The sequence below is a fragment of the Bizionia sediminis genome (assembly GCF_042684585.1).
Classification (GTDB): Bacteria; Bacteroidota; Bacteroidia; order Flavobacteriales; family Flavobacteriaceae; genus Algorimicrobium; species Algorimicrobium sediminis.
In genome coordinates this window covers 1-57,671 of sequence record NZ_JBHULS010000001.1, presented here as the reverse complement: position 1 = coordinate 57,671, position 57,671 = coordinate 1, and the positions used below count along the sequence as shown (strand labels likewise).

General features: G+C 38.2%; 41 protein-coding genes and 1 tRNA gene (1 of these 42 running past the window's edge). 15 read left to right on the top strand and 27 right to left on the bottom strand.

Going from position 1 to position 57,671, the window contains the following annotated elements; translation table 11 throughout:
* Positions 1-321, top strand: partial view of a DUF192 domain-containing protein gene (locus ACFSQP_RS00210; protein WP_376890911.1) — the 3' portion only. Its footprint begins 174 nt before the window's first position; only the last 321 of its 495 coding nucleotides appear in the window; the start codon falls outside the window, past its left edge; its stop codon occupies positions 319-321.
* 328 nt (positions 322-649) lie between these two features.
* Here the strand turns inward: ACFSQP_RS00210 and secDF are convergent, their stop codons facing one another.
* From secDF to gyrB, 4 genes are all read right to left on the bottom strand, one after another.
* Positions 650-3,619: a protein translocase subunit SecDF gene (gene secDF, locus ACFSQP_RS00205; protein WP_376890910.1), complete on the bottom strand. Its 2,970-nt coding sequence runs from the start codon at positions 3,617-3,619 to the stop codon at positions 650-652.
* Between the two features lie 159 nt (positions 3,620-3,778).
* Complete coding sequence (locus ACFSQP_RS00200; RefSeq protein ID WP_376890909.1) at positions 3,779-4,441, bottom strand: DUF4412 domain-containing protein; 663 nt, start codon at positions 4,439-4,441, stop codon at positions 3,779-3,781.
* Between the two features lie 81 nt (positions 4,442-4,522).
* Complete coding sequence (gene mdh / locus ACFSQP_RS00195) at positions 4,523-5,449, bottom strand: malate dehydrogenase (RefSeq protein ID WP_376890908.1); 927 nt, start codon at positions 5,447-5,449, stop codon at positions 4,523-4,525.
* Between the two features lie 242 nt (positions 5,450-5,691).
* A complete protein-coding gene (gene gyrB, locus ACFSQP_RS00190; protein ID WP_376890906.1) occupies positions 5,692-7,641 on the bottom strand; it encodes a DNA topoisomerase (ATP-hydrolyzing) subunit B in 1,950 nt (649 codons plus the stop codon).
* A gap of 526 nt (positions 7,642-8,167) precedes the next feature.
* On the opposite strand from gyrB, the gene ACFSQP_RS00185 reads away from it, so the two are divergent.
* Complete coding sequence (locus ACFSQP_RS00185) at positions 8,168-8,707, top strand: DUF2911 domain-containing protein (protein ID WP_376890904.1); 540 nt, start codon at positions 8,168-8,170, stop codon at positions 8,705-8,707.
* Between the two features lie 61 nt (positions 8,708-8,768).
* Here ACFSQP_RS00185 and ACFSQP_RS00180 read toward each other — a convergent pair whose 3' ends face one another.
* Positions 8,769-9,401, bottom strand: a complete 633-nt coding sequence (locus ACFSQP_RS00180) for a 7-carboxy-7-deazaguanine synthase QueE (RefSeq protein WP_376890902.1) — start codon at positions 9,399-9,401, stop codon at positions 8,769-8,771.
* A gap of 203 nt (positions 9,402-9,604) precedes the next feature.
* Between ACFSQP_RS00180 and ACFSQP_RS00175 the strand changes: the two genes are divergently transcribed.
* From ACFSQP_RS00175 to ACFSQP_RS00150, 6 genes are all read left to right on the top strand, one after another.
* Positions 9,605-11,149, top strand: coding sequence for a helicase HerA-like domain-containing protein (locus ACFSQP_RS00175; protein ID WP_376890901.1), 1,545 nt, complete (start codon positions 9,605-9,607; stop codon positions 11,147-11,149).
* Between the two features lie 30 nt (positions 11,150-11,179).
* The gene (locus ACFSQP_RS00170) at positions 11,180-11,734 is read left to right on the top strand and encodes a hypothetical protein (RefSeq protein WP_376890900.1); all 555 of its coding nucleotides are present in this window, start codon (positions 11,180-11,182) and stop codon (positions 11,732-11,734) included.
* A 96-nt stretch (positions 11,735-11,830) separates the two neighbouring features.
* Positions 11,831-12,196 (top strand): cupin domain-containing protein, encoded by a 366-nt coding sequence (locus ACFSQP_RS00165; protein WP_376890898.1) that lies wholly within the window; start codon positions 11,831-11,833, stop codon positions 12,194-12,196.
* Positions 12,193-13,017, top strand: coding sequence for an alpha/beta fold hydrolase (locus ACFSQP_RS00160; RefSeq protein WP_376890897.1), 825 nt, complete (start codon positions 12,193-12,195; stop codon positions 13,015-13,017). Before ACFSQP_RS00165 ends, ACFSQP_RS00160 begins: the two co-directional genes overlap by 4 nt.
* A 17-nt stretch (positions 13,018-13,034) precedes the next feature.
* Positions 13,035-13,793 carry a 23S rRNA pseudouridine(2604) synthase RluF gene (gene rluF / locus ACFSQP_RS00155; protein ID WP_376890896.1) on the top strand — a complete coding sequence of 253 codons (759 nt, stop codon included), beginning with the start codon at positions 13,035-13,037 and terminating at the stop codon, positions 13,791-13,793.
* A 5-nt stretch (positions 13,794-13,798) separates the two neighbouring features.
* Positions 13,799-14,221 carry a VOC family protein gene (locus tag ACFSQP_RS00150; protein WP_376890894.1) on the top strand — a complete coding sequence of 141 codons (423 nt, stop codon included), beginning with the start codon at positions 13,799-13,801 and terminating at the stop codon, positions 14,219-14,221.
* Between the two features lie 13 nt (positions 14,222-14,234).
* Here the strand turns inward: ACFSQP_RS00150 and ACFSQP_RS00145 are convergent, their stop codons facing one another.
* The 3 genes from ACFSQP_RS00145 to ACFSQP_RS00135 all read right to left on the bottom strand — a co-directional run bounded on the left by ACFSQP_RS00145 (position 14,235) and on the right by ACFSQP_RS00135 (position 18,814).
* Positions 14,235-15,116 carry a bifunctional 5,10-methylenetetrahydrofolate dehydrogenase/5,10-methenyltetrahydrofolate cyclohydrolase gene (locus ACFSQP_RS00145; protein WP_376890893.1) on the bottom strand — a complete coding sequence of 294 codons (882 nt, stop codon included), beginning with the start codon at positions 15,114-15,116 and terminating at the stop codon, positions 14,235-14,237.
* A 213-nt stretch (positions 15,117-15,329) separates the two neighbouring features.
* Positions 15,330-16,658, bottom strand: a complete 1,329-nt coding sequence (gene ffh, locus ACFSQP_RS00140; RefSeq protein WP_376890892.1) for a signal recognition particle protein — start codon at positions 16,656-16,658, stop codon at positions 15,330-15,332.
* A gap of 146 nt (positions 16,659-16,804) precedes the next feature.
* The gene (locus tag ACFSQP_RS00135) at positions 16,805-18,814 is read right to left on the bottom strand and encodes a hypothetical protein (protein ID WP_376890890.1); all 2,010 of its coding nucleotides are present in this window, start codon (positions 18,812-18,814) and stop codon (positions 16,805-16,807) included.
* 107 nt (positions 18,815-18,921) lie between these two features.
* Here ACFSQP_RS00135 and ACFSQP_RS00130 point away from each other — a divergent pair, with 107 nt between their 5' ends.
* The 3 genes from ACFSQP_RS00130 (at position 18,922) to ACFSQP_RS00120 (ending at position 22,687) form a co-directional block, all read left to right on the top strand.
* Positions 18,922-19,437: an RNA polymerase sigma factor gene (locus ACFSQP_RS00130; RefSeq protein WP_376890889.1), complete on the top strand. Its 516-nt coding sequence runs from the start codon at positions 18,922-18,924 to the stop codon at positions 19,435-19,437.
* A gap of 60 nt (positions 19,438-19,497) precedes the next feature.
* A complete protein-coding gene (locus ACFSQP_RS00125; protein ID WP_376890888.1) occupies positions 19,498-20,394 on the top strand; it encodes a FecR family protein in 897 nt (298 codons plus the stop codon).
* Positions 20,395-20,515: 121 nt separating this feature from the next.
* Entirely contained in the window at positions 20,516-22,687 is a 2,172-nt protein-coding gene (locus ACFSQP_RS00120) for a TonB-dependent receptor plug domain-containing protein (RefSeq protein WP_376890887.1), read from the top strand.
* A 58-nt stretch (positions 22,688-22,745) separates the two neighbouring features.
* On the opposite strand, the gene argS is transcribed toward ACFSQP_RS00120, so the two are convergent.
* A complete protein-coding gene (gene argS, locus ACFSQP_RS00115) occupies positions 22,746-24,524 on the bottom strand; it encodes an arginine--tRNA ligase (RefSeq protein ID WP_376890886.1) in 1,779 nt (592 codons plus the stop codon).
* 449 nt (positions 24,525-24,973) lie between these two features.
* Here argS and ACFSQP_RS00110 point away from each other — a divergent pair, with 449 nt between their 5' ends.
* A complete protein-coding gene (locus ACFSQP_RS00110; protein WP_376890885.1) occupies positions 24,974-27,040 on the top strand; it encodes an ATP-binding protein in 2,067 nt (688 codons plus the stop codon).
* Positions 27,041-27,048: 8 nt separating this feature from the next.
* Here the strand turns inward: ACFSQP_RS00110 and ctlX are convergent, their stop codons facing one another.
* The 9 genes from ctlX to porU all read right to left on the bottom strand — a co-directional run bounded on the left by ctlX (position 27,049) and on the right by porU (position 42,787).
* A complete protein-coding gene (gene ctlX / locus ACFSQP_RS00105) occupies positions 27,049-27,981 on the bottom strand; it encodes a citrulline utilization hydrolase CtlX (RefSeq protein ID WP_376890883.1) in 933 nt (310 codons plus the stop codon).
* A gap of 101 nt (positions 27,982-28,082) precedes the next feature.
* The gene (locus ACFSQP_RS00100) at positions 28,083-32,153 is read right to left on the bottom strand and encodes an FG-GAP-like repeat-containing protein (RefSeq protein ID WP_376890882.1); all 4,071 of its coding nucleotides are present in this window, start codon (positions 32,151-32,153) and stop codon (positions 28,083-28,085) included.
* A 358-nt stretch (positions 32,154-32,511) separates the two neighbouring features.
* A complete protein-coding gene (locus ACFSQP_RS00095) occupies positions 32,512-33,195 on the bottom strand; it encodes an SDR family NAD(P)-dependent oxidoreductase (RefSeq protein WP_376890880.1) in 684 nt (227 codons plus the stop codon).
* Positions 33,195-34,163 (bottom strand): M20/M25/M40 family metallo-hydrolase, encoded by a 969-nt coding sequence (locus ACFSQP_RS00090; RefSeq protein ID WP_376890878.1) that lies wholly within the window; start codon positions 34,161-34,163, stop codon positions 33,195-33,197. The genes ACFSQP_RS00095 and ACFSQP_RS00090 overlap by 1 nt, the downstream gene beginning before the upstream one ends.
* A 117-nt stretch (positions 34,164-34,280) precedes the next feature.
* A complete protein-coding gene (locus ACFSQP_RS00085; protein ID WP_376890876.1) occupies positions 34,281-35,957 on the bottom strand; it encodes a pyruvate dehydrogenase complex dihydrolipoamide acetyltransferase in 1,677 nt (558 codons plus the stop codon).
* Positions 35,958-35,960: 3 nt separating this feature from the next.
* On the bottom strand, positions 35,961-36,959 hold the full coding sequence (gene pdhA, locus ACFSQP_RS00080) for a pyruvate dehydrogenase (acetyl-transferring) E1 component subunit alpha (RefSeq protein WP_376890875.1): 999 nt from the start codon (positions 36,957-36,959) through the stop codon (positions 35,961-35,963).
* A gap of 113 nt (positions 36,960-37,072) precedes the next feature.
* The gene (gene cdd / locus ACFSQP_RS00075) at positions 37,073-37,555 is read right to left on the bottom strand and encodes a cytidine deaminase (RefSeq protein WP_376890874.1); all 483 of its coding nucleotides are present in this window, start codon (positions 37,553-37,555) and stop codon (positions 37,073-37,075) included.
* An 87-nt stretch (positions 37,556-37,642) separates the two neighbouring features.
* Complete coding sequence (porV, locus tag ACFSQP_RS00070; protein WP_376890872.1) at positions 37,643-38,881, bottom strand: type IX secretion system outer membrane channel protein PorV; 1,239 nt, start codon at positions 38,879-38,881, stop codon at positions 37,643-37,645.
* A 33-nt stretch (positions 38,882-38,914) separates the two neighbouring features.
* The gene (porU, locus tag ACFSQP_RS00065) at positions 38,915-42,787 is read right to left on the bottom strand and encodes a type IX secretion system sortase PorU (protein WP_376890870.1); all 3,873 of its coding nucleotides are present in this window, start codon (positions 42,785-42,787) and stop codon (positions 38,915-38,917) included.
* 265 nt (positions 42,788-43,052) lie between these two features.
* On the opposite strand from porU, the gene gldJ reads away from it, so the two are divergent.
* Positions 43,053-44,735 (top strand): gliding motility lipoprotein GldJ, encoded by a 1,683-nt coding sequence (gene gldJ / locus ACFSQP_RS00060; protein WP_376890868.1) that lies wholly within the window; start codon positions 43,053-43,055, stop codon positions 44,733-44,735.
* A gap of 66 nt (positions 44,736-44,801) precedes the next feature.
* Complete coding sequence (locus ACFSQP_RS00055; protein WP_376890866.1) at positions 44,802-46,091, top strand: UDP-N-acetylmuramoyl-tripeptide--D-alanyl-D-alanine ligase; 1,290 nt, start codon at positions 44,802-44,804, stop codon at positions 46,089-46,091.
* A 357-nt stretch (positions 46,092-46,448) separates the two neighbouring features.
* On the opposite strand, the gene ACFSQP_RS00050 is transcribed toward ACFSQP_RS00055, so the two are convergent.
* The 8 genes from ACFSQP_RS00050 to ACFSQP_RS00015 form a co-directional block, all read right to left on the bottom strand.
* Positions 46,449-46,523, bottom strand: a tRNA-Val gene (locus ACFSQP_RS00050).
* Between the two features lie 64 nt (positions 46,524-46,587).
* On the bottom strand, positions 46,588-47,805 hold the full coding sequence (locus ACFSQP_RS00045; RefSeq protein WP_376890864.1) for a bifunctional folylpolyglutamate synthase/dihydrofolate synthase: 1,218 nt from the start codon (positions 47,803-47,805) through the stop codon (positions 46,588-46,590).
* A 140-nt stretch (positions 47,806-47,945) separates the two neighbouring features.
* On the bottom strand, positions 47,946-48,839 hold the full coding sequence (locus ACFSQP_RS00040; protein WP_376890862.1) for an energy transducer TonB: 894 nt from the start codon (positions 48,837-48,839) through the stop codon (positions 47,946-47,948).
* A gap of 19 nt (positions 48,840-48,858) precedes the next feature.
* Entirely contained in the window at positions 48,859-49,251 is a 393-nt protein-coding gene (locus ACFSQP_RS00035) for an ExbD/TolR family protein (RefSeq protein ID WP_376890860.1), read from the bottom strand.
* Between the two features lies 1 nt (position 49,252).
* A complete protein-coding gene (locus ACFSQP_RS00030; RefSeq protein WP_376890858.1) occupies positions 49,253-49,963 on the bottom strand; it encodes a MotA/TolQ/ExbB proton channel family protein in 711 nt (236 codons plus the stop codon).
* Positions 49,964-50,014: 51 nt separating this feature from the next.
* Positions 50,015-51,409, bottom strand: coding sequence for a sodium:proton antiporter NhaD (gene nhaD, locus ACFSQP_RS00025; protein ID WP_376890856.1), 1,395 nt, complete (start codon positions 51,407-51,409; stop codon positions 50,015-50,017).
* A gap of 13 nt (positions 51,410-51,422) precedes the next feature.
* Positions 51,423-52,649 carry a Glu/Leu/Phe/Val dehydrogenase dimerization domain-containing protein gene (locus ACFSQP_RS00020; RefSeq protein ID WP_376890854.1) on the bottom strand — a complete coding sequence of 409 codons (1,227 nt, stop codon included), beginning with the start codon at positions 52,647-52,649 and terminating at the stop codon, positions 51,423-51,425.
* Between the two features lie 80 nt (positions 52,650-52,729).
* Positions 52,730-53,794 carry an anhydro-N-acetylmuramic acid kinase gene (locus ACFSQP_RS00015; RefSeq protein WP_376890852.1) on the bottom strand — a complete coding sequence of 355 codons (1,065 nt, stop codon included), beginning with the start codon at positions 53,792-53,794 and terminating at the stop codon, positions 52,730-52,732.
* Between the two features lie 92 nt (positions 53,795-53,886).
* Here ACFSQP_RS00015 and ACFSQP_RS00010 point away from each other — a divergent pair, with 92 nt between their 5' ends.
* Positions 53,887-55,029, top strand: coding sequence for an acyl-CoA dehydrogenase (locus ACFSQP_RS00010; protein ID WP_376890850.1), 1,143 nt, complete (start codon positions 53,887-53,889; stop codon positions 55,027-55,029).
* A 55-nt stretch (positions 55,030-55,084) separates the two neighbouring features.
* On the opposite strand, the gene ACFSQP_RS00005 is transcribed toward ACFSQP_RS00010, so the two are convergent.
* A complete protein-coding gene (locus ACFSQP_RS00005; RefSeq protein ID WP_376890849.1) occupies positions 55,085-57,535 on the bottom strand; it encodes a helix-turn-helix domain-containing protein in 2,451 nt (816 codons plus the stop codon).
* Positions 57,536-57,671 lie beyond the last annotated feature (136 nt).

Genomic DNA, 57,671 nt, shown 5'->3' with positions numbered 1-57,671 from the left:
GAAATTGCCGACAACGAATTTGAAACCCAAACGGGGCTTATGTACCGCCCCTCTATGTTAAGCAACCGAGGTATGTTATTTATTTTCCCAGATGAACAACCCCGATCCTTTTACATGAAGAACACCCGCTTTCCCTTGGATATTATTTACCTAAATGAAGCCAAACGGGTAGTGAGTTTTCAAGAAAATGCACAACCTTTTAACGAAGGTTCTTTACCCTCTAATGCGCCAGCAAAATATGTATTAGAAGTAAATGCTGGATTAGTTGAAAAATGGCAGTTAAAAGTTGGCGATAGTATGTCGTTTTCTAAAACCAATTAATACCCAAAATTGCGACGCTAAAAGCTGCTTAATTTTTTGTCACTATTTTAATACTTATTACCAAACCTTTACAGAGTATTACATAAAAAACAGCGATACGTTTATTCAATTTTTTGCAGGTTTCTTTTTAACACCTTTAAGCAGACCTAGCAGGTTTTAAAAACCTGTTAGGTCTTTTTATAGGTAACAATTTTGGCGCATTTTTTTACTTGTTAATCTTATCTCCAATATTTGATTTTCACAAGCCAAGAGGACGAAAATATGGCCCATAAAAAAAGCCTTTTTGATGGTATTCAAAAAGGCTTTATTGTATCTGTTACTAAACTGATTAAGCTATTTCAGCTTCCTCTGGTTCAGGTTGTTTGTTCTTTAAAGCATCGGCTGCATCGCCTTTTTTAACAGCATCGTACATTAACGGTGTTGCTATAAACATGGACGAATAGGTACCTACAATAACACCTACAATTAAAGCGAACATAAAACCGCGAATAGAATCGCCACCAAAAATAAAGATGGACAATAACACAACCAATGTTGTTAACGAGGTATTTAACGTTCTACTTAAAGTGCTGCTTAAAGACACATTAATTACTTTATTAAAAGCCCAAGATGGATGCTCGTTGAAAAACTCACGAATCCTATCGAACACAACCACCGTATCGTTAAGGGAGTAACCAATTACAGTAAGAATGGCTGCAATAAAGGCCTGATCTATTTCCATACTAAATGGCATAAATCTGTAAGTTAAAGAGAATACACCCAATAATATTAACACATCATGGAATACCGCAGCAACGGCTCCCAATGAAAACTGCCATCTTTTAAATCGGATTAAGATGTATAAAAACACCACTACTAACGACCCTAAAATGGCCCATATAGACGATTTTTTAATATCGTCTGCAATAGTCGGACTCACTTTATAGTATTTCATTAAACCAGTGGTTTTCCCTTGGTCGTCCGCTATAAACTCTTCATACGTTAATCCGTTTAAATACGGTTGTAATTCTGTAAACAACGTGTTTCGTATCTCTTCATCTACCGCATTATCTGTTTCGTTAACCTTATATTTGGTTGTAATTTTTAATTGGTTTGAACTACCAAACGTTTTGGCTTCGGCACTTCCGAAGGCATCTGCTAAAGTTTCCGAAATTTCGTTGGCGCTAACAGGCTCGGCAAAACGCACTTGGTAAGTTCTACCACCCACAAAATCCACACCTTGGTCTAAACCATTTGTAAATAACGATCCTAAACTTACCACAATAGCTACACTTGAAATAATGTAAGCTGCTTTACGCTTGGTAAGAAAGTTAATATTTATGTTTCTGAATAGGTTTTTGGTAATAGCAGTAGAGAAATCTAAATTTCCTTTCTTGTTTGCATACCAGTCTACAAATAACCTAGTAATAAAAATGGCTGTAAATAATGAAGTTGCAATACCTATAATTAACGTTGTAGCAAAACCTTTAATAGGGCCCGTTCCAAATATAAATAAGATTAAAGCGGTTAAACCTGTGGTAATGTTAGCATCTAAAATAGAAGATAAGGCATTTCCAAAACCGTCATTAATGGAGGCTTTCATGTCTTTTCCTTTTGCCAGCTCTTCGCGCACACGTTCAAAAATAAGTACGTTAGCATCCACGGACATACCAATGGTTAATACAATACCTGCAATACCTGGCAAGGTTAGTACGGCACCAAGACCGGATAATACGCCAAATATTAAAACAATATTAAATATCATGGCTAAATCGGCAAACAAACCTGCTTTTCCATAGTATAAAAACATCCAAATAAGCACCACTGCAAGTGCGATTAAGAATGAATTCTGACCACTTTCAATAGCTTCTTGACCTAATGATGGCCCAACAACTTCACCCTGAATAATATCGGCCGAAGCTGGTAATTTACCAGCACGTAATACGTTTGCTAAATCCGTTGCTTCGTTTAATGTAAAATTACCAGAAATAGATGAATTACCACCAGAAATGGCCCCTGTTGTAACCCCTGGTGCAGAATACACCACATTATCTAAAACGATAGCAATATTTGACCCCTGATTAAAGGCTGTTCCAGTCATTTCTTCCCAGATTTTAGCCCCTTTAGAGTTCATTTGCATGGATACCGTTGGTTTCCCCATTGGGTCATATTCCTGGCGTGCGTCTGTAACTACCGCTCCACTTAATTGGGGTACGTTATCTCTGTTCCCTTTTAAAGCATATAAATCTACTACTTCGCTATCTTTTGCTGGTTTGCCAAAAGCGAATTTTGTAAAACGTTGCTCACCAGGTAATAAGGAGCGTACCTGTGGCATGTTTAAATAATTAAGTACAGTTTCTCTGTCCTTTAAATTAACCATAGCAATGGCTGCAGGATTTTGAGATTGGAATAATAAATCGCGTAACGGATTTATTTCTGTAGCTGTGGAGTCTGGATCGGCACCTAATAAATCTTCAATGGCAGCATCTTCAGAATCTTGCGGTTCTGTATCTTCCGCTACCGTTTCGGTTTTAGGTGTTTCTAATTCTTTTAACACATTGTTTGCTTCAAACAAAAATTGTCCGAACAAGTCGCGCTTGTAAACATCCCAAAATTCTAATTGCGCGGTACTTTGCAATAAACGAATGGCACGTTCTTTATCCTTAACACCTGGTAGTTCTACTAAAATACGTCCGGAGCTTCCTAAACGCTGAATACTTGGCGAGGTTACACCAAACTCATCAATACGCTTACGTAATACTTCAAAGGCAGAAACAATAGACTCGTCAATTTTACGCTCTATAATTGGTTTTACCTCCTCATCTGTCATGCTCCCTTCAATTTCACCATCCAATGCACGGGTGTAAAAAATTTCTGGTGAAGCTAATTTGGTATCGCCTTTTATTTTATCGAATGCAATAAAGAAGTCCGTAACATAGTCGTTTTGACTGTTTTTTTGAATTTCTGATGCATCATCCAACGCTTGGTTGAAAACTGGGTTTTTGCTATAATTAGCCAACCCTTTTAAAATGTCCTTTACAGACACTTGAAGAATAACACTAACGCCTCCCTTTAAATCCAAACCGAGGTTCATGGAGTTTTCTTTTACCTCATTGTAGGTATACTTGGCTACGCCCAAATTGTACACCACCTCGTTTTCTAGGGAATCAAGATATTTTCGCTCTTTTACCTCATCGCCATTTGCATACAATACAGCATCTTCATCGATACTGTTTGCCTTAAAAGTGAAAGATAGTTGGTAAATACTTACCAGTCCAAACAAAATTGCAAACAGTTTTACTAATCCTTTATTTTGCATTATGTGTTAAATTATAATTTATTGTTGATATTTTTAAAAACGAGCAAATATATGTTTTCTATAATGATTTAACAAAAGGTTTGATTAGTTTCTAATAGCTAGAAAACAAAAAAAAACAGCTTAAAAAGCTGTTTTTTAGATTTTACCCGATCAAGAAACTTACATGCCGCCTAAATTATCGGTTTTTGTGTAACCCTCTGGAGCCTTCATAATAAATTTATCATCGGCCACTTCGGCTTTTTTAACTTCGGTTACCTCGTTTGTTATGGTTAAAGCCATACCTGCTTGTGCCACATCCATTTTCATGTATAACGGGAAGCCTTCAATTTGTTGCCCTAATTGCGCCACCTGCGAATTCATAGCTTCAATTTTATCTGTAACATACACAGACATGTTAACTTTAGCGCCATTTTTATCCATGGTAACGTTGTACTCTTGGCAGGTATATCCTAATATTGTTTTCGTACCCGTACCCTTGGTTACCTGAACGCCTTCCAGGTCTTTTTCGGTTGGTGTAATATTTTCGGTAGCATACACCTTACCTGTCATTTGGTTATCCATGTACATTAACATATCTTTTGTATCGCCATCTATAATCGTAGTGGTACTGCCAGACATTAGGTTGAATGTTTCCGAACGGGTTTTATTACCCTTAAAATAAGTAGTGGTTAAGACATCGCCTACCATTGCAAGCTGGGCTTGCATTTGCTCGTTATCGCTAGTCATGGTTTGTTTGGATTTTACAATACCTTCTACAATTACGTCTTGTGCAAATCCGGTAAAGCTTACTGCTAATACTAGAGCAAAAATTAGTTTTTTCATTTAACTTGTTTTTTTTATTGGGTTATTACTTTTACTATTTGTTGCTCTAGCATGCCAAAACAACGGTTTAACATGGGGCAATTATAGTGCCAAAAGGCCATTTGTTTTTCTGACACCTTCTGCGCTTTCTTGCATGTGGGCTTTTTCGGCATCGGACAAGGCAATTTCAACAATTTCTTCAATACCATTACGACCTAAAATTACAGGTGCGCCAATACAAATATCATTTAAACCATACTCACCTTCTAATAATACTGAACATGGGAACATTTTTTTCTGATTGCAAGCAATAGCTTGAACCAAACCACTTACGGCTGCGCCCGGCGCATACCACGCAGAGGTTCCTAATAGTTTTGTTAAGGTTGCACCACCTACTTTGGTATCTTCTTTTACTTGGTTAAGACGCTCTTCCGATAAAAATTCAGAAACTAACACACTATTACGTGTTGCTAAACGCGTTAAAGGTACCATTCCTGTATCGCTATGGCCACCTATTACCATACCATCCACATCACTTATAGGCGCACCTAAAGCTTCCGCTAAACGGTATTTAAAACGTGCCGAATCTAGCGCACCACCCATTCCTATTATGCGATGTTTTGGTAAACCTGTTGTTTTGTGAACTAAATAGGTCATTGTATCCATAGGGTTACTAACCACAATAATAATGGTGTTTGGAGAATGCTCTATTAAACTTGAAGAAACGGTTTTTACAATACCTGCGTTAATACCTATTAATTCTTCGCGGGTCATACCTGGTTTTCTAGGAATACCAGACGTAATTACACAAATATCACTATTGGCCGTTGCCGAATAATCATTGGTAATACCAGTTATTTTTGTATCGAATCCATTTAATGAGGCTGTTTGCATTAAATCCATAGCTTTACCTTCTGCAAAGCCTTCCTTAATATCTAATAAAACAACTTCCGACGCAAAATTTTTAATGGCTATGTATTCTGCACAACTGGCTCCTACTGCTCCAGCACCTACTACTGTTACTTTCATGTATGTATTTTTTTTATTTGTGAAACATTAATGGTCACAAATTTAACATTTTTATGTTACAAACGTTTATAGTTTTTACGAAATATCTGTGGCATTTCCAACATGTTACCCTATCTATTTCAATCCTAATAAAAATAAACGAAAAGCACCCAATAAACGGACTGCAATGCGCCATGTTTGGAACTAAAAAAAGCGCTGGCCAACTAAATGAACAAGCGCTTTTTTATAATGAGACCTATGTTTTAAGCATCAATATTTGCATAAATAGCATTTTTTTCAATAAAATCTCTTCTAGGTGGCACCTCGTCGCCCATTAGCATAGAAAAAATACGATCGGCTTCTGCTCCATTATCGATATTTACTTGTCTTAAGGTTCTGTTTTCTGGATTCATGGTCGTGTCCCAAAGTTGTTCGGCATTCATTTCACCTAAACCTTTATAACGCTGAATTTTAGCGTTTTCGCCAAAGTCTTTTAAAATAGCTGCGCGCTCCTCGTCATTCCAAGCATATTGCTTTTTAGCGCCTTTTCTTATTAAGTAAAGTGGCGGTGTGGCAATGAAGATATGACCGTTTTCAATTAACTCCCGCATATAACGGAAAAAGAAGGTTAGTATTAAGGTTTCAATATGACTACCATCAATATCGGCATCACACATAATAACTACCTTATGGTAGCGCAATTTAGACAAATTAAGCGCTTTACTATCTTCATCGGTTCCTATAGTTACCCCTAAAGCGGTAAAAATATTTTTTATTTCCTCGTTTTCAAAAACCTTATGCGTCATGGCTTTTTCTACATTCAAAATTTTACCTCTAAGAGGCAAAATTGCTTGAAACGCCCTGTCGCGACCTTGTTTGGCCGTTCCACCAGCCGAATCACCCTCAACTAAATACACCTCGCATTTAGAAGGATCTTGCTCCGAGCAATCGGAAAGCTTACCAGGCAAGCCTCCAATACTCATAACCGTTTTGCGCTGTACCAATTCGCGTGCCTTTTGAGCGGCATGGCGCGCTTGTGCGGCTAAAATAACTTTTTGCACAATGGTCTTGGCGTCCTCTGGGTGCTCTTCCAAATAATCGGTTAACATTTCGGAAACCGCTTGGCTTACCGATGCAGACACTTCTCGGTTTCCTAATTTTGTTTTGGTCTGTCCTTCAAATTGTGGCTCCTGCACTTTTACCGAAATAATAGCGGTAAGGCCTTCTCGGAAATCATCTCCAGCAATTTCGAATTTTAAATTTTTAAGCAACCCAGACTCATCCGCATATTTTTTAAGTGTATGTGTTAATCCTCTTCGGAAGCCCGACAAATGTGTACCACCTTCATGCGTGTTAATATTGTTTACATAGGAGTGTAAATTTTCGGCGTAGGAGGTGTTATAAATCATGGCAACCTCTACAGGCACGCCATTTTTTTCACCTTCAAATGCGATTACTTCGCGTGTAAGTGGCTCTCTATTGCCATCTAAAAACTTTATAAATTCTTTTAAGCCTTCTTCGGAATGAAATGTTTCACCTACAAATTCGCCCTCATCGGTTTTATGGCGCTTATCTACCAAATGAATGGTAATGCCTTTGTTAAGAAAAGCTAATTCGCGCAAACGGCTTGCTAGGGTGTCGTAGCTATACTCCAGTGTTTGTGTAAAAATAGTAGCATCTGGCTTAAAGGTAACTATGGTACCACGCTTATCTGTTTCGCCCACGCGCTTTACAGGGTACATAGGCTTGCCTCGCTCGTACTCTTGCTCCCAAATTTCACCTTTTCGGTAAACGGTTGCTTTTAAGTTGTCGGATAAGGCATTTACACAACTTACTCCCACCCCGTGTAACCCTCCAGAGACCTTGTAAGAATCCTTGTCGAATTTACCACCGGCACCAATTTTAGTCATAACCACTTCCAGAGCAGATACGCCTTCTTTTTTATGCATATCTACAGGAATACCACGGCCGTCGTCCTCGGTAGTAATGGAGTTATCTGCGTTTATGGTAACCGTAATATTGTTACAATGCCCGGCTAAAGCTTCGTCTATAGAGTTATCGACCACCTCGTAAACCAAATGGTGTAAACCACGAACACCGGTGTCGCCAATATACATGGACGGACGCATGCGCACATGCTCCATGCCTTCTAATGCCTGAATACTATCTGCTGAATAGTTATCCTTGTTAAACGCTTCTCTTTCTTCGCTCATAAATTGAAATTTTAAAGTTGCACCTGCCTTTTCCATTGCGTAAACGCAAAAAGTGCGATGGTACAAACAAATTTGCTGTTGAATATTCGTATTTTATAAAAAGTTTTTTCTACACAAAAAAGGACGCTTTACCAGCATCCTTTATGAATACTTACAAATATACACTTTTTTAATGCTATTTGAAAGCTTTTTAAGCGTTGTAGTGCAAAATTATTAACAATTGTTAATTCCTACAAAACATCTTTAAATCGTTTAAAAAGGGGCTTAAATTTGATTTCGGCAAAAAATAACCAAATTAAAAAGCTTCAAAAATACAAAAACGCGTTATAAGGGCTTATTTGTTTCGTAACCCTGAACGCATACCGTTTTAAAACGACCAAAAACTAATTAATCTAGCTACCTAAAAAGGCCAAATTTAAAATTAATACCACTTATGATTAGAGTACATTCTTATTATTGTTATTTTTACAAAAACCGGCTGTTCTTTATAATTTCCGAACAGCATAACCTTAAAATTTAAAATAACATGAAAAAATTAACAGGTATTGTCGCTTTTGTTTGCATAGTAGCTTTATTTTTTAGCAACAATTTACAGGCGCAAACGTTTCCTAAATTAGACAAAAGTCCCATGGATGCGGCAACTTTTCCTTCGGATTACAAAAACGCTAATAAGTTTATAAAGGTAATTTACAGCAGGCCACAACTTAAAAACCGTACAATAGAGCAATTAGCACCTGCTGGTAAAGTTTGGCGTACTGGTGCTAACGAAGCACCAGAAATTACTTTTTATAAAGACACAAATTTTGGCGACAAGCTAATTAAAGCGGGCACCTATTCCTTGTTTACCATTCCAGGAGAAGAGGCTTGGACCGTTATTATAAACAAAGACCTTAACACTTGGGGCGCTTATTATTACAACGAGGCCAATGACGTGGCTCGGGTTAAAGCACCTGTAAAAATGGCTGACGAATCTGTTGAGGCCTTTTCTATAAGTTTTGACGAGAAAGGAACCATGCATATGGGCTGGGGTAACTTACGGTTAGCAGTACCAACTGCTACCAAGTAATACCCGAGCAAAATAAAAAGTAAACGCCTAGTTTGTTGTAATTCAAACTAGGCGTTTCTTTTTAAGGGATATTTAAATATTTATGGGTTTGTAGCGACACCTTCCATTTGGGATTCGCCATAACATAATCTACAATATCTGGCACCACCTTGTCGCGCTTACTCCATTCGGGCTGTAAATACAGCTTACAATTGGTATTAACCTTGGCCGCTTGCTCCTCCGCAAACCGAAAATCGTCTTTATTAAAAATAATACATTTCAATTCATGTGCTTTGGCGTACACCTCATGGGTGGGTAACTTACGTTTTTTAGGCGACAAGCAAATCCAATCCCATTGGCCTGTAAGCGGGTAGGCACCAGATGTTTCAATATGTGTTTGTAAACCTTCTGCCCTTAATTTTGAAGTTAAAGGATCCATATTCCACATTAGGGGTTCGCCTCCTGTAACCACAATGGTTTTACTGTATTTGGTAGCGTGAGCCACAATACTTTCAATAGCCGTTGGCGGATGCAGTTCTGCTACCCAGCTTTCCTTTACATCGCACCAATGGCAACCTACATCGCAACCGCCCACACGAATAAAGTAGGCAGCCGTTCCTTTATGAAACCCTTCACCTTGTATGGTGTAAAACTCCTCCATTAACGGCAATAAAAGCCCTTTATTTAACAATGCTTGTCTTTCACTTTTTGTCATAGCGTGCAAAGATATAAAACAAGACGCAGTCTGCTCTATATTGGTCCTTATTTTTAGCTAACGCATTTATAAACCACCAGTTAGTAAGTACAAACCATGCTCATTACATAGTATTCTTTTCTGCAATGACAAAACCCGCATATTATTCAGAAAAATTTCTGCTGATTAACAAGAGAATTGTACTTTTATACAAATTTTAGACCATGGAAAAAACCGAAACATTCCGGAAACACATAACCGAAGGAAACAGCTTTAAAGGCGAATTTATTACTTTAGGCTCGGCCATGTTAAATGGCAAAACCATAACCAATGCCTTTGTAAACATTCCGCTAAAACCCATGAACAGACACGGTTTAATTGCAGGTGCTACGGGAACCGGTAAAACAAAAACCCTTCAAGTGCTTGCCGAAAATTTAAGCGATAAAGGCATTCCTGTTTTGTTAATGGACTTAAAGGGCGATTTAAGTGGTTTAGCCAAAGCTAGTCCGGGTCATACCAAAATTAACGAGCGCCATGCTCAAATTGGTTTGCCCTTTAATCCGCAGGCCTTCCCCATTGAAATTTTATCGCTTTCAGAGCAAGATGGTGTGCGTTTACGTGCCACAGTAAGCGAATTTGGCCCAGTACTAATTTCCAGAATTTTAGACGTAACCGAAACACAAGCTGGTATTATTTCTGTTATTTTTAAGTATTGCGACGATCATAATCTACCCTTACTGGACTTAAAGGACTTTAAAAAAATACTGCAATATGCCACACAGGAGGGTCGCGAAGAATTTCAAGAACATTATGGTCGCATTTCAGCAGCATCTACAGGCGCCATTTTACGAAAAATAGTTGCTATAGAGCAACAAGGTGGTGACATCTTTTTTGGTGAAAAATCGTTTGAAGTGAACGACCTATTGCGGGTGGATGACAATGGCAGGGGCTTTATAAACATTGTGCGCCTAACGGACATACAGGATAAACCCCAGTTATTTTCAACCTTTATGTTAAGCTTACTTGCTGAAATTTACCAAACTTTCCCAGAACAAGGAGACACCGATAGGCCAGAACTTGTTTTGTTTATAGACGAGGCACACGTAATATTTAAAGAAGCCTCTAAAGCTTTATTAAGCCAAATAGAAAGTATTGTTAAGCTTATACGTAGTAAGGGTGTTGGCCTCTACTTTGTTACCCAAAACCCTACAGATGTGCCCGAAGCCGTATTGAGCCAATTAGGTTTAAAAATACAACACGCCCTCCGTGCCTTTACGGCCAAAGACCGAAAAGCCATTAAATTAGCAGCACAAAATTATCCAGACACTGCCTATTACGACACTGCCAGCATTTTAACAGCCTTAGGTACTGGCGAGGCTTTAGTTTCTGCTTTAAACGAAAAAGGACGACCAACACCTTTAGCCGCCACCATGATGCGTGCTCCTATGAGTAGAATGGACATTTTAACTCCTGCGGAAATTAAAGAAGTCCTTGGCCAATCTGCTTTAACTAAAAAGTATAACGAAGCCATAGATCGGGAAAGTGCTTACGAACTGCTTTCGGAAAAAATTACGCATGCCCAAGCACAAGAGCTCCAAGAAAAAGCAAAACAGGAACGGGAACTTTTAGAGAAAAAAACAGCTAGAAAACAAACTACAGGACGCAGCTCTAGCATGAGTCCGCTGGTTAAAGTATTAACCAGTGCCACGTTTATACGAAGTGTTTTTGGTATTTTAAGTAAAGCCATGAACAGCTCCAAACGAAATTAATTTTTAAACCACTAAATATATTTAAACCGAATGAGAAAAATAATTTTAAGTATTATTACCATTGCCGCTATCGCATCTAGCTGCTCAAACCAACCGGATCCTTTTCAAATAAGTAAAAACCGTGTTGGCCTGTTAACAGACACCACACAAGTAGCTAATTTAGCTATGGCATTTCCCAACGACACTATTGTAAAATTAGCCACCACCGAGGCTTATATGAGAGCCTACTCCGATATTGAAATTAGAGACAAAACAGGTAATACTTTATTGGTGTTAAGTCCGAAACAAATAACAGACTCCACCGCCGTAATAAGCACCGTAAAGGTTATGGATAGCCGCTATAAAACACCGGAAGGTATTTCAGTAGCTAGTACATTTGGCGAAATTCAAAAAAAATATACCATTTCAAGCATACAAAATACTATTAAAAATGTGGTAATTTTTGTGGATGACATCCAAGCCTTTTTTACCATCGACAAAAAGGAGCTACCGGCAAGCTTGCAATTTGATTCCAATACCCAAATTGAAGCAATACAGATACCAGAAACAGCAAAAATAAAATACTTTATGCTGGGATGGCACTAATTCATCGCAGTTGAATTTAAAACATGTAACACAAAAGCAGTACGCGTTGCTGTTTTTGTGTTACTTCAAGCGTTACACATTCTAAACCAAATTGACATGAAACCATACAACATCCAAAAAGCGCCTTTTGTGGTACCCACCACCGACGGTAAAATAATTAAAGAGCATGTAGGTTTAGCCACAGATGGCAACCAAAACTTAAGCATTGCACATATGGTAGCGCCGCCAGGCTGGCAAGAACCGTTTCAAACACCAGAATTTGATGAATATACCTTTATTATTAACGGAAAAAAACAATTTATAATTAATGGCGAAAAAATTATTTTAGAGGCTGGCCAATCCATAAAAATAAACAAAAATACGCGTGTGCAGTATTCCAATCCTTTTGCCGAGCCATGTACCTATTTAGCTATTTGTACACCCGCCTTTTCAATGGATTTGGTTAACAGAGAAGCACCATGATTACTATACCAAAGAGCCTGGGTTTTTTAATTAATAGTGTTGGTATTGTCTCTAAAAAAACAGCAGCACGTGTGGCCTTATACCTTTTTACAACACCCCGAAACGGCCAGATTACACCAAAACAAAGCAAGTTTCTTAAATCGGCTGTTTCCAAAACCTTATTTTTTGAAGACTACCAAATTAACACGTACACTTGGAAAGGTAGCGGACCAACTATTTTGTTAGCCCATGGTTGGGAGAGCAATTCGGGCCGGTGGCATTTTCTTATTAAAGACATGCAGGATTTAAACTATAACATCGTTGCCTTGGATGCGCCAGCACATGGCAATTCGGGTAGTAAGCGTTTTAACGCTATTCTGTATGCCAATTTTATGCAAGTAGTTTCTAATCATTACCATCCTGATATTGTAATTGGACATTCTGTTGGCGGCATGGCAGCTGTTTACGCCCAGACAAAACTTAAATCAGCTAACGTAAAAAAGATGGTCCTACTGGGAACTCCCACTAAATTTGAAGGTGTTATAAACAGGTATTACCACATGATGGGATTTTCGGAACGTACCAAACAAGCTACTAATAAACACATAGAAACCGTATTTAATGTGGCTCCTAAAAACTTTTCAACAGCGCAATTTAGCAAACAGTTAGCCATAAAAAGCCTGATAATTCACGACAATAAAGACCGTGTCATCCCCTACGCAGACGCTATAGAATTGCATGCTAACTTAACAAATAGCACGCTCATTACAACGTCGGGGTTTGGCCACTCGCTGAAGGATCGTAGCATATCTGACCACATCCTTACGTTTTTAAAAGGGTAAATTAATACCTTTGCAACATGGAAGAAAAATTAACACGACTCAATAAGTTTTTAAGCGAGGCTGGCTTTTGCTCAAGAAGAGCAGCCGACAAACTTATTGATGACAAACGCGTAACCATTAACGGCGTAGTACCAGAAATGGGCACAAAAGTACGCAGCACAGATGTGGTTGCCGTAGACGGTACCGTAATAAAAGCAAAAGAAAACGATTTTGTTTATTTGGCTTTTAACAAACCAGTTGGTATTGTTTGCACCACCGATACGCGCATTGAGAAAGACAATATCATCGATTTTATAAATTATCCAAAACGCATTTTTCCTATTGGTAGATTAGATAAACCTTCCGAAGGTTTAATTTTCCTTACCAATGATGGCGACATTGTAAATAAAATATTACGCGGTAGCAACAACCACGATAAAGAATATATTGTTACCGTAGATAAACCTATTTCGCAAACTTTTATAGAACGTATGGCCAATGGTGTTCCTATTTTAGATACGGTAACTAAAAAATGTGTTGTTGAAAAATTAAGCACCTATACCTTCAAAATTATTTTAACACAAGGCCTAAACAGGCAGATACGCCGCATGTGCGAATATTTAACTTACGAAGTAACTGCTCTTAAACGTGTGCGTATTATGAATATAAATCTGGATATTCCGGTAGGCAAATATCGCGAATTTACACCGCAGGAATTAGCAGAACTAAACAGGCTGCTGGAAGATTCGGATAAAACCTATACGACCCAACCTAGAACTAAAAAGCATAAAAAATAAACTATATGACTGTCCTTTGTCCCTTCCATATTGCCATACCGGTTCATAATTTAGAAACTTGTAGGGCATTTTATCGCGATGTTATAAACTGTGAAGAAGGCAGAAGTAGTGACACATGGGTGGATTTCAACTTTTTCGGGCACCAATTAGTTATTCACTACCAAGCTAAATCCAACCAGCAGTTACCAACTAGTGCTGTAGACGGCAAATCTGTTCCCGTACCACATTACGGCGTGGTATTACCCTGGGATAACTTTCATACAGTTGCCGAAAGTTTACAACAAAAAGGTGTGTCGTTTATTATAAAACCCTACATCCGATTTAAAGGTGCTACAGGCGAGCAGGCCACCATGTTTTTTTATGATCCCGCTGGAAATGCGTTAGAATTTAAAGCCTTCAAAGATGCCTCGCAGCTATTTGCCAAGTAACTATTAATAATTATTATTTACTACGGTGAAGTTCTCTTGCTAACAAGGTGTTTTTAAGAAGCATAGCAATAGTCATTGGCCCAACGCCACCCGGTACAGGTGTTATATAACTAGCTTTTTTGCTCACGTTTTCGAAATCTACATCGCCGGTAATAACATAACCTTTAGGCGCTGTATCGTCCGTTACCCGTGTTATACCAACATCAATAATAACAGCATCGTCTTTTACCATTTCAGCTTTAAGGAAGTTAGGAACCCCCAATGCAGAAATTATAATGTCTGCCTGACTGGTAATTTGGGTTATGTTTTTAGTATGACTGTGTGTTATGGTAACCGTAGAATTTCCTGGAAACCCCTTACGACCCATTAAAATACTCATAGGTCTGCCCACAATATGACTTCTGCCAATAACAACCGTGTGCTTACCTTTAGTTTCTACATTATAGCGGTCCAGTAATTCTAGAATACCAAAAGGGGTAGCCGGGATAAAAGTAGACATATCCAGGGCCATTTTCCCGAAGTTCATAGGGTGAAAACCATCTACATCCTTATCCGGATCTACCGTCATTAAAACTTTTTGAGTATTAATTTGAGGCGGTAGCGGCAACTGCACTATAAAACCATCAATATCTGGATTGTTGTTTAATTCCTGGATTTTATCTAACAATTCTATCTCGCTGGTGGTATTAGACATTCGTACCATAGTGGATTCAAAACCAACACGTTCGCAGGCCTTAACTTTACTTCCTACATAGGTTAAACTAGCACCGTCGTTTCCAACAATAACAGCCGCTAAATGAGGTACCTTTTCGCCTTTGGCTTTCATTTTTTTTACCTCTTCTGCAATTTCATCTTTAATGTCGTTGCTTACCTTTTTTCCGTCTAGTATAACCATAAATATTATTTGAATTACCGCCTTTTATTTTACTGTGCTTTTGAAGCTGCTGTTTTATTAATTTAAAAATTTACGGCCTGTTGTTTTACCACTTACGTTTTACCAACAAACACTAATTTCCAATTGTATTTAGTTTCCTTTCGGTTGTTCGGTTTTTTAGGCAGGCGCACTAGTTTAGGGTTAGCTGTTTTCAAAACCTCCAATTTACGCCGTTTAGCGCATTCCTTTCATGGCTTGCATCATGGCTTTTCCTTTTCCACCTTGCATCATTTTCATCATTTTACTCATTTGGTTGAATTGCTTCAGCAACTGATTTACCTCCTGAACAGATGTTCCAGAACCTTTTCCTATTCGTTTTTTTCTACTAGCATTAATGAGCGACGGATTGCTGCGCTCGGCAGGAGTCATGGAATAGATTATGGCTTCAATACCTTTAAAAGCATCGTCATCTATATCTACATCTTTCATCATTTTACCAGCGCCAGGTATCATACCAATAAGGTCTTTCATGTTACCCATTTTCTTGATTTGCTGAATTTGCTTTAAAAAGTCGTCAAATCCGAATTGGTTTTTGGCTATTTTCTTCTGAAGCTTTCGAGCCTCTACCTCATCATATTGTTCTTGGGCGCGCTCCACAAGCGATACCACGTCACCCATTCCCAAAATTCTATCGGCCATACGCGATGGGTAAAACACATCGATAGCTTCCATTTTTTCGCCAGTACCTATAAATTTAATAGGCTTATTTACCACCGATTTAATGGTTATGGCTGCTCCACCACGCGTGTCACCGTCTAATTTTGTAAGAATAACCCCATCAAAATTTAAAACATCGTTAAAAGCTTTTGCCGTATTTACCGCATCCTGCCCTGTCATAGAATCTACAACAAACAAAGTTTCCTGTGGTTGTATGGCTTTATGGATGTTAGATATTTCGGTCATCATTACCTCATCTACCGCCAAACGGCCAGCCGTATCTATAATAACCACATTGAAACCATTTGCTTTAGCGTGCGCAATACCTGCTTGAGCAATAGCAACTGGATCTGTATTGCCTTTATCGCTGTAAACCTCAACACCAATTTGCTCACCTACAACATGCAATTGGTCCACGGCTGCTGGACGGTACACATCGCACGCCACTAAAAGTGGTTTCTTGGTTTTTTTAGTTTTTAAATAATTAGCCAGTTTACCGGAAAACGTTGTTTTACCAGAACCTTGTAAACCAGACATTAAAATAACGCTAGGATTTCCAGATAAATTTAATCCTTCGGCATCACCTCCCATTAATTCGGTTAACTCGTCCTTAACAATTTTAACCATTAATTGGCCTGGCTGGAGTGTAGTAAGTACGTTTTGTCCTAATGCTTTTTCTTTTACGCGAACCGTAAAATCTTTAGCTATTTTAAAGTTAACATCGGCATCTAAAAGCGCTCGGCGTACTTCTTTTAAAGTTTCGGCTACGTTTACTTCTGTAATACTGCCGTGGCCTTTTAATACGTGTAACGCTTTATCTAACTTTTCACTTAAATTATTAAACATAGTTTCTTTAAATTTTAGGAGGCACAAAAATAGCAATTTCGTATTAAATTATAAACTTTAGTTGGCACTTAATTATATAAAAAAGGCTGCATAACTATGCAGCCTTTTTAGGGTATTGAACTATAAACTAATTAAACACTAAAAATTTAATCGCAATCTTTATCTAAAACTAATTCGTTGTTACTATTGGTTACATCGTGCAATACTATTTGATTATCCGTACACTCCACTACTACATAGGTTCCTTCCATGATTACAACATTTCCTCCAGAAATATTTGAAAGTGTTACCTCGACACCAGTACTACCTTGATTAACAGACCAATTTGCGGTGTAGGTTTCATTGCCATTTGGTATAAAAATAGTGGCTTCATTATTGGCCATAAAATTGAAATTAAACATACTAAAATCGCTGCCGGCATAGCTTGTTGCCGTCCACTCGCAATTTAATAACATACCCACCACATCTTCAGGTGTACACATACCAGCATTATTGCAGTCCTGTTCCATAATCATGACTGTATTGTTGGTGTTTTCCATTTGCAGGAAACCACTTTGGCAGCCTGTAATAATCCAATCGCCATTAACCGCTTGAATATTTGGTCCGTTAACGTTGGAAAAGGCCAACTGTACAGTATTACCTGTTTGTGTAACAGCCCAATTAGCATTAATGGTTAAACCATCGCCTGTTATAACAACTTGTGAGGCTGACACGAAATTGAAATCGAACAGGGCTAAATGATCGTCGCCATTGTAACTAATTACTTCCCAAGTACAGGTTTGCAGCCATGCTGCCACATCCGATTCGTTGCAATAGGGTGCACAATTTTCTAGAGTAAAGTCTATTTCATATATTTCAAAAACACCGTTAAGCGCTGCCACACGTAAGTAAATGGTTTGATTTGGCATGGAAAGCGCATAATTACTTGGTTGTGCTATTGGATTTGTATTGTTTTGCGCATCTGCCTCTGTTTCAAAGAAGGTTGCCGTGTAGTTTTGATTGCACGATAGCGGTTCTAAAACCAATATTTCTAAATCTTTTAGTTCTATGCCGTCATTATTTTCATCACAAACAGTAAAGGCAAGGTCGCTGAAACAATCGAAAGGTGTTTCTTCACAATCCTGATTTAAAATCATGACAATCTCATCGGTTGTATTTGGAATGGTTTGTACCAACTCCAATTGATCGGCGTCGCAGTCATCTAAAATCCAAGTGCCATTGGTATCTGTAATAAAATTAGAAATGGTAATTTCCGAAGCGCCTTCACCATTAGCGGTTAGTTGCCAATTTGCCTCTATTACTTCAAAATTAGGTGTGGTAACCTGCAAGGAATCGCCTCCTTTAAAATTTAAGGTGTAAAATTCTAAATGGTTGTCTCCGTTATAACTAGAAATATTCCAATAGCAGTTTTTCAAATTATTCATAACCACATCTATGTCGCAGTCGGCGTCGTAGTCGGTTTCTTCACAGTTTTGGGCAGCAGCATTAATAGCCGCTTCCAGTTCTTGGTTATTAGCAACTTCTAGTGTAGTACCATTTGTATAGGCAATGCTTACCGGAAAGTTTAAACTAGCTAAAAGTACGCCGCTTTCATTGTCTTCTAATTCGTCTAGAAAAACATATAACTCATAATCGTTGTTAACTACAACTGTTTCAATAACCTGAAAACTGGTGTTGTAAATAGAAAATGAAATAGGATACACAAAATTTGCACATTCAATAATGTCATCGTCAGCTATACATCCTTCCACAAAGGATTCTAGTTCTTCCTCTGTTTCAATATTAATTTCAGTAAAATCGTTTAAAATAATGGTTATGGGGAACAGAAACTCTAAATCGTCTAAATCGTTTGAATTTTCATTAAATATAGCTTCTATCAAACTCAAATCGGACAGGGTTTCAATGGTAAGTGTAATACCGTTGGCAACAATGGTAACGGGTAGGTCTACGGTAAAACAATCGCTGTTGTCCATTATATTGTCCACCCTACCGTTATTGCTTGACGTATTTCGTAGCAAACTAGCCAAGTTAGAATCCGATTGAATAATTTCCTGGTTATTTGGCGGTGTTACTTCCACAGCCTCGTCTTGACAAGCGGTTAGTGTAAAAAACAAAATTCCAAGTAGTAGGAATAAAAGTTGATTTGGTTTTTTCATAATTTATGTGTTTATGGTTAGACTTGTTTCTTATAGAACAGTTTAATTTCGAAAACTCCTACCCTGCCATGAGATTTTTTTTACATTTACAGGATTAAATACCCAAAATGTCAGAAGAACTACACAAAGATATTTGCAATGAACAGTTGTTTTCCAAGCTGTTTAAAACACATGCCAAAAATTTACATAATTTTCTGTACTATAAATTTGGGGCACATTTAAATCCGCAAGACCAGGTGCAAGAGGCCTTTGTTACCCTGTGGAAAAACTGCAAAAACGTAAAACCTTCAAAAGCGAGATCCTACCTATTTACAGTGGCAAACAACCTAATGCTAAACGCGGTTGCACACCAGAAAGTAGTTTTAAAGTTTCAGGAAACCAAACCCAAGTCTACTACAAATGAAACACCTGAATTTCTTTTAGAAGAGCGCGAATATTTAAGTAAACTTGAAAAAGCACTTTCTAATTTAAGCGAGGCGCAGCGCGTTGCTTTTTTATTAAACCGCATAGAAGGTAAAAAACACAAAGAAATTGCAGCCCTTTTAGGTATTTCAACAAAAGCTGTAGAAAAACGCATTTATAGCGCCTTAAAACAATTGCGACAAGACATTGAAGGCCTTTAAATTACAATGTGAGGTAGGAAAAATAGCGGTTAGCTTGTTATATATTTGAACAGAAAGGTTATGAACAAAGACGCATTAATACAAAAATGGTTGCAAGGCAGCCTAAATTCGGAGGAAGAAGCTGCCTTTAAAGCTTTAGAGGACTACGAAGCCCTTATGAAATTAACGGCAGGTTTACAGCATTTTAAAGCACCCCATTTTAACGAATCTGCCGTTTACGAGGCCATTTCAACTGAAATTTCAAAAGCCTCTAAAAAGCAATCTCGGGGATGGAAATTTATAGCAAAAATTGCAGCGCTTCTGGCCGTATCTGTAAGCGTGTATTATTATTCCACTACCTTAAACACACAAATAGCCACCGCAACGGCAGAAAAAACACAAGTGGTATTGCCCGATGCGTCTGAAGTGACTCTAAATGCACTTACCACCCTTAGTTACAACAAAAAAAATTGGAAAAACAAGCGCTCATTAACCTTACATGGCGAGGCCTATTTTAAGGTTGCTAAAGGTTCAGCATTTACCGTAGAAACCAGTTCGGGCCAAGTTACCGTTTTAGGAACTGAATTTTCTGTAGAAAATAGAGCCGATTATTTTGAGGTTATTTGTTTCGAAGGTGCCGTAGAAGTTGTTACCAACACATCGCGCAAGGTATTACACCCTTCTAATCAGTTTGTAATTATTAATGACCAAGTTGTTCCAAAAAAACAAATAGCAACTACTGCCCCAGCATGGATTAACAATGAAAGTGCTTTTACCAGCACGCCTTTAACTTTTGTTTTAAAGGAATTAGAACGGCAATACGCCATAAACATAAAAACTGAAAACCTAGATACAAACATTCTGTTTACAGGTGTGTTTACACATACCAATTTGGAGTTAGCCCTAAAAGCCATAACGGTACCATTAAACATAACCTACACCAAAACAACCGATTTTATTATTTTGCATGGTAAGTAAGCGTCTTATTTTAGTATTTGCGTGTTGTTTGGTATTATTTTGTCCCGCCAAGGCCCAAAACATAACCAACCAAAAAAGCAGTCTGGTAAACGTTTTAAAAGACTTGGAGCGCACCCATAACATGTCTTTTTCCTATGCCGATACAAACATTCAGGGCATATACCTAAATGTACCAGAGCAAAACTTAAACCCAACTGAACTAATAAGCTATTTAGAAACAGAAACACAGTTGGTTTTTGAAAACATTTCGGCTTTGGCTTTTGCTATACGACCACGACTATTTTCAGATATTACTAAAACACAATATTTAGACGAGGTTATTCTTACCAACTACCTAACGCCCGGTATTTCATTACAAGCCGATGGCACGGCGCATGTTAATTTAAACACTTTTGGTATTTTACCCGGCCTAATTGAACCAGACGTTTTACAAGCCATACAAGCATTACCAGGCATAACTAGTGCTGAAGAGCGTATTTCCAATGTAACCATACGCGGCGGCACACACGACCAGAATTTAATTTTATGGGATGGTGTTAAAATGTATCAATCGGGGCATTTTTTCGGACTTATCTCTGCTTTTAACCCAGCGTTAATATCAGAGGTTGTTGTTTCTAAAAATGGGTCTAGCGCGCAGTTTGGCGATGGCGTTTCGGGTATAATTAACATGAAAAGCGCCAAAAACATAAGCAACAAGCCCGAAGCAGGGTTTGGCGTAAATATGTTGGCTGCCAATGCCTATGCGCTTATTCCGGTTTCTAAAAAAATAGGCCTTCAAGTATCCGGAAGACGCTCCTTAACCGATGCTTTTGAAACACCAACCTACAAGCAATATTTTCAGCGCATTTTTCAGGATTCCGATTTAACAAATCCAACCGAGACAGTTATTACCAACAAGGAACGGTTTCATTTTTACGACCTTTCCGGTAAACTGCAATATGCTATTTCTGGCAACGATAAATTAGAATTAGGCTTTGTAACTATTGTAAACTTTTTAGATTATGAAGAACTAGCCTCGGTAAACCAGCAACAAACAGCATCCAATAGCAAACTAAACCAAAATAGCTTTGCGTTGCAGGGTAGCTATACCAAAAATTGGCACGATAAACTAAAAACACATATCCAGGCTTCCTTTTCGCAGTATAATTTGTATGCTAAACAGTTGGAACTAACCAATAGTCAATCACTTATTCAAGAAAACACGGTAGCAGACGGCAGCTTTAAAGCGCATTTAATTTACAATGTAGCGCCACAGCTAAATTACGAAGGTGGCTATCAGTATTCCGAAATTGGCATTAGCAATCTGGAGGACGTTTCTACTCCAATTTTTAGACGGTATATAAAAGAAGTCCTCCGCACACATGGTTTTTACAACGAATTTAGTTACAAATCGCTTACAGGCAATACACGAGCTCGGTTTGGTTTCCGGGTAAATTATATTGAAAAGTTTTCGGGGTTTTATTTTGAACCTCGTATAAGTTTTAACCAAATTATTGCAACAGATTTTCGATTGGAACTTTTGGGTGAACTAAAAAGCCAAACCACGTCTCAAATAATTGATTTACAAAATGATTTTTTAGGCATTGAAAAAAAACGCTGGATTTTGGCCAACAATAAAGACATTCCGGTAATAACTAGTGGGCAACTATCTGCAGGGTTACACTTTAATAAACACAAATGGCTTATTAGTTTAGAAGGCTATATAAAACATGTGGATGGCATAACTACACGCAGCCAAGGGTTTCAAAATCAGTTTCAATACACCAACGCGATAGGTCGTTATTTTATTTCTGGATTGGATGTTTTGGTTAGTAAAACGCATCAAAATTTACACACCTGGCTAGGCTATTCTTACAGTAAAAACGATTATACGTTTCCACAGTTAAATAATGGCGAACCTTTTCCTAATAATTTGGACATTCGCCACCAACTAAACCTATCTGGCACCTATTCACTAAATAATTTCCAACTTGCACTAGGGGTAAATTGGCACACCGGCAAACCCGCAGTTGCCATAAACACGGTAGCAACACAAAGTACCAATATTTTAACCTACACCGCCCCCAATACCTACCGCCTACCAGACTATTGGCGAACCGATTTTTCCGTAACTTACGATTTTGATTTGTTTAAAACCTCTAAAGCCCATGTTGGCGCCTCGGTTTGGAATATTTTCAATACCAGCAATACCATTAACGCCTATTATATTCAAGACAACAACGGGCAAGTAATACAAGTAAAAAACAACGCTTTAAACATAACGCCTAACGTTACGTTTGGTGTTCGCTTTTAGTATTTCCACACTTTAGCAGTTCTCATGGCTTGTAAAGATAGGCTGCTGTTTCCTTAATTTACATGCGGTTTGGAACCTGAATTCCTAATAACCCAAAAGCATTTTTTATAATCTGACCTACGGCTTGCGATAGTTGAACGCGAAACAGTCTTTCGGTGTCTGTATCGGCTCCTAATATGGACACATTTTGATAAAATGAATTAAAACTTTTTACCAAATCGTATGTATAATTAGCTATTAAGGCCGGGCTGTGGTTGCTTGCTGCATTTTGAATAACGTCTGGAAAAGCAGTCATTTGCTTAATAAGCTCGCGTTCCTTTTCATGCAGATTGGCGGGTGTTACCGGTTGTGAAAAATCGAAATCTGCTTTTCTTAAGATGGCCTGAATACGGGCATAGGTGTACTGAATAAAAGGCCCTGTATTCCCTTGAAAATCTACCGATTCTTTCGGGTCGAATAAAATACGTTTTTTAGGGTCTACTTTTAAAATATAGTACTTTAAAGCTCCCATACCAATGGTTTGGTAGAGCGCTTGTTTATCTGCATCCGAGTAGCCGTCTAACTTGCCTAATTCGCTTGAAATTTCTTCAGCTGTTGCGCTCATATCCTGCATTAAGTCATCGGCATCTACAACGGTTCCTTCCCGACTTTTCATTTTACCGCTTGGCAAATCTACCATTCCGTAACTTAAATGGAATAAGCTTTTGGCCCAATCGAATCCTAATTTTTTCAAAATTAAAAATAGAACCTGAAAGTGATAATCCTGCTCGTTACCAACTGTGTATACCATGCCGCCAACATCTGGATAATCTTTAACTCGTTGGATAGCGGTGCCAATATCTTGTGTCATGTAAACGGCTGTACCATCGGCGCGTAACACAATTTTTTCGTCCAGTCCGTCTGCGGTTAAGTCGCACCATACAGAACCGTCTGGTTTTTTAAAAAACACACCTATTTTTAGGCCTTCGGCAACAAACTCTTTACCCAATAGGTAAGTCTGACTTTCGTAATACAAACAGTCAAAATCCACACCTAGGTTTTTATAAGTAGTATCAAAACCAGCATAAACCCAGTTATTCATAGTTTTCCAAAGTGCTACAACATCCGTATCTCCAGCCTCCCATTTACGCAGCATATTTTGGGCTTCTAATAAAATAGGTGCTTGCTGTTTCGCTTCAGCTTCCGTTTTACCTTCGCTTATAAGTTGTGCAATTTCTTCTTTATAAACTTTATCAAATTTAACGTAATAATTACCAACTAGTTTATCGCCTTTAAGCCCTGTGGACGCTGGTGTCTCGCCATCTCCGAAACGCTGCCAAGCCACCATACTTTTACAAATATGAATACCTCTGTCGTTAATAATTTGGGTCTTGTACACCTTTTTTCCTGAAGCTTTTATTATTTCGGCTACACTGTATCCTAATAAATTGTTTCGGATATGTCCTAAATGCAACGGTTTGTTCGTGTTAGGCGAAGAATACTCCACCATTACTGCCTTTTCCGAGGGCTTTGGCTTTACAAACCCATAGGTAGAATTTTGCAAAATAGCTTGCAATGATTGGATGTAAAAAGTGTTCTCAATTTCTATATTCAAAAAACCTTTTACCACATTAAACCCTTTTACCTCGCTCACGTTTTCCTGTAAAAACTGGCCTATTTCTGTACCAATTTGAACAGGATTCCCTTTTACGTGGCGCAACATGGAAAACACAACTACCGTAATATCGCCCGGAAACTCCTTGCGTGTTGCTTGGAACTCAACCGAAGGAATGGCCACATTATAAACAGATTTAACAGCTTGTTTTACAGATTCAGAAAGCGTTTGTTGCAGATTCATGTTTGTGTTTTTTAGGTTGGCAAAGATATTATTTTAATACCATTTTTTAACAAATTTACCGTTTAGAGTTTCCAGAAAGTTAGTATCTGGAAATACCAGTATCGAAAAAGACATATTTGCAATCCCAATATCAAGGCTTCAAAAAAAAATAGGTTTATCAATTAAAACCCATAAAACGCAGGCATAAAAAACACCTAATAATTTGATAATGAAGTAAGCATTGCCCGCAGAGACATCCGTAAAAAATAATTGCTCCGTTCATCTAATAATTTGGTATTAAATCTTAAAAATTAGTATTTTCACAGCCATTTAGTAATTTTTGTTGTGTAAAAGCTATTAATCTCCCAAAATATTGGGTTTATAAAAACCAAAACAGTATCCCCTTATATCCGTAAAACTAGGCTATTTGCTCGGTAAACGGCTTTTTAGGCAGCTACTGTACCCTAAATATGAAGCAACTAATTACGTTGTTTGCTGTTTTTGCTGTTTCTTTCAGTTTTTCACAAACGAAGGAGCAAGACAGCTTGACCTTACTTTTAGCGTTTCAAAAATCCGATTCTATTAAAATTGACACTTCTGTAAACCTTATAAAATTACTTTATAAGAATGCAGATTACCAAAAAGTACTAGACTACATTTCGGCAACCGAAGCCTTGTCACATCAATTAAATTACAAAAAAGCAACTGCAGAAATTGCCTATTATAAAGGACTTGTTTTTGAGAAACAAAACAAACCCCAACAAGCTATGGCTGCTTTTAGGAAATCGAAGTTATTATTCTTAAACCTAAACGACGTCCTAAACTCCGCTCGTGTTTCCAATGCCATTGGCCTTTTAGAGCTGGCTAACAACAATATTAACAACGCCCTACCCTTAATTTTAGAAGCCATACCAGAGTTGGAAAAAGTCAATGCATACGACCCCTTACGCGTTAGCTATAAAAATTTGGCCAACTATTACACACGAGTTAACGACCGCGAAAATGCTATTAAATTTAATTTAAAACGTTTGGAAATTGAACGGTTTTTAAACGATAAAATGGGTGTTTTTGAAAGCCAAAAGCAATTAGCTAAACTTTACTCCGAAGAAAAGGAAACAAGAAAGGCCATAGATTATTACGAACGTATTTTAGAAGCATTACCAAGCGCCAACGATTCGCTACGTGGCGATATTTTGCCACTATTAAGTAGCGAATACCTGCAATTTAAAGATTATACCAAGGCAACTAACTACCTCTTGGAAGCTTTAAAATTAAACCGAAACAATAACAACCAAGAAGGTTTACTACATACATTAACTAATTTAGGCTGGCTCAATTTAGATCAAAACAGAACCGTTCGTGCCAAAGCGCAATTAATAGAAGCTAACCGGATTGCTACATTTACAGAAAACCAACAAGCACTGTTAAAAAACTACAAACTTTTAATACGTTTAGATTCACTCACTGAAAATTTTGAAGCAGCTTTTGGTTGGCAAAAAGCCTATTATGAACTGCAGCATAAAATAGAGGCAAACCAAAAACAAGCGCCCGTACAGTCCAAACCATCTACCACCATAACGCCCGCTTTGGTGGAAACCGTTACACCAGTTGTAGAAACCGAAATAATGGCGCACCAAGCTTTCGAATTTTCTGAAAACGAACGTAAATTAAACAACTTAAAACTGGTGTTTTATGCCCTTTTGGCAGTTTTTGCCGTAGTATTGGTTTTTTTCATATTAATTTATTTACAACGTAATAGTCGCATAAAGTATACACGCGAATTAGAAAACAAAAATTTAAAAATAGAACTTCAAAACGCGGCTATTCTGGAGCAAACCAAACATTTAGAAGCTGTAAATAAAATTAAAGATCGGTTGTTTTCTATTGTATCGCACGATTTAAAGGACTCCTTAACTTCTATTAAAGGTTTTATAGATTTACTTAACGATGGTTCTTTAACGGAGTCTGAATTTAAGTCCTTATTACCCGAATTAAGCGAGAATGCAGACAATGCCACCCTATTATTGTTTAACCTTTTAAATTGGTCTAAATCGCAGATGCAATCCTTGGAGGCTAAACCAAGCTTGTTTGACATACAGTTGGTAATTGATGAAAAACTGCAGCTTCTAGAACATAAATTTAAAAAGAAAGAATTAACGGTACGAAATCAATCTAGTAGAGACTTTGTGTATGCAGACAGAAGTATGGTTGAAATTGTTATTCAGAATATTCTTACAAACGCTATAAAATTTAGCAAGCCAGGCGATACGATTACCATTGCTAACCACGCTAACAATGCACGCAGCACCATTAGTATTTCGGATACGGGTATTGGTATTTCGCCAGAAAATTTAGACGAACTATTTAAAAATAGTCATTATACAACTATTGGTACGCATAACGAGAAAGGCACCGGCTTGGGTTTAAATATTTGCAAGGAATTAGTGGATTTAAACAAAGGCAAAATTTGGGTAGAAAGCACCCTACACAAAGGCTCCACATTTTTTGTAGAACTACCCAAAAATAAACCAGAATAACAGCCTTTTTAAGCGCGCGGCAAAAATACTTCTGCCATCATACATCTAGCACTACCACCACCACAGGTTTCAATGGTTTCCAAAGAACTTGATAGTATTGGGCAAAAGGATTCTATTTGCGCTATTTGCGCTGCCGTTAAGCTATCATAAGCAGCCTGACTCATCACTAAATAGCGTTGATTGTTTTGACCTTGTACTTGCAGCATATTACCCGCAAACTGATGCATTTGGGCCTCTGTAATGGCTATAATTGTTTTACCATCTGCTTTTAAACTTGCCATTACTTGTTTTCGCTCACTTTTGTTATCAATGCTATCCAAACAAATTACCGCAAACTTTTCTGCAAGGCACATCATAACGTTGGTATGATAAATAGGCAGCCTTTTATCGCCTACCGTTTGGTAAGCAGTAAACACTATAGGAGCGTAATCAAAATCTTCGCAAAACTCAATAAAAAGTTCCTCATCGGCACGAGCAGATAGCGCACAATAGGCTTTTTTATTTATTCGGTCCAACAGCAAACTACCCGTTCCTTCTAAAAATACACCCTCATTTTCAGCCGAGGTATAATCTATTATGTTATCAATTCTGAAACCAGCCTCTTCCAGCCTATTTAAAACATCCTCGCGGCGCTCGGCACGTCTGTTTTCGGCAAACATTGGATACAAAGCCACATCGCCATTTTCATGGAAACTCACCCAGTTGTTTGGAAAAATAGAATCTGGTGTATCCAATTCTTTTTTATCATTTTCCACAATAACCGTTACACCCACAGCACGCAATTTATCCACAAAGGCATCAAACTCCTGCTGTGCTTTTAGGTTGATTTCGGCATTTTTTATATCTAAATCTTCCTGGAAGTAATTATTAACGGCAGTTTGTTCGTTCATTCTAAAATGAACAGGACGAATCATTAAGATGGTATTTGTTGTTTGCGGCATAATATGAGTTTTTAAAAACGCAAAATTATGTTTTTTTAAAGACTTAATACACCCGTATTTTAAAATAATTATGAACTTGTGCTTGTTAAAAAAAATAGGGATTAATAACCTGTTACCATAATCCTTTTAGACACATTAGGCCCGGTTAAAATATACATTCCACTAGCAACAGCTGTAGGAATTTGAATACGTGTAGTTTGTGTATTACCATCAAAACCCAATTTATTTATGTTAATAATTCTGCCACTTATATCGTATAAGTTAAAGTGGTTATTTGCCTTTGTATTGGTAATATGTATACTGCCTCCTGCTTTAACTGGGTTTGGAAAAATAGCAGACACGTTCGTTTTAAAAGTATTGGTATGCAAGGTGGCGCCATTAAAATAAGGTAGGGCAAAATTATACGCATCAACACCAATTATTTGGCCAATTTTTCGACCAGGAATATCGTCTGCGGGTGGGTGAATACCGCCCCAAATACGTGATAAACTACATTGGTCTGACGCATCGCGATAGGTTGCCCATTGCAACGTAACGTCTACAGAAGGTCCTTCTTCAAATACTAAAAATTCATTTTGTCTGGCTACAAATTCGCCCATACCACCAGGAAAATAAGCATCGCCTGTAATAAGGGTTAATACTTCTGCTGCTGCTCTAGAATATGTAGAATGGCCAGAAACAAAGCCTGCAAATGGCGGTGTCACAAAAGAAGGTCGTTGATATGGCCACCAGTTTTCCGATAAAATCCAACCTACTCCTGCCATATCCGTTTCGGTGTTATTAACAAAATCATGACCACGCCAGGTATAGAGTTTAATTTTCCCAACATGCTGATTAAAAGCTCCTTCTAGCGGATCGCCTGGCATTACCAGTTCCACGTAGCCAGGTTCTAGTTTTATACCTTGCGGATGATAACTAGCCAGCTCACTATTGGAACTTTGTCCTAAATTGGCCATATAACGAATAGCCGAAATGGGTCTGATATAATCGTAATACCCTTTAATACTCCACGCTGAAATAGCGGCATCGTGCATGGCTCCACCTAAAACAAAATAAGCTTTTACATCCCATTCTATTGGATTAAGAACGGGCCCCACTCCATTAAATTTCCGTTGAAACATAGGGTGATCTGAAACACCATTAAGCAATGTAAACCAGTGTCCAGGTGGGGTTTCAGAATCTGGGCCGTCTGCCCAAAACTCCGCTAGTACCCGCGTATAGTCGCCACGCGGCACAATTTGCGACTGATACGGTTGGTTTGTTATAGGGTTTATTTGATGTCCGGTGCCAGGGTCGCCACCGTCCAGATAATTATAGAACTCTGGATAGGTGCTGTAATTTTCTGGAAATAAAGCACTGTCAATATTTCCCATTGCAGCAGGCGATATGTCCCATAAAACACCATCGGTTGGATCTAAATGTGCCCCCCAAACAGACACCATTGAAAAATTCCATTTATAAGCCTCGCTACTAGGGCTTGTATTGGAATTATCTAAATAAGGAGGCGCTTGTGGATTGTGGTATACCTGATAACTAAAACCGTCTCTCTCAAAAGTGTTTTTATGAGCTTCTGAAAGGGCAAAAGGTGCCACATTACCCCATTCGGGACTTAAAAAATCGAGTACATCGGCATCTATTAAATTGCCACTTTGGTCTATAAATGTGTCTAAACTTAAAGATTGCCAACGGTTTGGATCTGTTAACGACACTGCTTGATATGCTGGGGCTAATGGCGGATTTACAGGCTGGTAGTATGCATTGTCGTAATCGGAGCTTTCTCTGGAACCATCGGTATTTCCAAAATTTATAATGGTTTGAGCCACATAATTTCCTAATTCAGCGGCATTACCTGTGGTGTAGTTAGTGCTAGAAATTCCAGTTGGATAATTTAACTGGGCCATCAAGAAATTTACTTGCTCTTGAATGTCGTTAAAACCTGGTGCATTTTGAAATCTGTGTAATAGGATACGATACATGGCATAACTAATAGCTTTATTAGCTGAAAGCTCTGGCGATTCCAAAGGCTGAAAGGTTTCTAGCGAACTGCTAAAGCTATGAACTGTGTTCCCCATTAAATAAGGTACCGCATGCTGGCCATTCTCTGGATTCATTATCCGATTGTAAATAGCCCAAATATCGTACATGGCAACACTGCTGTGAAATAAATTGCGCGCATGTACGGTTGGTCTGGCAAAATCGTTCCGTATGGCATCCAATAAAACTTCATTCCATAATCTAGCAATACTGACACTAGTTGGTGTGCTGCTATAAGCAAGTGATACAGGTAAACTAACTAATGGGCTGGAACAGCTAGCGTTGGTTTCTTTCACCCTTACTTCTCCGGAATTATTAATTCCCCATTTTACCACAATACTATTTGAGCCTTGACCGCTTACCAATTGCCCACCTGAAACAGACCACGTAAATGTAGTATTTGTATTTGTAGTGGAATAGGTGTAGATTTCTTCACTCAAAAACCCCGCATTTGTTGTGCCGTTAATATTGCTTGTAGGCAAGTAGGTACACGAACCATCATCTATTGTAGCTTGCGCATTATAAGAACAGGAAGAAGGATCTGTGCAACCACTTATTTTTTGACTAGGCACTATATTTAAATCTACCAAACCAGCACCCTCGGTAGCCTTGTAATGCCTATCGGCCTGAAGGTTGTTATAGGATTCTTCCAATCCAGACGGCCATTTTATGGTTACACTATTTATAGTCATTTCAGCATGTAAACCAAAATGCACTGGCTTTAAGCTTTGCCCTAAAAAACCAACACCTGTAAAGTAGCGTGTAAACACCCCTAAACTAGTTGCAATACTAACTTGAGTACCTACGGCACTTTTATTGGATGTGGTGCCTTCTAGAGATAATTTAAAAAAATGAACAGGGTTTGTTACTCCGGCGCTTAAAGTGGTGTTTTCGTAAAGGTAAGAAGTGGTGTTACTATTGGTAAGATACACATCTAAATCGCCATCGTTATCGTAATCAAAATCCACTACTTCTGTACTAATAGTGCTATCGTATAAATTGGCAGCTGCTGTGGCGTTTTCAAATGAAGCTTCGCCTTCCATATAGTTGTTTTTGTAATACACATTGTACTCGTCCAACCTATTTTCGAAGGTGTAGCCATTAGCAATAATTAAATCCTCATCGCCGTCCAAATCGAAGTCTGCAAATTTAGCACCCCAAGCCCAACCAGTTTCCGTAATATTATTGCTGTTGCTCTGCTCTGTAAATCCATTTGCGCCCGTATTGGTAAATAAGGCCGTTTCATCTATACCCGTAACAAAAATATCTAGTAAAGCATCGTTATTAAAATCGGAAATGGCAATGGCTTTATCTTCAAACTGATTGGCCAATCCGTACATAGCCGCTTGTTCTGTAAAACTTGTTCCGCCATTATTTATGTATAAATAGTTAGGCATGTTAAAATCGTTTGTAACGTATAAATCCATGTAACCATCTGCGTTAAAATCGAATGGCATTGCTGTAAAGCTTTGTCTTGGTTCGGTTTCGGCTATACCAGTCGTGGCTGTTACGTTTGTAAAGGTTCCGTCCGCATTATTTCTGTAGAGTAAATTAGAGGCACAACCACCCCAATCGGTAATATAAATATCTAAAAACCCGTCGTTATTGTAATCGAACCAAGTAGCTCCCATATACTGGCAATTAGTAGCTAAATTAAAACCAGCAAAATCGGTAATATTTGTAAACGTACCATTTCCGTTATTTTGATAGAATAGCACATTAAAAGTGTTTGTTATAAATAAATCTGGATAGCCATCGTTGTTATAATCGCCCCAAGACGCGCCTTGTTTAAAGCCATCGAAATTATAAAAAATCTCATCCTGACTATAATCTGCTGTTAACATATTGTTTAAACCAGCAGCTTCCGTTACATCGGTAAATGTGCCATTATTATTATTTCTGTACAACTTACTATGTGTACGCTCCACGCCTGCGCGATCTACAGCTTCGGCAACAACAAAAATGTCTAGCACATTGTCGCCATCAAAATCGGCTACCGCTACACCACTATTTTGCTCCAAAACACCTAGGCCGGAAACAGTCTCAATTCGTTGAAAATTTTGCGCAGACATTTGCAACGCCCACAGAAGAAAACACACACAAACGATACGTGTAGTTAAAAGGCTTGTTTTAATCATAACAGAAACATTTACTTTAAATTACGCAATATTTTTAGTGAAATAAAAATTTTATTTACCAAATAGTACTTTTTCACGTTTTTGTGTATGCATAAAAGAAGTAAATTTACAGGAACAACAAAAAGACACGTAATTAAACACCCACATACTGTCTTTAAAATTACCAACATGTGGGCATTATAAGTAGCAAACACTGTTGGCTATGTTTGTTTACAGACCTCTATAAGTTGCATTTATACGGTGAAAAAAGAAAACAAAGGAAGTTTGCTATAAAAGTTATTCGGGTTGTGTTTTACAACCCGAATATAGGTAAGGAATCTATTTATTAACGCCCATAAAAAATATAGACCAACGTTTATTACGGCGTAGAATTGGACACTTGCAATAATTTTCCGTTATAAAACTTATTGGCTGTTGTGGCAAATTCTGCAATGTACTGCGCCATTTCTTGAGGCGACGTTGGAGCAATAAAACCAGGGAAAGCCTCTTCTAGCATTTCCGTTTGTACGGCACCTAATGCCAATACATTAAAACTAATTCCAGTTTCTTTATACTCTTCCGCCCATAATTCGGTTAAGGTTATTACCGCCGCTTTACTAGAACTGTAAGCTGCTAAACCAGCAAATTTCATGCTACCTTGCACACCGCCCATGGAACTTATAGTTACCACATGGCTGTTTGCCTTCATAAAAGGCAACATTACCCGGGTTAACTCGGCCACACCGTATACATTGGTTCTATAAACCATTTCGAAATTAGCAATGCTTGTTTCTGCAAATGGTTTATTTAAAATAGCGCCAGCATTGTTAATAAGAACATCTACATGACCCCATTCGGTTTTTACAAAGCTTTGTACTTTTAGGAAATCGGCATTATTGACTAAATCGAAAGAAAAAGCTGTGACTTGGTCTAAATTTAGGTCATTTACGGGTTTTTCATTTCTAGAAAGCGCCAGTACACGATGCCCTTTTTCTGCAAAAAGCTTGACTAACTCGAAGCCAATTCCTCTACTTGTGCCCGTTATAATTATATTCTTTTTCATTATTTCAATTGAATTTCTTGCGTTGCGGTATTGGTAATTTTCTCAATACCTGGAATAAGTGTATTAATTAAACTAGCCATATGATTGTAGTCTAACTTGTCTGTTTCATCGTCCACATGGTGGTAATAATCATAGTTGGATAAATCGCAAGATGAAATAGTATGAGAGGGAATATTAAATACTTCATAAAAAGGATAATTATCTGAAGCTTTAAATAAATTATATTGCTTTGAAACCTCGGATTCACCTAAAAAATTAGAACCAATATAACTGTTAATTTTTTCGCCCATATTAGATTTGCTATAACCCGTTACAAAAGCCACATATTCGCGGTCTGTAAAAGGTACACCAATCATTTCCATATTGACTACCGTATATAAGTTGGCGTTTTCAGTTTTGAGTCGGTTGGCCAAATGCTTGGAACCTAAAAGCCCCATTTCTTCCGCCGAAAATAAAACAAACATCAAGCTACGTTTATTCCCCTTTTTAGCACCAAAATAGCGTGCCATAGCTAATACAGCAGCGGTTCCTGCCGCGTTATCGTTAGCACCGTTTGCAATAGAGTCTGAAGCCACAATTTTTGCTCTTGTACCTATATGGTCGTAATGCGCTCCAATAACTACAATTTCATTTTTTAATGTGGCATCATTTCCTTCCAAAAACCCAATAACATTGTAGGCATCCATGTCCTGAACTTTAAAATAGTCCCGGTAGGTGTCGTAATACGGTTTAATTCCGTAAGCGGCAAACTGTTTTTCAATATAGGTAGCCGACGCTTCAATGCCATCTGTACCTGTATCTCTACCTTTTTTGTCCTCGGATGCTAAAACGCCAACTATGGTGTTCAGCTCTGATGCTGAAATAGTTACATTATCTAATAAGTTCGTTTGTTGGGAATCCTGTTTTTCGTGTTTTGCTTTGCAGCCCAATAAACCAATAGCTAGAAAAAAAATAAAAATATGTTTCATAAAAATATGTTTTAAAATTGCTAGCGCGCTAGCAACCTATTTTAAAGTTTAAATATAAAAAATCCTGCATGGTTTTGCAGGATTTCTTTGGTATAATAAACGTTAAATAACGTGCGGTTATACAAACATGGATACCGGATTTTCTATATAGCCTTTAAGGGTTACTAAAAATTCGGCTCCTGTGGCGCCATCAACCGTTCTGTGGTCGCAGGCCATTGTTAATTTCATAGTATGTCCTGGTACTACTTGACCGTCTTTAACGACTGGTTTTTCTACGATAGCTCCTACCGACAAAATAGCCGAGTTAGGTTGATTAATAATACTAGTAAAGCTTTCAATACCGTACATGCCTAAATTGGAAATTGTAAAGGTACTACCTTCCATTTCTTGAGGTGTTAATTTTTTAGCACGAGCTTTACTTGCATACTCTTTTACAGCGACACCTATTTCAGATAAAGACTTTTGGTTGGCAAAACGTACTACAGGCACTACCAATCCATCTGGAACAGCAACCGCTACACCAATATGGACATGGTTGTTTAGTACCATTTTATCGTCGAACCATTGTGAATTTACTTGAGGGTGTTTTTTAAGAGCCAATGCACATGCTTTAACAATCATATCGTTGTATGATATTTTAGTATCTGGCAAGGCGTTAACCTGTTTTCTGAACGCTATGGCGTGTTCCATATTAAACTCCACATTTAAGTAATAATGTGGCGCCGTAAATTTAGACTCTGCTAAACGCTTGGCAATAACCTTGCGCATTTGTGAGTGCTTAATTTCATTTACACTTTCTTCTGAAGCACCTACTATTGGTGCACTTACTGGAGCGGAAGCCGCTGCTTCTGTAGGTGCTTTGTAATTTTCTATGTCGCGTTTTACAATTCGGCCGTTTTCAGCAGAACCTGTAACTTTGGTTATATCAATACCACGCTCGCGAGCCATTTTTTTAGCTAATGGTGAAATAAACACACGACCACCAGCATGAGAAGCTGTAGAAGTTTCTGGAGCAGATTTTAGTTTCGTTTCCTCACTTGGTTTAGCTTCTTTGGTAGGCTCTGGTGCCGACGTGGATTCTGTAGCTGTCGCTTTTGAAGTATCGCTGGAAGCACCGGTGGCACCTTCTGGTTTGTAATTTTTAGCCACATCAGACACGTCTGTCCCTTCTGGCCCTATTATTGCCAAAAGAGCATCTACTTTTGCCGATTCTCCTTCTTCTAAACCAATGTAAAGCAAGGTTCCAGACTGGAATGATTCAAACTCCATGGTAGCCTTATCGGTTTCAATTTCAGCTAATATATCGCCTTCTTCAACTGTATCACCAACTTTTTTCAACCAAGTGGCAACCGTTCCCTCTTCCATGGTATCGCTTAAACGCGGCATGGACACAACTGTTACGCCTTCTGGAAGCGGTGTATTACCTTTGGTAGCTTCAGAATCTGGTTTATTATTAGCTTCGTTATTATTGGCTTCCGCTTTGGAATCTTCGGTATTTTCGGATTGCTTATTGCTTGACGCTGCTTGGCCTGCAATTAAATCGGAAATATCTTCGCCCGGTTCTCCAATAATGGCTAACAGCGCGTCTACTTTTGTGGTTTCACCTTCTTGAACGCCAATATGTAAAAGCGTTCCTTCGTGAAACGATTCAAATTCCATTGTGGCCTTATCGGTTTCAATTTCGGCAAGAATATCGCCTTCATTAATTGTATCGCCAACTTTTTTTAGCCATGTAGCCACGGTACCTTCTTCCATGGTATCGCTTAAACGGGGCATATTTATAATTTCAGCCATTACTTATAGTTTATGTTGAATAAATGGATAATCTTCTTGCTCGTAAACAGCATCGTACATAACAGATTTTTCTGGGTATGGCGATTCTTCGGCAAATTTTTCACAAGCTTCCACTAAATCTTTAACACGCTTATTGATAACCTTTATATCCGCTTCGGTAGCATATTCTTTTTCAAGAATAATTTCTTTTACTTGCGTAATAGGGTCTATTTTTTTGTATTCAGCAACCTCATCTTTGGTACGGTAGTGCTGCGCATCACTCATTGAGTGGCCGCGGTAACGGTATGTTTTAAGCTCTAGAAAGGTAGGGCCATCGCCACGACGGGCGCGTTGAATAGCCTCATCAAAAGCTTCAGCTACTTTTACAGGGTTCATGCCATCTACTGGACCACATGGCATTTCATATCCTAAACCTAATTTCCAGATGTCGGTATGATTTGCCGTACGCTCTACCGAAGTTCCCATGGCGTAGCCATTATTTTCGCATACAAAAACCACTGGCAGCTTCCAAAGCATAGCCATATTAAACGTTTCATGGAGCGACCCTTGTCTGGCTGCCCCATCGCCAAAACAGCACAAGGTAACCGCATCGCTTCCGTGGTATTTATCGCCAAATGCAATACCAGCCCCTAAAGGAATTTGGCCACCAACAATGCCATGACCACCATAAAACCGATGTTCTTTTGAAAATATATGCATAGAACCTCCTAAACCTTGCGAGGTTCCGGTAGCTTTCCCGTACAACTCCGCCATAACGCGTTTCGGATCTACACCCATACCTATGGGTTGCACGTGATTCCGGTAAGCGGTAATCATTTTATCTTTGGATAAATCCATAGCATGCAAAGCGCCTGCTAAAACGGCTTCTTGGCCGTTGTATAGGTGAAGAAATCCTCGTACTTTTTGTTGAATATACACGGCAGCAAGTTTGTCTTCAAACTTTCTCCAGAACAACATATCCTCATACCATTTAAGGTACACTTCTTTAGTTATCTTTTGCATTGGTAACGTTAATTTGTAAAACGAATAGACAAAAGTAACACTTTACTTATTAACGAAAAAACTGAAAAACGTAAAAATTACAAGAAAGCAGTTTTTAAGAGAATTAAGGCTATTTATAGGTAACTTTTATCGAAGAGTAATGGCAATAAATTAGCTAACGATTGCGACCTAACAACCTTTCCAGTTTCGCCCATAAAATAAATTTCAATGGGCTGGTCTTGTTTAATTTCGTATTCTGCTATGGCTTGCCTACAAGCACCACAAGGCGGTATAGGTTCTGTTGTTGGTTTTGAATTAGACCCCGCTATAATAGCCATAGTTAGCATTTTAGCCTTTGGATATTTAGCGCCAGCGTAATAAATAGCGGTGCGCTCTGCACAGAGTCCAGATGGGTAAGATGCATTTTCCTGATTACTTCCTGTTACCACCTTATTATTGTCTAGTAATATGGCAGCGCCCACCGAAAAATTTGAATAGGGCGCATAAGCCTGGGCTCGGGCTTCCTGTGCCTGATTCATAAGTGTTGCTATAGATTCTGGAAGCTCCTTAAAACTATCGTAAACCTGTAAAACAGATTCTATTTTAACTTCTTTCATAGGGTTTAAATCATTGTAATAAGATACGGTTTTAGACAAAAAAACTATTGCGGTAGGCAATAGTTTTTTGATGTTCTTATGAGGTAATTAATATTCTCGGTAGGTTCCTGGCCCTAAATTAAAGGTTAATGAAAAACGCAAGGTATTTTCTAGCGGACTTTTTACTTGGGAGGCTGAAAACAAGTACGATAAATCGATACCAATAACATTGTATTTAAATCCGGCCCCTAAAGCAAAAAATTGCCGAGCACCTTTTTGGTTACTTTCGTGAAAATATCCGGCTCGTAAACCAAACGAATCTTGGTACATGTACTCCGCGCCTAACGCCCAAGTTACTTCCTGTAACTCTTCGCTAAAACCCCCTGGGGCATCGCCAAAGGATTGAAACATTCCTTTAAAAAAGCCTACGTTTGGATCCTTTCCTTCCATTATTACATTGGATGTTACAACCGCACCAAGCTCATCCGTTTCTGGATTGTAAACACCGCTACCATCGTTATCCGTAAACTCGTACTCTGTTCCATAAATTGGAGGCGTTGGCACTAACAACTTGGTTAGCTCTCCTGTTATCGAAACCTTATTAAAATCGTCTAGAATAAAATCGAAACCACCTCCTAAACGCAAGGTTGTTGGCTGAAAGTTTTCCTGTCCACCTTCATCGTATTTAAATTTAGGTCCAATATTTTGAATTGCAAAACCCAAACGTGTACGCCCATTAAAACTGGCATAGGCCTGTTCTTCACTTTGGTAGTAACCCGAAATATCCACACCAAAGGTACTGGCCGGTATGGCTTCTGCATCTATAGCGCCAATTTTTAAATCCGATCGGAGATAACGCATGGCTACAGACATGGCAAATTGCTCACTTAATTTCAAGGAGTAAGACGCATCGATAGTCAGTTCGTTTGGTTTTTCAATAAGTGCCTGCGAAAACTCATCTTGAACCAATTCAATTTCACCTAGCGAAAAATATCTAAAACTACCGGCAAAAGCGCTTCGCTCGTTAATTCTATTGAAATACGTAACATTTCCTAAAAAAATATCTTTTACTAAACTGCTTAAATAAGGTGTATAACTTACACCAAAACCTTGTTTGGTTTCCGAAAAAGCATACTTAGATGGGTTCCATTGTTGTGAAAACACATCCACACCCGTAGCGACGCCCATATCGCCCATTGAAGCTGCGCGTGCATCGGCAGCTATTAAAACAAATGGTAAACCAGTGGTAATAACACGTGAATCATTATTGTTGGGTAAAACAACGGTTTGCGCATAAATTTGATGCCCAAAAACTAATGTTAGTAGTAATAAAATGTAATTTTTCATGAATTGAATTTATTTAGCAAATATAACGTATTATTAGAGTATTACAAGTTTCTCAATTTTTTCAACCGATTTATTTAGTAGGGGCGATCGTACCGTTAACTTATAGATATATACACCTTTCCCTATCTTATCGCCAAAATCGTCCCGACCATCCCAAACAATATCTCGAGACAAAGCAGAGGTGCCATTTCCACAACATCCAGTAGCGTTAGTTTGGCCATTTAGTGTACGCACTAACTTACCTGAAACCGTAAATATTTGTACCGAAACATCCAGCGGATCGGAACTGTTGTGATTAAACCAAAACTCGGTGTAATTAACAAAGGGATTTGGGTAATTTAAAACATTATCTATTACCAAACTCTGATTTTCGTTGTGTACCACAAACTGAATTTCGGCCGTTGACGAATTGTTATAAACATCCCATGCTTTTAAAGTAAGGGTATGCAATCCGGGTTCAATATTACGGAGCGGAAAAGTAGCCGTACCCCGTTTATAATTGTCTATTTCCGTTTGGTAGTAATCATTTAAAATATAAGGATTGGTTTCGTCGCCATCTAAAATAGCCACAATATCATGGCCTATGCCGCTAGCGGTATTAATACCATTTTCGTCTTCTAGTTTAACCAACAGGCTTGGAGATTCGTTTGTAATTCCACCCGACACAAAATTTTCATCGTTCATATACATTTGTATTACGGGACCAATATTGTCCTCTGGCGCTTCTTCATTAAGCCCCCCAATAACTATCGATTCTGTATTGGCGCCTGCTTGGTCCTCCAGAGCGTTTGTTTTTTTGGCATAAAAACTAATCCGGCCGTTTCCTTCTGGAATTCCTACATCGCGTGGCACAACAAACTCAAATTCGAAGGCACCATTGGTTATGGAGGCTTGCCCTCTAAAAATAGTAGCTCCTAATGTTTCAAAATCCATTTTTATAACTTGACCACCCTCGGTAACACCATTATTTCCCAAAGTAGTGCGCGCTACTTTTTTATCGTAAATATTAACAGATAACACACCGGAATAATCGGTTAAAACAGTCCCAGACGGATTGGTTACCTGTCCGGTTATTTTGGCGCGACTTAAGGCTTTTAAAGCAGGAGCCCCTTGCGAAACAGGCACGTCATTAACTTTAGTTAAGCGCACATTTGGTTTCGGAAAGGCTAATTTCATGGCTGGATCGCCTATAAAAAACACCACCCGGCGCTGGCCAATTCCTGAAATTTCAGGATTTGTTTTAGTTAAACGAAGTGCCTCGGCCATACTAGGGTATTCGTCGTCGGCATACGCATCGTCTGGATTAAAGGAGAACAAGTATTCCTCTAAAATCAGATTGAAAGTAATACCAACACTTACAAAAATTTGGCGCGTGGTAGTTATTAACCCAATGGCTCCAGCGTCTTTATTCCAATAAGTAAACTCCCCTGCCGTAGGACGCAATGGATTGTCGAAACGGGTATATTCGCAGGTAACGGTAACAAAACAGTTAAGCTTACAGACATTATTTAAATTTTGCGCATCTGTTTTCTGGAAAATACGCTCTTTAGCCAACCCATCTTCGCCACCATGCCCAAAATAATTAACCACTAATACACCACTTTCAATGGCATTGGTAATGGCCGTTGTTACAGCTGGAAAGCGGTCGCCGCCAGCCGAGGACTCTTGGATATAGGCATCGGTATGAATTTTAATAACATTAATAAATTCTTTCGAAGCCGCAATATTATCGCCAATTGTATTGGTAGTTAATTGAATGTCCTTTTCCCAGGCCTCATCCACATCGTCCGAGATAACCACAACATTGTTTCGCCAATTTCCAAAAGACGCCTCGCTGTAATAGGTTTCAATTTTATCAACCATCTCCTTAGCCTGTTGCGGCGAACTTGCTAAAATACGCCCTACGGCAATATCTAACATATCCGAAGTTCTTAAGAGTCCTTCATTAGGGTCCATCATTCCGAAAAAATCGTCCGACACATAGGAACTTGTTAACGTAAAACTATTGTAAGCGTGCCAAGAGGGCACCAAATTGGTGTTATTAGGCAGGCGGTCTTTGTAATCGAATGAGCCATCGCCAAAAAGACATAAATACTTAACCCGTTTATCTGGTTCGCTGGCATTTTGATATACGTACTTAACAAAATTCCGAATGGCTCCAATATCTTGAACACCCGGACCAAATTCACGGTAAATATCCTGTAAGCGTACCACTTTTACGTTGTAACCATATTGATTCCTGTTTATTTGGGCTAAACGTTCTGCTTGGCTGTAAAAAGAAGTTGGGGTTACTATCAAGTAATCTATATCTTGAAACACCCCTTGCTGGTTATTAAAAATAGTCCCTTTTAAATTTTGATTACCCACATATGAATTGGCAATTCTAATCGGTTCTAAAAAACCATTAGGCCCTAAAACTGTGTAGGTTTTTTTGGTTCCTAATACCGCTTTAAACGATAGGATTTCGCTATTGGCCGAATTTCTAACCCGTTTAATATTGTAAATATCACTAACATCCCAAACTTCGCTTACTTGGCTAGCATTGGATAATTGATAAGCTCCTATACCAGACATACCTATAACACGCGCGTTTGAAAATGTAAAAGGCGCTCCAGCGTATTTCAATTCGCGTGTTGCCTGTAAGGCAATATAATCTATATAACCAAGCGCCGAAGGGTTGCCACCATTATCATAACGTAAGGTTACGGAGATATTGGGTGTTGTAACAGGAATGGTATCATTAAAAAATGCTTGATTTGCTAAAGTAGCCTCGTTTACGGCGCTAATGTTTAAAATAGCTACCTCCGTATTGTTAACCGATAACTCCATACGCGTGGGCGTTTCGGCTGTAGAGGCCACATATGTTTTTAAAATAACTGGCGACTCTGGCACTAAATTAGGAAAAACAAAATCGAATGTTTTCGTGGTTTCCACATCAAACCTATCGCCAAACCAACGTCTACCAACACTCCCTAAATTGTAGTCATCTACCTCATGAAATTTATAATCTTGAAAGGTGTTTATGGTAACGTCTGGAGTTCCGTTAGGCTGAATTAAATTCTGAATACGTTTGCCGTTTCCCGGGCTTACTTGAATAAAGTACGAAGTAGCATCGTTGTAAATATTTAAATTGGTATTACTTTCCTCGTTGTATTGATGCGGCCCCTGGGCATAAAATAAAATATAATCACCTTCATCAAAATAACCATCTCCTTCACCAACCACAACAATCGCGTTTTCTTGAACATCCATAGGATAAGGCTCACTGTTAGCATAAGGAATCATGCGGCCACCATTACCAAAAAGCTTTAGGGTTCTGGGGTCTATAGTTTCCAGATTAAGGCCCAATTGTTCTAAAAAACGTCTTGAAATTTTATAAACCCCCGTTTGCGCAACCTGAAATTCAAACCAGCTACCCGCGCTTAAAACAGAGTTTGTAATAGCCAACCTATTGCCCGATCTGAAATTTGAACCACCAAAACTGTAGTTTACGGTAAAGCCTGTAATTTTTTTATAAACACCATTTTCCCTGATAATAGGTGACACCTCTAGGAAGGCATTTATTTTATCTCTGTTAATACTGTTGTGAAGCGATACCTTTGGCTTTGAAGGAATGTTAACTCTATCTAAATCCATTAATTCGGTTTCGGGAATAATGGCATAACTAACATTGGATAATGTTGCGGAATTTTCATTTACCATTTGTGCCAATGGCCACTGCGCCACAAAGGCAATACCAGAGCCCACCGTATACCTAAAATGATTTGTATTAAAGCTAGGTACTTTTATTGAAAAACTTTCGGTTTCTAGTGTTTTAGTTCCATTCCAAGAAATATTGAAGCGTTTTTCTTGCGAAAAAACCATGCTTGAAACCAATAAAGTAATAAGTATTAATTTCTTTTTCATCACACAAATAACGGAATTTAGCCGCGCTTATTATTATAAAACCAACAATTTTAAAAAAACCTAGCCAAAATACAATAATAAAAACTAAAAACACACGTTATAAGAACATAAAACATCGGTTAAAAGGCGCTAAAAGCATCGTTAAAATGTTACATAAATAGGTTAAAATGCGTAAATTAAAACGTAAAATTTAAATATTTTCTTGTAGTATTACACATAATTCTTATATTGCGTCACCGAAATTATAATTAGCTTACTTAAACGTATGAATATGAAAAATGTATTAACAATAAAATTATTGTTAGTTTTGGCAGTAGCCATTACAGCTGTTGGTTGTAAACGATCATCAAGTTCCAATAGCTCTCGCGCCACAGGTTGGGACATTAACTCCAGAGATGGTGGTTTTCAAGCCAACACAAGCTTTAAAGGACAAGAGGCTGGTCCAGGATTAGTGTTTGTAGAAGGTGGCACGTTTACAATGGGTAAAGTGCAAGATGATGTTATGCACGATTGGAACAATACGCCAAACCAACAGCACGTCCAATCGTTTTATATGGACGAAACGGAGGTAACCAATTTAATGTATTTAGAATACCTAGATTGGATTAAGCGTATTTACCCACCTTCCGAGGAAAATTTTAAAGCTATTTATGATGGTGTACTTCCAGATACGTTAGTTTGGAGAAACCGTTTAGGATACAATGAGGTATTAACCGAAAACTATCTGCGCCACCCAGGTTACAGAGAATATCCAGTAGTTGGGGTTAGTTGGATTCAAGCAGTAGAATTTGCTAACTGGCGTTCGGATCGTGTTAATGAAGCTAATTTAGAAGAAGCTGGTTACATCCAAAGAGATGCCAAATTAACTGAAGTTTCGGCCGATGCCACTTTTAATACAGACACATACATCAACGCTCCTTCGCAAGTTTATGGTGGTAATACGGCATTAACAGATCCAGAAAACACGCGTAGACGTGTGCAAACAAATGCAGCTGGCGATCCAATTAATGTGAATGCCACACGCGAAACAGGAATTATTTCTCCAAAATACAGACTTCCAACTGAAGCCGAGTGGGAATATGCCGCTTTAGGTTTAACATCTGTAAGAAGTTACAATGTTTATAGAGGTAGAAAAAAATACCCTTGGGATGGCCAATACACACGTTCAGGAAAGCGTAAAGTTCGTGGCGATCAATTAGCTAACTTCAAGCAAGGAAAAGGTGATTACGGTGGTATTGCAGGATGGTCCGACGATGGTGCCGATATTACAAATGAAGTAAAATCATACGAGCCAAACGATTTTGGATTATATGACATGGCAGGAAACGTAGCCGAATGGGTTGCCGATGTTTACAGACCAATTGTTGATGATGAATTTAACGATTTTAACTACTACCGTGGTAATGTATACACTAAAAACGAATTAAACGAAGATGGCACGGTACGTATTGTTACTAGCGATGAAATTAAGTTCGACACCTTACCAAACGGAAAAGTAATTGCGCGTAACCTTCCAGGTGAAATTCACCAAGTACCAGTGGATGAAAACGAAACCTATTTAAGAACAAACTTTGATACCAGCGACAACAGAAACTTTAGAGATGGTGATAGACGTTCTTCTCGCGATTACCGCGACGGTTTTAATGAAACAGAAGCATCTGGCGAATCTCATACTAGAAACATGTACAATTCACCAAAACACAATGTGGAACGAGATTCGTTAGGTAATTTAATTCGCGAATACGACCGTTCAGACAAACGAACATCTTTAATAAACGACGAGGTACGTGTTTACAAAGGCGGTTCATGGAAAGACAGAGAATATTGGTTGGATCCAGCGCAGCGTCGTTATTTCCCACAAAATATGGCTACAGATTATATTGGCTTCAGATGCGCCATGTCTCGTGTTGGCTCGAAATCTGAAAACAAAAACAAACGTAAAAACTAATTAGTTTCGTAAATAATAATTTAAAAGTCCTGACCACCGTCAGGACTTTTTTTATACTTTTATTTTATGGAAATACACACACTACACAAATACTTTTTAAACTGCTCCGCTGCCTGTACCGATACGCGGAACATTTCAAAAAACAGCATGTTTTTTGCTTTAAAAGGCACCCATTTCGACGGAAATAGTTTCGCTGCTGAAGCTTTAAAATTAGGCGCAAAATACGTTGTAATAGACAATCCGCAATACGCCGTAAACGAACAAACCATCGTGGTAAATTCTGTTTTAGAAACACTTCAAAATCTTGCAACATATCACCGACATTATCTTGGAATACCCATATTAGCACTAACTGGAAGTAATGGAAAAACCACTACCAAAGAACTTATAAACGGTGTTTTGTCGCAACAGTTTAAAACCAGTGCCACTAAAGGGAACCTTAATAACCACATAGGAGTTCCTTTAACACTACTAGCTATGACCACAGATACCGAAATAGGTATTGTAGAAATGGGCGCCAACCACCAGAAAGAAATTGCTTTTTTATGTAACATTGCACAACCGGATTACGGATACATAACTAATTTTGGCAAAGCACATTTAGAAGGCTTTGGCGGTGTGGACGGCGTTATAAAAGGTAAAAGCGAAATGTACGACTACCTAATAACCCATAATAAATACATATTTATTAATGCAGACGACCCCATTCAGGTTTCAAAAACCAAAACCGCACGTATTATTCCTTTCGGAACGAAAAAAAACCAGAAGTACACACTCATAACCTTATTAGAAGCCAATCCGTTTGTGTGTGTTAAATTTAAAGATCAGGTAATTAATAGCCACTTAATTGGTGCTTATAATTTCAACAATATCGCTGCAGCTATTAGCATAGGTCTTTATTTTAAGGTTCCGTTTAAAAGCATTAAAAAGGCAATAGAATTGTATGTGCCAACTAACAACCGCTCGCAAATTATATCGCGTGAAAAAACAACATTAATTTTAGACGCCTACAACGCCAATCCTTCCAGTATGGCAGCAGCATTGCATCATTTTGCACTACAAAAAGAAACGCCTAAAACAGCTATTTTGGGCGATATGTTTGAACTTGGCTCCGCATCTGAAGAAGAACATGACGCTATTAGTAGCCTGGCTGTATCGTTGCCCATAGACCAAATTATTTTAATTGGTAGTCATTTCTTTCAAACCAAAACTACCCATGCGAAAATAGAGCGCTATAAAACGTTTAACGACTTTAAAACTAATTTTAAACCACAAGCCTTAATGGGTGGTTTAACCTTAATAAAAGGATCGAGAGGAATGGCTTTAGAGCGTGTATTGGATTTAATAGCACAGTAAAATAATCTTTACTAGAAATGCACAAAATGCGACTGCTAGTTGTTGCTCCAAAAAGATACCGGTAATTTAAAACTTCGCCGTGTAAATTTAAAAGTTTAAAGTGGATACCTAATACTTTAAAACGATTATAGTGTGGCTAAATTAGCTGAAGCAGGGTGACACTCCCTTGCACAATACTTTGAAGCAAAAAACAGCTTTTAAATTATCCTGTTTTCCTAGGGAACATATTTACCCTAATTCCTTAATGAAACTTCCCTCCTGTTTGCCTAAATTACTAATTTAGAAACGGCATTTTTCAAATATAAAAACCAGGCATTAATACAAATAAAAAAGGCCCGTTAAAAACGGACCTTTTTGTGGGCGATGAGGGATTCGAACCCCCGACCCCCTCGGTGTAAACGAGGTGCTCTGAACCAACTGAGCTAATCGCCCTTCGTAATTCGATTGCAAAGATAGTCGACTTTTTGAAATTCCAAAGCTTTTTTTAAAAAAAAAATTAAATTATTTCTGCCACAACAAAAGTACTGCCGCCAATAAAAATAATGTCGGTTTCCATGGCTTCTTTTTTAGCTGCCATAAAGGCTTCATTTACACTTTTATACCTCGTTCCTTGAAAACCATTTTGAATAAAACTTGCTTGTAAGCGTTCGGCATCCAACCCACGAGGCACATCTGGTTTACAAAAATAATACTGTGCTTTTTTAGGTAATAGTGGGAAAATAGTTTCTAAATCTTTGTCATTAACCACACCAAATACCATATGAATTGCCGTGTGTGGTAAATTAAGTAATTGATTCATGGTTAATGCTAAACCTTCTTTATTATGCCCGGTGTCGCAAATAATTAAAGGATTTTGCTTTAAAACCTGCCATCTACCCTGAAATCCGGTATTTTTTGAGACGTTATTCAAACCGTTTCTAATTGCTTTGTTTGAAAGTTTCCAATTTTTTGTTTTTAAAACTTGAATTGCACACAAGGCTGTTTGTATATTCTCTTGTTGATACGCGCCTTTTAAATCCGATTGGAAGTCTCCTTGCGTTTCTTGGTCAGCAAAATAAATTGGTGCTTGCAGTGTGGCCGCCACCTCTTTAAAAACATCTTTAGTTTCCTGCTGTGTTTTGCCAATTACAACAGGCACTTGCGCTTTTATGATACCCGCTTTCTCCACTGCAATTTTTCCTAAAGTATTTCCCAAGAATTGGGTATGATCCAAACCAATATTTGTAATAACCGATAACTCGGGTGTTATAATATTTGTAGAATCGAGTCTGCCTCCTAAACCCACCTCGATAATGGCAATATCTACTTTACTTTCTGCAAAATAGGCAAACGCCATAGCGGAAGTCATTTCAAAAAAAGATAAACCACTGGCATTTAAATAAGCTTTATTTTGAGCTATAAACGACATAACATATGCCTTGCTTACCATTATGCCATTAATACGAATGCGTTCCCTAAAGTCTTTTAAATGTGGCGAAGTAAATAACCCTACTCGGTATCCAGCCTCCTGTAGTACGGAAGCTAACATATTGCTGGTAGACCCTTTTCCGTTAGTACCACCAACATGGATGGTATTAATAAAGTGCTGCGGATTATTTAAATGTTGGGCAAAATTGATAGAATTAGTTAAATCTGCTTTAAAAGCAGATTTTCCTTGCCGCTGGTACATAGGCAATTTGGAAAACATCCAGTTTAAAGTTTCTTGATATGTCATGCAAAACACGTATTTTAGTTAGCTACTTGATGCCTGTATTATATTTGAACGGATATAAAATGGCTATAAACTTTTGAAGAAATTTATTTGCGTGCAGCGGTACAAAAACTAATTGACGGCACCCATTTAAATAATAAATTTTATTGGCCTAGGGTAAAGTTTACTTTAACAAAACCAACCTGCCTTACTGGTGCATTGCTATCGGGGCGCCATTTGTGCGATAACGCAATTTTTTTCGCTGGTTCCAGTAAGCATGGCGCGGTATTAGTGGTGCCTTTAACGCCAGGTATAGCTACTACTACATTTCCAGAACGGTCTACTTCAATCCTAACAATTACCAACCCAGATTCGTTACATGTTTGCTTTTGTTTTTGAAAAGTAGCCTCACCGCGTCCATTTAGCCCATATCCAACGCCACCACTTCCCGATCCTGGCTCGCCAAAATAGCTTGGAGCATACGGATCGCCATCTAGCTGACCTTTGTCTCCTGCCTGTGTATCGTTGCCTTCACCGCCGGTTGTTTTTCCATCAGATTTGCTTACACCTCCAATTAAAGCATCTAACTTCTTCTTTTTGGCCTCTTTTTCTGCTTGCTCTTTTGCTTTTTGCTCAGCTTCGGCTTTAGCTTTTGCTTCGGCCTCTGCTTGCGCTTTTGCTTTTGCTTCAGCCAATACCTTTTGTTTAATTGCAGCTTCCTCTTTCTTTTTTATGGCAAGCGCCTCCTCTGTATTTTGTGTAACAACCGCTTCTGCTTTACTAGATTCCTCTGGTGCTGCCGCTTGCGCTACAGGTGTTTGCTGTGTTGGTGGGTCTAATGGCTGGTCATTATTTTTAGGCTCGGATTTAACTGGTTCTTTAGGCTGAATATTGCCACTACCTACATCCGAATTCCCAAAATTAACAGCAACACCATATTCCACAGGCGGATCCATGTAAGGTGGTCCAACCACAAACATTAATAACAACAAAATAAGCACAATAAGCGCCGTTATTTTTGCTGAATTTCGTTCGTGTTTGGTTTCTAAATATTTCATGTAAATCCGGATTGCAATTTTATTTTGGTTTTACAGCAAGAATAACCTTAATACGGTTTCTATTTGCAATATCCATAACCTTTACAACGTAATCCACAGGTACCGACTTTTCGGCACGTAATACAACTGTAGGTTTGTCCTGCGCCGTAAGCGCGTTTAAAAGTTCGCCTTCTAACATGCTTTCTGCCACCAAAGCATCGTCTATATAGTATCTTAAATCTTTGGTAATACTTACCGCAACCGATTTTTTATTTTCGGTCTTTCCGTCGGCATTTGGAAGTAGTATATCTATAGCGTTTGTGGTTACCAAGGTAGAGGCTATCATAAAGAATATGAGTAGCAAGAAAACAATATCTGTCATGGACGACATATTGAACTCTGGTGTTACCTTATTTCTGCCTCGAATATTCATATTAAATAGGCTCGTTTAAATGATCTAAAAATTCTAATGAATTGGCTTCCATTTGGTAAACTACTTTGTTGGTTTTAACTACTAAATGGTTGTAGGTAATATAAGCTACAATACCTACAATAAGGCCTGCCACAGTGGTTGTCATGGCGGTATACAAACCGCTGGCTAGAACATCCATTTGAATCGTGCCTCCGGCATTGGCTAACTCAAAAATGGCTAATATCATACCTACAACAGTTCCTAAAAAACCTATCATGGGTGCAGCTCCAGAGATGGTAGCCAGAATACTCACATTTTTTTCTAATCCGTATATTTCTAGTCTTCCCGCATTTTCGATGGCCGTATTTATATCTTCCAACGGCTTGCCTATTCTAGAGATTCCTTTATTAATAAGGCGCGATACTGGTGAATTTACTTGGGCACACAGTAACTGTGCGGCTTCTATTCTGCCGTTACTAACATGATCTTTAATTTGATTCATAAAATTAGCATCTATTTGAGAGGCGGCTTTTATGGCGAACAAGCGTTCAAAATAGATATAGCAGGCAAAAATTAACAGTAAGAAAAGTATGGCAATAATTAACTGACCCGCAAGCCCACCACTACTTATAAGTTCTATAATAGAGAGAGTTTTCTCTACCGACTCTGTATCCGATAGTATTTCGGCACCCTCTTGAACATCCTGTATATTTTGTAATTCTGTATATTTCATGTGTTTTGAAAACTTTTTATTATGTAACGTTAAATTGGGAACAAAATTATATTAAAAAATTGTGCGCGTAAACATAAAGGCCACGGCACCTACCAGAAAGCCAATTAATGCCAGCCAACCCATATTTTTTAAATACCAGAAGAAACTAATTTTTTCCATTCCCATGGCTACTACACCAGCAGCCGACCCTATTATTAACATACTGCCACCAGTTCCTGCTGCATAGGCGATAAAGTGCCATAATTCATTATCCATAGGCTCTGAAAACATGCCCAAACTAGCAGCAACCAACGGTACGTTATCTATAACAGCAGAACCCACACCCATTAATAACACCACCAAATCCGATACACCCGTATGGTTTAACTCGGTGCCTAACATAGGCATACTATTTTGTAGTGTCGATGCAAAACCAAACAGAATACCAAGCGATTCCAATGCCGCAACAGCCATTAAAATACCTAGAAAAAATAGAATACTCGGTAACTCTATTCTGGAAAGCGCTTGATGAACGGGACTCTGATAACTTTCTCGACTAATAGGCGTTGCACCGTTGAAAGAAAGAACAAACTTCCTGTTGCTATAAAATTCTGCAAAAATGGCTACCGTGGCTAATGCCAACATCATACCCACATAAGGGGGCAAATGTGTAACCGTTTTAAACACCGGCACTGAAACAATACCTGCCAAACCTAAATAAAGCATTTTGGCGCTATCGCTATTTTGTTCTTTTTCTTTTCTAACCGATGTATTCGAAATTTCACCTTTGAAAGCAGGTAAAAAAGAAGCAATAAAAACAGGTAATAGCATACACAGTAGCGATGGTATAAAAAGATACACAAACAAATGGCCTGAAGTAACCTTTTTACCTATCCACAACATGGTGGTAGTCACATCGCCTATTGGCGACCAAGCACCACCTGCATTTGCAGCAATAATAATAAGCCCGGCATACCATATGCGCACATTCCTGTCACTTATTAATTTTTGAAGGATTGAAATAAGGACAATTGTTGCTGTAAGATTATCGATAATAGCCGACAAGAAAAAAGCTAAAAACGCAAAAATCCATAAAATACGTTTTTTACTTTTTGTTTTAATAAAGCTTTTTATAGTTGCAAAACCATCAAAATGATCTATTATTTCTACAATAGTCATGGCTCCCAACAAAAACACCAAAATTTCGGCAGTCTTCCCTAAATGGTGCAGAAGTGTTTCCTCCACTAAATGCAATCGGTCCTCATGATTTAGCGGATCTAAATTACTAATAAGCGTATGCTTGGCAGAATCGAACCATTGCGAAAAATCGTTTACACCTAACGCAATAACGGCCCAACAAAGGGCCATCATAGCTAAAGCTGGTATGAGTTTATCTATTTTTAAATTATGTTCTAATGTTATGGCCAAATAGCCAATAACAAAAACACTAATAATGATAGCTTCCATTATGTACTTGGTATTATACTAGTTGTTTTAAGGCTATTTCAAAAGCTGTTTTACTTATATTTGTTTTAGACGTATTGTGACTGTAAACATTTTCTAAAGCTTTTTTAATAGTGCGGGAAGTGTCTTCAAATATAGCCTCGTCGGTCATATCTGCTTGGCTTTCCATAAGGTAAGCGAATACCCGCGCCATGCCACAATTAGAAATAAAATCGGGTATTAGGCTAATACGTTCGTCCGTGGCTTCCATAATGGGACCAAAGAAAATTTCTTTATCGGCGAAAGGTACATTAGCGCCACAGGACACAACTTCCAGACCATTTGCTATCATGGTATCTACCTGGTTTTTTGTAATTAAACGTGACGCAGCACAAGGCAAGAAAATTTCAGCTTTTAAATCCCAAATTTTAGCGTTCATTTCTTCAAAAGGAATTAATTCTGTTCCGCCCAAAGTGTTACCCTCTTTATTTAGATATAATTCGGTTATTTCTTGAAACGAAAAACCGTCTTCTTTAATAACACCACCAACGATGTCTATAATACCAACTACTTTAGCACCCATTTTAGAAATATAAAAAGCAGCTGCTGCTCCTACATTCCCAAAACCTTGTACAATAACACGCTTGTCTTTTAGGTTGCCACCAAAAATATTGTAATAATGCAACACCGCTTCGGCAACACCAAAACCGGTAATCATGTCGGCAACCGAATATTTTCTGGCTACACTAGGCGAATAGGTAGCGCTTTCAATAACCTTAATAACGCCATGGCGCAATTGGCCAATTCTGTTTATTTTATCGCCAGGACTTGGTTTAAAATGCCCTTCAAAAACACCTTCTTGCGGGTGCCATAATCCTGTTTGCTCCGTCATGGGAATTACTTCATGACTCTCATCCACATTTAAATCGCCACCGGTGCCATAGTAACTTTTTAACAAAGGCGACACTGCCTTAAACCAACGCTCCAAAACCCCTTTTTTACGGGGATCTTTAGGGTCAAAATTAATACCAGATTTAGCACCACCAATGGCAGGTCCGGAAACGGTAAATTTTACTTCCATAGTTTTAGCCAAAGATAGCACTTCATTAACATCTAAACCTTTACGCATTCTGGTACCACCACCAGCAGCGCCGCCGCGTAGCGAGCTAATTACAGTCCAGCCTTCGGCTTCAGTTTCTGAATCCTTCCAATGGAATATTATCTCTGGTTGTTTGTTTTCATACTTTTGGAGTAGTTGTTTCATTCTATAAAAATTAATATTGTGGAATCAAATTCTTAAATTACGGCAAATATATAAACTAAAACTTGGTAACAATTAGTTTTTCAGTAATTTTCATGGCTATAAATTATTCCTGAAGAATGGTCGTGTTTTGCACCAGTTACACTAGCCAAACAATTTACTTCATTCCGCACGCGTAACACGCCTAAAAAGGCAAAAATTAGTGCTTCTTTGTATTCTATAACATCGGTATTGGGCACAACAATTTTGGCAGCTGTTTGTTTTTTTAAACACGCCGTTAAAAAAGAGTTATACGCACCACCGCCTGTTACCAGTACGCTACCTGTTTTAATAACTTGTGCTATTTGTGCTGCCACATGTGCTACAAAAGTCCTTAAAACATCTGGTGTGCTTAACTGAAAACTATCTATGAGCGGCAGCACCACCTGTTGTACCCATTCCAGTCCTAAAGACTTTGGATGTGCATGTTTGTAGTATGCTAAATTGTTTAATTCTTCAAGCAAGGTTTCACAAACCACTCCCGATGCGGCCACTTGCCCATCCGTATCAAAATCGAAACCCAAACGCCCCACATAATGGTTTAAAACAATGTTTACGGGGCAAACATCGAAAGCAATTCGAGACCCCTTGTAGTTGGTAGATAAATTTGCAAAACCACCCAAGTTTAAGCAGTAATCGAAATCTGGAAAAAGCAGTAAATCGCCAATAGGAACTAAAGGTGCTCCCTGACCGCCTAAAGCAACATCTTGTACTCTAAAATCACAAACAACAACATGCCCAGTAATACGTGCCAAATCTGGTTTGTTGCCAATTTGTAAGGTAACACCGCTATCTGGTTGGTGCCAAGCCGTGTGTCCATGAGAACTAATAAAATCTATATTGGTAATTCTATTTTTGTTAATAAAGGTATTTATGAGTTCGGCTAAATACAAAGTGTAGGCACTATTTAAAGCATCCATAGCGGCCTTATTGGTATGAATTAAAGTCTTTAATTCAGCCTTCCAAAAAACATTATAGGGTATGGTTTGGCATTGCAAAAACTGGTACTCCCAACCTGCATGGTGGGTGAATTTAATATAGGCTAAATCCACACCATCCAGAGATGTACCAGACATGACACCTAATACGTAATAAGTCGTTTTATTCATAGTAGGTAAAAATAGCAATCATAATTGAAAAAATGACGCTAAAACATTATCTTTGCAAGATAATTAAAGCAATACGATAACTTTATACTATTATGGATTTCAATCTTTCAGAAGAGCATATGATGATTCGCGACGCAGCACGCGATTTTGCACAAACAGAATTATTACCAGGCGTTATAGAACGTGACAACAAACAAGAATTTCCACAGGAACTTGTAAGGAAAATGGGTGAGCTTGGTTTTATGGGTATTATGGTAGACCCAAAATATGGTGGCAGTGGCATGGACACGATATCTTATGTGCTTATAATGGAGGAATTATCGAAAATTGATGCTTCGGCTTCCGTTATTGTTTCTGTTAACAACTCCTTGGTATGCTATGGATTGGAAGCGTATGGTACAGAGGCTCAAAAAGAAAAATATTTAACCAAACTAGCTACTGGTGAGTTTGTTGGTGCCTTTTGTTTAAGCGAACCTGAAGCAGGTAGCGACGCTACATCGCAGAAAACTACTGCTATAGACATGGGCGACCATTACGTCTTGAACGGCACGAAAAACTGGATTACCAGTGGCGGCAGATCGGATGTGTATTTAGTAATTGCACAAACAGATAAAGACAAAGGACATCGTGGTATTAATGCGTTTATTGTTGAAAAAGGCATGGAAGGGTTCCACATTGGTCCTAAAGAAGATAAGTTAGGAATACGCGGAAGCGATACCCACACCTTGCAGTTTAACGATGTGAAGGTGCCAAAAGAAAATAGAATTGGTGAAGATGGTTTTGGTTTTAAATTTGCCATGAAAACCCTATCCGGCGGTAGAATTGGAATAGCGGCTCAAGCGCTAGGAATAGCATCCGGCGCCTACGAATTATCTAAAAAATACTCCAAAGAACGCAAGGCTTTTGGTACAGAAATTTGCAACCACCAAGCCATTGCTTTCAAAATTGCCGATATGGCTACCGAAATTGAAGCGGCACGCATGCTTGTAATGAAAGCGGCCTGGGATAAAGACAATGGAAATAATTACGACATGTCCAGTGCAATGGCCAAGTTATACGCCAGTAAAGTGGCCATGGATACCACAGTTGAGGCTGTGCAAGTACACGGCGGTAACGGCTTTGTAAAAGAATATCATGTAGAGCGCCTAATGCGCGATGCAAAAATTACACAAATTTATGAAGGTACTTCTGAAATACAGAAAATAGTAATATCTAGAAGTGTTTTAAAAGAATAATGTGAATAATCTATCTAAATAACGAAATCCCAATACGTTTCTGTATTGGGATTTTTTATTGAAGCAATTCTAAAACGAGTCTAATTTCGCCATAAGAAAACTTATCATCCAATTGATGTTTTAAATCCGATAAATTTTCAAATGGATGCTTTGGAATAAGTTCTTGTAATTCCTTTAAGTGTGTTTCAGATATTAAATCGGTTGGCTTCACCAATCCAGCTGAAATAAAAGAGGCCAAATGCCCAAAAATAGTGTTCTCGTTTAACGCTCTAATAGCGGCAATTTCTGCAATGGTTTTACCAGATTTATATAAATTTAATGATTGTGTTTTCGTGTCTATTTTTTCCTTTTTTAAAGTAGCAGAATGCTCTAAATCATCAGTTGTTTGCTTGTCAGAAAAGCTTATATCGTTTTCTCGACAAAATTCTCTTACTACCTCTAAAATTGCTGCACCATATTTTTCTACACGTACTTTACCCATTCCAGGAATAGCCAATAACGCTTGTTTTGATGTGGGTAAAGTTTCGCAAATAGCATACAAGGCTTTTTGTGTGAATATTTGATAATGCACAAGATCGTTATCTTGCGCTATGTCATTCCTTAAAACTCGGAGTAATTCAAACAATTCAACGTTAATGGTGCCATCAACAACCATGGCCTTTAACTTTTTAGGCTTTTCTGCCTTCATAAAAACAGCTTTGGCACGCAAGTCCAAATATGTTTTTGTTTTAAAACCATTGGAAAGCCCACCAAAATAAATATATTTAATTTCCAACAACAGCTCCAGACTGTGCAAATGTTTTAGTAATTCCGTTTCTATAGTTTTATTATCTGTAGTAAAATTAAACGCTGTTACTGCTGGTTTAATAAATGAATCTAACTCCGTTTTGTAATACGCTATTCCTTTAACAAAGCGTTCTTGTAATTTACTATTTACTTCTGGTAATGTGGCAGCATCAAAATCCTGCCGTAATTGTAGCGAAAACCGATTACTTACCTTTAGTAAATTAGTAACACGCTCTTTAATTTCGCCCATGGGTGCTTCTAGGTTTCCAGCTATACTAGCTTTATGTTTGTAATAAGCATCTAAAATCCGATTTACTGGGTATAGAAAATGATAAAAATTAAATATCTCTGAAATTAAATCAAGTTGAAACTCGCGCTGTGCAGCCATTAATGTATCGGCATCCGGTTGATTCTTATAAGCAGATTCATTGAAATCTACCACCTGACTATCATTTATAATTTGGTTAGGCGTTATTTTACTTTTCAAAACTAAACCAGCCAAGGACTTACAACGACTTAATGCTACATAGGTTTGCCCATGCGCAAAGGCGCCTTCTACATCTATAATAGCCTTTTCAAAGGTTAAACCCTGACTCTTATGAATGGTGATAGCCCAGGCCAAGCGCAAGGGTATTTGTGTAAAAGAACCCAATTTTGTTTCTTCAATAGCTTTGGTTTCCTTGTTAACAGAATAGGTTATATTATCCCATGTTTCGGCTTTGGTAATAATATTAAAATCGTCGTCTGGACAACGCACTACTACCTCCGATTCGTCCAATGCCATAACTTTTCCAATTTTACCATTAAAAAAGCGTTTGTCTGTAGCACTATCATTTTTAATAAACATAACCTGTGCTCCAACCTTTAAACGTAAGGCCAAGGCATTAGGATAAGCATGTTCCGGAAATTTTCCCGTTATTTCAGCATTATAAATGTGCTCCTCACCATTCAAACTATCCAATTCTTTACTATTAGTAAGTTTGGCTAGTTTATTATGCGTGGCTAATTGAATAAAACCATCGTTTGTAGCAGGTACAAAATCGGGCTTGTAGCGCTTATTTAAGATTGAAGCGCTTTCTTCAGACAATGTATTGGTTCTAATTTCGTTTAATACCTTGATAAAATTTGGGTCCTTTTGCCTGTATATATGCTTCAGTTCTATAACCACAGGATTGGCCTCTTGATACGCCCGACTGCTAAAAAAATAGCCATTACGATAGTACGTTTTTAGTACCTCCCACTCCTGCTCCTTCATCACTGGTGCAAGTTGCTGCAAGTCGCCAATCATAACCACCTGTACGCCACCAAATATTTTTTGTTTATTTCGAAATCTTCTTAACGTGGCATCTATACCATCTAATAAATCGGCCCGTACCATACTTATTTCATCAATAATTAATAAATCCATGGATTTAATAATATTGATTTTAGTTTTACCAAATTTTCTATTGAAACTATGAGAAGACTGATTATGGTTGTTTGGAACAATTGGTCCAAAAGGCAATTGAAAAAATGAATGGATAGTAACACCTTTCGCATTAATAGCAGCCACGCCGGTTGGCGCTACAACCACCGTTCTTTTTAGGGTGTTGTTTTTTAGCTTATGAAGGAACGTTGTTTTTCCCGTACCCGCTTTTCCAGTAACAAAAACCAATTTATTTGTTTCAGTTACATACTGCCATGCTAAATCAAGTTCTACATTGTCCACTACGTCTGCCAATTAAACCCACAATATACAACCAAAGAATTATAAACAAAAAAAAATCCCGATTCGTAATTTGAATCGGGATTTTAAAAAAGGCGGCGACCTACTCTCCCACGAGATGCAGTACCATCGGCGCAAACGGGCTTAACTA

Excerpts from the sequence above, each read along its gene's own strand:
- secDF (WP_376890910.1), bottom strand. The coding sequence starts at position 3,619 with ATGCAAAATAAAGGATTAGTAAAACTGTTTGCAATTTTGTTTGGACTG.
- ACFSQP_RS00200 (WP_376890909.1), bottom strand. The coding sequence starts at position 4,441 with ATGAAAAAACTAATTTTTGCTCTAGTATTAGCAGTAAGCTTTACCGGA.
- mdh (WP_376890908.1), bottom strand. The coding sequence starts at position 5,449 with ATGAAAGTAACAGTAGTAGGTGCTGGAGCAGTAGGAGCCAGTTGTGCA.
- gyrB (WP_376890906.1), bottom strand. The coding sequence starts at position 7,641 with ATGAGCGAAGAAAGAGAAGCGTTTAACAAGGATAACTATTCAGCAGAT.
- ACFSQP_RS00185 (WP_376890904.1), top strand. The coding sequence starts at position 8,168 with ATGAAAAAATTAACAGGTATTGTCGCTTTTGTTTGCATAGTAGCTTTA.
- ACFSQP_RS00180 (WP_376890902.1), bottom strand. The coding sequence starts at position 9,401 with ATGACAAAAAGTGAAAGACAAGCATTGTTAAATAAAGGGCTTTTATTG.
- ACFSQP_RS00175 (WP_376890901.1), top strand. The coding sequence starts at position 9,605 with ATGGAAAAAACCGAAACATTCCGGAAACACATAACCGAAGGAAACAGC.
- ACFSQP_RS00170 (WP_376890900.1), top strand. The coding sequence starts at position 11,180 with ATGAGAAAAATAATTTTAAGTATTATTACCATTGCCGCTATCGCATCT.
- ACFSQP_RS00165 (WP_376890898.1), top strand. The coding sequence starts at position 11,831 with ATGAAACCATACAACATCCAAAAAGCGCCTTTTGTGGTACCCACCACC.
- ACFSQP_RS00160 (WP_376890897.1), top strand. The coding sequence starts at position 12,193 with ATGATTACTATACCAAAGAGCCTGGGTTTTTTAATTAATAGTGTTGGT.
- rluF (WP_376890896.1), top strand. The coding sequence starts at position 13,035 with ATGGAAGAAAAATTAACACGACTCAATAAGTTTTTAAGCGAGGCTGGC.
- ACFSQP_RS00150 (WP_376890894.1), top strand. The coding sequence starts at position 13,799 with ATGACTGTCCTTTGTCCCTTCCATATTGCCATACCGGTTCATAATTTA.
- ACFSQP_RS00145 (WP_376890893.1), bottom strand. The coding sequence starts at position 15,116 with ATGGTTATACTAGACGGAAAAAAGGTAAGCAACGACATTAAAGATGAA.
- ffh (WP_376890892.1), bottom strand. The coding sequence starts at position 16,658 with ATGTTTAATAATTTAAGTGAAAAGTTAGATAAAGCGTTACACGTATTA.
- ACFSQP_RS00135 (WP_376890890.1), bottom strand. The coding sequence starts at position 18,814 with ATGAAAAAACCAAATCAACTTTTATTCCTACTACTTGGAATTTTGTTT.
- ACFSQP_RS00130 (WP_376890889.1), top strand. The coding sequence starts at position 18,922 with ATGTCAGAAGAACTACACAAAGATATTTGCAATGAACAGTTGTTTTCC.
- ACFSQP_RS00125 (WP_376890888.1), top strand. The coding sequence starts at position 19,498 with ATGAACAAAGACGCATTAATACAAAAATGGTTGCAAGGCAGCCTAAAT.
- ACFSQP_RS00120 (WP_376890887.1), top strand. The coding sequence starts at position 20,516 with ATGTCTTTTTCCTATGCCGATACAAACATTCAGGGCATATACCTAAAT.
- argS (WP_376890886.1), bottom strand. The coding sequence starts at position 24,524 with ATGAATCTGCAACAAACGCTTTCTGAATCTGTAAAACAAGCTGTTAAA.
- ACFSQP_RS00110 (WP_376890885.1), top strand. The coding sequence starts at position 24,974 with ATGAAGCAACTAATTACGTTGTTTGCTGTTTTTGCTGTTTCTTTCAGT.
- ctlX (WP_376890883.1), bottom strand. The coding sequence starts at position 27,981 with ATGCCGCAAACAACAAATACCATCTTAATGATTCGTCCTGTTCATTTT.
- ACFSQP_RS00100 (WP_376890882.1), bottom strand. The coding sequence starts at position 32,153 with ATGATTAAAACAAGCCTTTTAACTACACGTATCGTTTGTGTGTGTTTT.
- ACFSQP_RS00095 (WP_376890880.1), bottom strand. The coding sequence starts at position 33,195 with ATGAAAAAGAATATAATTATAACGGGCACAAGTAGAGGAATTGGCTTC.
- ACFSQP_RS00090 (WP_376890878.1), bottom strand. The coding sequence starts at position 34,163 with ATGAAACATATTTTTATTTTTTTTCTAGCTATTGGTTTATTGGGCTGC.
- ACFSQP_RS00085 (WP_376890876.1), bottom strand. The coding sequence starts at position 35,957 with ATGGCTGAAATTATAAATATGCCCCGTTTAAGCGATACCATGGAAGAA.
- pdhA (WP_376890875.1), bottom strand. The coding sequence starts at position 36,959 with ATGCAAAAGATAACTAAAGAAGTGTACCTTAAATGGTATGAGGATATG.
- cdd (WP_376890874.1), bottom strand. The coding sequence starts at position 37,555 with ATGAAAGAAGTTAAAATAGAATCTGTTTTACAGGTTTACGATAGTTTT.
- porV (WP_376890872.1), bottom strand. The coding sequence starts at position 38,881 with ATGAAAAATTACATTTTATTACTACTAACATTAGTTTTTGGGCATCAA.
- porU (WP_376890870.1), bottom strand. The coding sequence starts at position 42,787 with ATGAAAAAGAAATTAATACTTATTACTTTATTGGTTTCAAGCATGGTT.
- gldJ (WP_376890868.1), top strand. The coding sequence starts at position 43,053 with ATGAATATGAAAAATGTATTAACAATAAAATTATTGTTAGTTTTGGCA.
- ACFSQP_RS00055 (WP_376890866.1), top strand. The coding sequence starts at position 44,802 with ATGGAAATACACACACTACACAAATACTTTTTAAACTGCTCCGCTGCC.
- ACFSQP_RS00045 (WP_376890864.1), bottom strand. The coding sequence starts at position 47,805 with ATGACATATCAAGAAACTTTAAACTGGATGTTTTCCAAATTGCCTATG.
- ACFSQP_RS00040 (WP_376890862.1), bottom strand. The coding sequence starts at position 48,839 with ATGAAATATTTAGAAACCAAACACGAACGAAATTCAGCAAAAATAACG.
- ACFSQP_RS00035 (WP_376890860.1), bottom strand. The coding sequence starts at position 49,251 with ATGAATATTCGAGGCAGAAATAAGGTAACACCAGAGTTCAATATGTCG.
- ACFSQP_RS00030 (WP_376890858.1), bottom strand. The coding sequence starts at position 49,963 with ATGAAATATACAGAATTACAAAATATACAGGATGTTCAAGAGGGTGCC.
- nhaD (WP_376890856.1), bottom strand. The coding sequence starts at position 51,409 with ATGGAAGCTATCATTATTAGTGTTTTTGTTATTGGCTATTTGGCCATA.
- ACFSQP_RS00020 (WP_376890854.1), bottom strand. The coding sequence starts at position 52,649 with ATGAAACAACTACTCCAAAAGTATGAAAACAAACAACCAGAGATAATA.
- ACFSQP_RS00015 (WP_376890852.1), bottom strand. The coding sequence starts at position 53,794 with ATGAATAAAACGACTTATTACGTATTAGGTGTCATGTCTGGTACATCT.
- ACFSQP_RS00010 (WP_376890850.1), top strand. The coding sequence starts at position 53,887 with ATGGATTTCAATCTTTCAGAAGAGCATATGATGATTCGCGACGCAGCA.